Genomic DNA, 55,646 nt, shown 5'->3' on the forward strand with positions numbered 1-55,646 from the left:
AGATATGGCCATCATCGCTTCAGTTTTCGTCGCCCTCGCGGCCGTCCTGCACGTGTACATCTTCCTCATGGAGAGCGCGTGGTGGACGCGGCCGAAGATCTGGCAGCGTTTCGGCCTGGCCAGCCAGGCCGACGCCGAGACGACCAAGGTACTCGCCTACAACCAAGGCTTTTACAACCTGTTCCTGGCGGTGGGCGCGGCCATCGGCCTGTTCCTCTACTTCGGCGGCCCCCGGGACGCCGGCACTGCGTTGATCCTGTTCAGCACAGCGTCGATGTTCACGGCCGCGATCGTGCTCACCACGACGGGACCGGGCAAGGTCCGGGCCGCGTTGACCCAGGGTACGCTGCCGCTGATCGGATTCATCCTGTTCCTGGCCGCCTAGCGCGCGGGGCTCTGGCCGCGCCGCTGCGCCACCCTGCCGAAAGGACCGTTGTGACCCACGTCATCCTCTTCCACCACGCCCAAGGCCTCACCGACGGGGTCGCGGAATTCGCCCAGCGGCCGCGGGACGCCGGCCACGACGTGGTCGTGCCCGACCTCTATGACGGTCTCACCTTCGACTCGATCGATGCCGGGGTCGCCCACGCGGAGAAGCTGGGCTTTGCGACCATCATCGAGCGGGGCACTCTGGCCGCGGATGCCCTGCCGCCGGACACCGTGTACGCCGGGTTCTCGCTGGGCTCCCTGCCGGCGCAGAAACTCGCCCAGACCCGCCCGGGCGCCCTCGGGGCGCTGCTGTACCACGGCGGTGTGCCGGCGGGCTCGTTCGCGTCGGACTGGCCGGGGACCGTGGCGTTGCAGGTGCACGTCGGCAGCGGCGACGAGTGGATCGAACTCGAGGACGCCGAGGAGCTCGTCGACGAGGCCGGGGCGGCCGAGCTGTTCATCTACCCCACCGGCGGCCACCTCATCGCCGACTCCAGTCTCGAGGAGTACGACGAGGAGTTCGCCGAGCTGATTCTGGAGCGCTCCATCCAGTTCCTCGACCGCCTGGGCTGATCTCCCGCCCTGGCTCGGTGGTGTCGTCGGTCTCGGCGGTCGAGCCTGTCGAGACCCCGTGGGCCAGCCTCATGACCGCTAAGAGCATCGCGACCCGTCGGAATGGCAAGGGGGGTTGCTGAAGTGGCATGATGGGGGCATGACCAGCGAACCGGCATCCGTTCTGAAAACCGTCGGCGCTCGCCTGCGGGAGCTCAGGCTGCAGAGCGGGCGCACCCAGGCACAGCTCTCCGCCGCGACCGGCATTTCAGAGAGCACCCTCTCCAGGCTTGAGTCCGGACAGCGCACCCCCACACTGGAACTGCTGCTCGCACTGTCGAGCGCCCATGACGTGACCATCGACGACCTCGTGCGAGCTCCCGCCGACGACGACCCGAGGCTCGACCAGCGGCCGTTCACGCGGCACGGCACGACGTTCATCCCACTGAGCCGGGAGAAGGGCGGGCTGCAGGCGTACAAGCAGATCCTGCCCGGACGCACGAGCGCCGATGTGCTCGAGCAGCGCACCCACGAGGGCTTCGACTGGTTCTACGTTCTCAGCGGTCGGCTGCGGCTCGTGCTGGGTGAGCACGACATGATCCTCGGGGCGGGCGAGGTCGCCGAATTCGACACCCGGGTGCCGCACGCCTTCGGCAGCGCCGGCCCTGAACCGGCGGAGATCCTCAGCCTGTTCGGCCACCAGGGCGAACGTATCCACGTGCGCGCCAGCACGGTGCGCTGACCCGCGCCCGGTTCCTGCCCCTGCCCAGCGGCCGGTCGGGCCGAGTTACGCTGTCGCCTCCGGTGCGACCGCTGCGGCCGCGTCCGCCGGGGCAGGCTCGGCGGGCTTGGCCGGCTCGGTGGGCTTGGCCGGCTCGGTGGGCTTGGCCGGCTTCGCGGCTTCGGCGGGCTTCACGGGCTGAGCCGGGTTGGCGGGCTCGGCCGGCTTGACCACCTTGGCAGCCTTCGTGGTGCGGGTGCGCTTGACGGGCGCGGCCGGCACGGGCGCCTCGGGCGTGTCAGCAGCCTCGGCGGGCGCAGCGGGCTTCGGGGCTTTCGGCGTCCGCACTCGCTTAGCCGGCTTGGCCGGGGTGGCCGGTTCTGCGGCCGCATCGGGTGGCTCGGTCGCATCCGGCGCTGCCGCATCCGTCACCGGTTCGTCCGCCACATCGCCGGCCTCGGTGGGCTCGAGCTTGAGCGAGGCGATGAGGTCGGGCGCGTGGTTGGTCGACAGGATCACCCGGGCGAAGTCGTCGCCGCTCAGGTCGATGACGACGGCCTGGCGCTTGCGCTTGATGGCCAGGAAGTCCTTGCCGCCGTGGAACTTCCACACGCCGACCGCGAGAACCAGCGGCACGAGGGCCCCAGGGGCACGGATGCCGCGCACCCAGATCCACGGATCGTCCGTGATCGTCACCGAGCGGATGGTGTCCCGCGAGATCACCAGATCCTCCCGGCGGAGGGCCAGCGTCTTCTCAGCGGGCGTCAGGTGGATCTCCAGCCGGTCGGGGTGCACTCGCAAGGAAGCCATGCTCCCAGTCTGCCCGGTCCGGCTGACAATCCCCCTGTCGCAATCTCACAAAGGCGTAACGCCGCCGCGGTGGAGGACCACCTAGTCCCACCCGTTTCTGTTCCCCGTCCGGACATTTGCGCCCGGCGCACCGGGTGCAGTTGTCCGTTCGGGGAACAGTTGCGAGCGCTAGGCGGTCGGACGGGCCTCGGCTGCGGCCTTCGCGGCGGCCGGCAGGGCCTCCAGGGTGCGCCCGATCGCGTCGCCGTCGTGCGCGGCCGACACGAACCAGGCCTCGAACACCGACGGCGGCAGGGAGACACCCTGGTCGAGCATCGAGTGGAAGAACGGCGCGTAGCGGTATGCCTCCTGGCGCTGCACCTCGGCGTAGCTGCGCGGCGGCGTGACGGCGGCCTCCTGGCCGAAGACGAAGCTGAACAGGTTGCCGGCATGCTGCACGCTATGTGCCACGCCCTCGGCGAAGAGCGCACTGGAAACGGCCTCGGAGAGCAGCTCGGCGGTGTCGTCGAGCCGGGAGTACACGGCGGCGTCGGCCGCGGTGAGGGTGGCGATGCCGGCGGCCACGGCCACCGGGTTGCCCGAGAGCGTGCCGGCCTGGTAGACCGGCCCCGCCGGGGCCAGGAAGTCCATCACGTCGGCCCGGCCGCCGAGTGCGGCGACCGGGAGGCCACCGCCGATGACCTTGCCGTAGGTGAACAGGTCGGGCGTGTACGTTTCGCCTTCGTCCGCCTGCAGCGCCCAGTAGCCACCCGGGTTGACGCGAAACCCGGTGAGGACCTCGTCGACGATGAACAGCGCGCCGTGCTCGTGGGCGAGGTCGGACAGCGCCGCGTTGAAGCCGGCATCCGGGGCCACGACACCCATGTTCGCGGCCGCGGCCTCGGTGATCACCGCGGCGATCTGGCCTGGGTAGGCCTCGAAGGCGGCGCGCACGGCGTCGAGATCGTTGTACGGCAGCACCAGCGTCTGCCCGGCGGTGGCCGCGGTGACGCCGGCTGAGCCGGGCAGCGAGAGCGTGGCCAGGCCGCTCCCGGCCTCGGCCAGCAGGCCGTCGGAGTGTCCGTGGTAGTGGCCGGCGAACTTGATCAGCAGGTCACGCTGGGTGAACCCGCGGGCAAGGCGGATGGCTGTCATGGTGGCCTCGGTGCCGGTGGAGACCAGCCGGAGCTTCTCGATCGCGCCCACCCGACTCTTGATCAGCTCGGCCAGCACGGTCTCGCCGGGGGTGGAGGCGCCGAAGGAGAGGCCGAGCGCGGCGGCCTCTTGCACGGCGGCGACCACGGCGGGGTGCGCGTGGCCGAGGATCGCCGGGCCCCAGGAGCTGACCAGGTCGACGTAGTCGCGGCCGTCGGAGTCGAAGACGTAGGCGCCCTGCGCCTTCACCAGGAACAGCGGGGTGCCGCCGACCGAGCGGAAGGCCCGCACCGGTGAGTTGACGCCGCCGGGGATGGAGAGCTGGGCGCGGGCGAACAGCTCGTCGTTGTGCGTGGTGCGGGTCATCGGGCATCCGTTTCGGTGAGCCAGGCGGCGAGTTCGACCGCCCAGTAGGTGAGAATCGCGTCGGCTCCGGCGCGGCGGATGCTGAGCACCGACTCCTCGATGGCGCGGCGGCGGTCGATCCAGCCCTGCGCGGCGGCTGCTTCGATCATGGCGTACTCGCCGGAGACCTGGTAGGCCCAGACGGGAACCGAGCTCATGGCGGCGACCTCGGCGAGCACGTCGAGGTAGCTGCCGGCTGGCTTGACCATGACGACGTCGGCACCCTCGTCGATGTCGATGCGCGCCTCGCGCACGCCCTCGCGGCGGTTGGCGGGGTCGAGCTGGTACGTGCGGCGGTCGCCGACCAGGGTGGACTGAACGGCTTCCCGGAACGGGCCGTAGTAGGCGGAGGCGTACTTGGCCGAGTAGGCGAGCACGGCGGTGTCGGCGTAGCCGGCGGCGTCGAGGGTGGCGCGCACGGAGGCGACCTGGCCGTCCATCATGCCGGACAGGCCGAGCAGGGCCGAGCCGGCCTGGGCCTGGGCGAGGGCCATGTCGTTGTAACGCAGCAGTGTAGCGTCGTTGTCGACGGAGCCGTCGGCGGCAAGCACGCCGCAGTGGCCGTGATCGGTGAACTCGTCCAAGCACAGGTCGGTCTGCACCACGAGGGCGTCGCCCACCTCGGCGACGACGGCGCGCGTGGCGGCGTTGAGAATGCCGTCGGGGTCGGTGGCTCCGGTGCCGGTGGCGTCGCGCACCGCGGGCACGCCGAAGAGCATCACCCCGCCGATGCCGGCCGCGGCGGCTTCGGCCACGGCGCGGCGGGCGCCGTCGATGCTGTGCTGCACGATGCCGGGCATCGAGGAGATCGGGGTGGATTCGTTGCCCTCACGCACGAAGAGCGGCAACACCAGCTCGGCGGGGTGGACACGGGTTTCGCTGGCCAGGCGGCGGAGTGCGGGGGTGCTGCGCAGTCGTCGCGGGCGGATGACGGGGTTTATCACCCGACCAGCCTAGGCCTGAAGCCTGGGAGCCCCGGCGGGAAGAGGACGCTTTCAGCCGACAGGTGGCGCCAGGCCGAGGCGCGGGTACAGCACGTCGAAGGCCGTGTCGAGCCCGTCGGTCAGAGCGGGGAGCACATGCCCTCCGTCCGGCGACTCCCAATACGTCGTCGTCATACCCGCTGCGGCAGCCTCGGCCGCGACCCGCTTCTGCCCCTCCACGAACTCCGCATCGTTCGATCCCACAGTGAAGACGGCGACAGTGTCGGAGAACGTGCGCGCGGCGAGCAGGTTGACCGGCTTCACGGCGTCGTACGCCGCCTGGTCGCCGTGGAAGACGTCCGCGAGGGTGGCTGCCTGGATCTCCGATCCGGCGAATTCCTCCCCGGAGATGTCCACCACATTGGAGAACAGATCCGGGTGCTTGGCGGCCAGGGAAATGGCGCACTGACCACCGTTGGAGTACCCGGCTATGGTCCAGTAGCGGGGGTCCTTGATGATGTTCAGGTTGGCCTTGGCCCAGTTGACCACGTCCTTGGTCAGGAAGGTCTCAGCGTTGCCGTAGTTGGGGGTGTCCAGGCAGAGGGGATCCTGGTCCGGGTCGCCGAGCTGGTCGGCGACGATGACGATAGGAGCGAGACCGCCGTGCAGAGCGGCGTCCCGGTCAAGGGTGGCCGCGATGAAGGACGGATCGGGGTTTCCCGGCTGACCCATCAAGAGGATCACCAGCGGCAGCGCCGGAGCATCCGCCACGAGAGCGGCAGGTGGCAGGTAGATTCCGGCGGGCCTCGAGGTGAAGCCCGACAGGGTGTTCGGAATGACCTGGCTCCCGGTCGTGCCTGCCGCCGGCAGGCCGGGCGGTGCGACCCAGCTGCGATACAGGGGGCCGGCTGGTGCCGCGCCGCTGGGCGACGGGAGACGGATGGTCGCTTCGGTCACCACCCCGAACAGGGAGCCGACAGTGCGGTTGAGTCCGAAGCTCGAGTTGATGGCCAGTACTCCCGCGACGAGGAAGACGATCACGGCGACCGCCGCGCCGATCTTGCGACGCGCGCGCGAGCGCCAGAGGTTGGCGACCGCGACGGCGATCGCCGCGCAGGTCGCCGCAAACCACAGGAAGCTGACCCGACCTGGTGACATCCCGAAGACGTCGATGACCTTCACGAGGACGATCCACACGGCCGTCGCGACTCCGGCGCCGCAGAGCACGGCGAGCGACAGCGTCACGATCCACCGCCGGGTCGGCCTGCGGACGACGAGAAACGCGAGGCTCCCCGCCGCAAGCGCGAGCACCGTGTAACGCAGCGGGCCGGCCAGGATGTCGATGCCGAAGAAGGCTGCGGCTAGCTCGTTGATTGTGCACCTCTTTTCCGGCAGGCTCCCGGGTGGGACGGACGGTTAGAGGTCGCGGGGGGCGAGGCGCACGAGGGCCTCGATGAGGGACTCGGCGCTGCGCTCGTCGGCGACCACGTCGACCCGCAGGCCGATGGCCGCCGCGTCCTTGGCCGTGCGCGGGCCGATGCAGGCGATCAGGGTGGTCTCGGGAATGGGGCCGAGCTGCTCCTGCACCTGCTGGGCGACGCTGCCGCTGGTGACCAGCACGGCGTGCACCCGGCCGGCCTTGACGTCGGCGACGACCCGGTCGGAAACCGGCACGCCCACGGTGCGGTAGGCCACGACCGATTCGACCTCGTGGCCGATACGGCGCAGGCCCTCGGTGAGCAGCGGCTTGGCGATCTCGGAGCGCAGGGTGAGCACGCGCAGCGGGATGACGCCGTGGGTGGCGGCCTCCCAGTCCTCGAGCAGGCCCTTGGCCGAGTTGTCCTCCGACGGCACGATGTCGACGTGGTAGCCGGCGGCCACGAGCGCGGCGGCGGTGGTCTCCCCCACCGCGGCGATGCGGGTGCCGGGCGCCACGACGGCCCTGTGCGACGAGAGCACGTCGACGGTGGTGGCGCTGGTGACGGTCATCCAGTCGAACTCACCGGCAGCGAGCTTGGCGAGCGCGGTCTCGAGAGCCGGCGCGTCGTCGGTGGGCGCGAAGTTGATCATCGGCGCCACGACGGGGAGGGCGCCGCGGGAACGCAGGTTGGCGGCGACCTGGTCGCCCCAGGGCCCACCGCGCGGCACGAGGACGCGCCAGCCGGCCAGGGGCTTGTCGGGGTTGTGCCGGGTGCCGCTCACGAGGTCACCGTCAGGGGGGCGAATTCGGCGGCGCCGCCGGCCAGGAGCTCACGGGCCGCACGGTCGGCCACGTTGAGGGCAGCCTCCTGCAGGTCGGCAACGGCGTGCGACTCGGGCGTCGCGGCGTGCGACGCCGTGATGCGGCGGGTGCCGTCGGGGCTGTACACGGTGGCGGTGAGGAAGAGCAGGCCGTCGTCGAGCACGGCGGTGGCGCCGATCGGGGCGGCGCATCCGGCCTCGAGGCGGGCGAGCACCTGGCGCTCGGCCGTGACGGTGGCCTGCGTGGTGGCGTGGTTGAGCACGGCGAGGGCCTTGGCGAGCAGACGCTCGGGCTTGCCGTCGCGCACCTCGATCGCCAGGGCGCCCTGTCCGGGCGCGGTGGGCCAGTCGGAGAGTTCGAGGTACTCGGTGGCCATGTTATCGAGCAGGCCGAGACGGCCCAGGCCCGCCGCGGCGAGCACCACGGCGTGCAGCTTCTCGTCGGCGACGAGCGCGAGCCGGGTGTCCACGTTGCCGCGGATGTCGACGACCTCGAGGTCGGGGCGCAGCTCCCGCAGCTGCGCGGCCCGGCGCGGGGAACCGGTGCCCACGCGGGCACCCTCCGGCAGGGTGGCCAGGGTGAACCCGGCGCGGGCGCACAGCACGTCGCGGGCGTCGGCGCGCTTGGGCGTCGCCCCGATGGTGAGGCCGGCGTACGGCTCGGTGGGCAGGTCCTTGAAGGAGTGCACGACAACGTCGCACTCGTCGTTCAACAACGCCTCGCGCAGGGCGCTGGCGAAAACGCCCGTGCCGCCAAGGCTGGACAGCGACTCCCGGGACACGTCCCCGTGCGTGGTGATCGGGATGATCTCCACCTCGCCGTTGGTCACCGCCTGGATGCGGTTGGCCACGGCGGTGGTCTGCGCCATCGCCAAGGCACTGCCGCGGGTTCCGACGCGGATGACGCTCACGGTGCCATACCAGCGACCGCCGGCTTGAAGCCGAGGCGCACGTTCTCGCAACAGCCCGGCCGGCACACGTCGTACCAAGGGCCGAGGTTGGTCAGGGCGGGCCGGTCGGCGGGAGGCACGTCGTTCAGCCGCTCCTCGACGAGGTCGATCAGGCCGGACACGTAGACGGGGTCGGCGCCGGGCGTGGGCACGCGCACCGAGAACAGGCCGTGTTCCTTGGCCGTTTCGGTGGCCTCGTTGTCGAGGTCCCACATGACCTCCATGTGATCGCTGACGAATCCGAGCGGCACGATGACGACGGCACGGATGCCGCGCGCCGGCAGCAGCGCGATCGCGTCGTTGATGTCGGGCTCGAGCCACGGCATGCTGGGGGGTCCGCTGCGGGACTGGTACACCAGCTGCCACGGGCTGGTGAGGCCCTGCATGACCACATCGGCCACGGCCAGGTGCTGGGCGGCATAGGCGCCGTCGGGGCCGAAGCCGCGTTCGGCCGGTCCGCTCTTGGCGGCATCCGTCGACGGGATCGAGTGGGTGGAGAACAGCACCTCGACCTCTGTGGCGAGGTCGATGCCGGGGATCTGAGCCTCGATGTCGGCCAGGCCCTGACGCACGCCGGTGATGAATGGGGTGACGAAGCCGGGGTGGTCGAAGAACTGGCGGATCTTGTCGATCTGAACGGTGCCGGTGAGCCCGGTTGTGTCCAGCGCCTGGGCGAAGTCCTCGCGGTACTGGCGGCAGCCGGAGTAGGAGCTGTAGGCGCTGGTCGCGATGGCGAGCAGGCGGTCCTGGCCGGCGGCGTGCGCCTCGGCAATGGTGTCGGGCAGGTAGGGCGCCCAGTTGCGGTTGCCCCAGATCACGGGCAGGTCGATGCCGCGGCGGTCCAATTCGGCCTGCAGCGCTGCGCGCAGCACGCGGTTCTGCTGGTTGATCGGGCTGATGCCGCCGAAGTGCCGGTAGTGCACTGCGACCTCTTCGAGGCGTTCCTCGGGGATGCCGCGGCCGCGCGTGACGTTGCGCAGGAACGGGATCACGTCGTCCTGGCCCTCCGGTCCGCCGAAACCGGCGAGGAGGATGGCGTCGTACCTCGTCATTACTGCAGCACCTCCACGAGTTCGGCGGTAGTGATGCGACGACCTGTGTAGAAGGGAACCTCTTCACGCACGTGGCGGCGGGCCTCGGTGGCGCGGAGCTCGCGCATCAGGTCGACGAGCTCGGTGAGCTCGTCGGACTCGATCGGCAGGAGCCACTCGTAGTCGCCGAGGGCGAACGAGGAGACGGTGTTGGCGATGGCCCCGCGGAACGCGGCGCCCTTGCGACCGTGGTCGGCGAGCATCTTGCCGCGCTCGGCCTCTGGCAGCAGGTACCACTCGTAGCTGCGCACGAACGGGTACACGGTGAGCCAGGCCTTCGGGTCGATGCCGCGCAGGAAACCGGGCACGTGGCTCTTGTTGAACTCGGCGTCGCGGTGCACGCCCATGGCGTTCCAGGTCGGCAGCAGGCTCTTGAGCAGGCGGCTGCGGCGGAGTTCCCGGTTGGCCCACTGCAGGGTCTGGGCCTCGTCGGCGTGGGTCCAGATCATCACGTCGGCGTCGGCGCGGAGGCCGGAGACGTCGTAGAACCCGCGCACGGTCACGCCTTCGGCTTCGACGAGGGCGATGATGCCGTCGAGTTCGTCGACGAAACGCGGTACGTCCCGGCCGTCGAGGTCGTCGGGGTTGGCCGGGTCCCTGCGCAGCACTGTGAAGAGGGTGAATCCGGAGGGGGAAGCCTCGGTGGGTTCAGCCTCTGACGAGGTGTGGGAATCGGGTGTGGGCACGGTCATGTCTACTGCCTCTCCGGCAGCCGGGTGAGTCATGTCTACTAGTCTCCACCGCTTTGCTCGGAGAGCCAAAAGTAGGCCCGGCCCGGCAGCATTCTCAGGATGCCAGGGCACAGCACAGGAGGGTGCCGGCCGAAGCCTGAGCACCCTCCGTTCAAGCCGGGACGCGTCCCGGGACAGTTGCCGTTAGCGGCGGTCGAGGACCGTCTTGACGCCCCACCAGACCGCGGTTCCCACCACGGCGGCGGCGCCGAGGGCGATGCCCGCCAGTGCGGTCGGGTTCTCGTCGCCGAGGCGGTGCAGACCCAGCGTGAACCGCCGGGTGTTGATCTTGATCTGCTTGGGCACGTTGAGCTTGTACTCGATGGCGTCCAGGGTGCCGGCCAGTTCGGCCCGGGCACGGGCCGCTTCGGCTCGCAACTCTCCCGTGCTGTGGTGCTCGGGCTTGGCTTCGACGGCCTTAGCGGAGCCGGACCGGGGCGCGGTGTTATCGGTGGTCATACTGGCCAACTCCCTTGAATGCGTCGACGTCCTTCTGGATGCTCGCCGTCACGCCCTCCGGGTCGTGGCTGGTGCCCTTCTTGACCCGGTTGAGCCCGATCAGGGCCAGGATCACCGCGATCAGGAGCAGGGCGACCGCCACGATGAGCGCGGCCAGCCAGAGCGGCAGCACCAGGTCGAGGGCGATGACGGCCAGCGCGATGAACACGATGACCGCGAGGAACGCGAAGACGGCCGCGCCGATGAACAGGCCCAGGCCGATGCCCACGTTCTTCGCCTTGCCGGAGATGTCGGCCTTGAAGGCGTCGATCTCAGCCTTGACCAGGGCGGTGATCTGGCCCGGGAGCTCGCTGAGGAGCGTGAACAGGGACTGCTTGCTCTTGGGGTTATACCCGCTGTTACTCACTGGCATCCTTCCTGGACTGTCGTCGTGAGATTACTCGGCGGTCGGCTCGGTCGCAGCGTCCTTCGCGGACGCTGCCGCTGAGGTGGCCGAGCTCGCTGCCGCCTTGGCCGACTTCGTGGCGGAGGCCGCGGCCTTGGTGGCGGCGGTGGCGCTGCCAGCCGTGCCTTCGGCGGCATCCTGGCCCTTGTCGGTCTTGTTCTGCACGGCTGAGACGACCTTCTTGCCGGCCTCGAACAACACGCCGGGCACGTCGCCGACGCGCTCGAGGGCGAAGTCGCGCACCTCGTTCACGCGGCGCTGCACCGGCGGACGGTGCCACAGGTCGGACGCGGCAGAGGCGATCTGGTCGTAGCGCTTACGACCGGCGCGGGCGCCCAGCACGTAGCCGACGAGCCCACCCGTGATGAAAAGAAGTTTTCCCCGCATTGTGACTCCATTCCTTTACGTTCATGTATTCCCAGCGTAACCCCCCGATCGAGAGAGGAACATGTGCACCGCGGGGCGAACAGCCCCTGATCAGAGGTCTAGCACTGCCCGCCGGGCGCGGATACCCGCGGCGAGGGCGTCGGGGATCACCGACGCCAGACCGGTGCCGGACAGCCAGCCGCCGGTGACGTCCAGGCCCCGCGTACCCTCGACCACGTCGCGCACCTGGCGGATGCGCTCCGGCGCGCCGATGGTGGCCGGCGAGAGCCCGTCGCTCCACAGGGTGCGGGCGAATCCGCGTACCTGCTCCGGTGCGAGGTCGACGCCGAGGATGGCGGCGGCGTCGCGCACGGCGAGGCCCATGAACTCATCGTCCGAGAGGTCGAGGGTGGGCACCGGCGCACCCGCGCGCCCGTAGGAGAGTCGCACCACGTGCCGGCCTGGCGGGGTGAGGGCGTCGATCCAGGCCCATTTGGCGGTGATGTGGGTGAGCGCCTTGGCCGTGACACCGGGGGTGCCGACCGCGACAAGAACGCCGGTGCCGCGCGGCTGCGCGTCCAGGGCTGGTGCGTCGAGCACCAGGGTCGCCAGCTCAACAGCGGCCGGGGCCGGCCAGTCGAGCGCGGCGAGAGCGGCGTACTCGGCGCCGAGCGGGGCGAGCAGGGCCAGGGCGGATGCCGCGGGAACGGCCAGGATCACGTGGCGGGCCTCGAGCGTGACCGGCTCGGCCGGGGCGGGGGCGGCGTCGGGCACGGCATCCGACACGGCGTCCGGCGGGGTGTCGGAGGCGGCGTCGGCGGCCGGGGCGTCCGCGGCGCATTCGACGAGCCAGCTGCGCACCGTCGTGTCGGTACCGTCCTCGGCGACGGTCGGGGTGTCGACAGGGCGGAACGAGGCCACGGCGGCGCCGGTGCGGATCTCGACGTCGAACCGCTCGAGGTCCTCGACGAGGGTGTCGACCAGACGGTGCATGCCGCCGCGGAGCCCGCGCACGGCCGAACCGGCCGGCGCGGCGATGCGCATGGCCGTGACGGCACCGGAGAGCGACCCGGCCGTGGTGAGGGTGCGGTTGAGCCCGGGGGCGACCACGTCGACCTCGAGGTCGACGGCGTCGGTGGCGTAGACCCCGCCGGCGACCGGGTTGACCAGGCGGTCGAGCACCTTGCTACCCATGCGCTTCTGCACGAGCTCGCCGAGGCTGTGCTCGCGGCCGATCTTGAGCACCGGCATCAGCCGGTCGGCGTAGGCGCGCAAGGCACCGGACCAACCGATCGCGCGGCGCACGTCGTCGGCCAGCGGCGACCCGGGGATGCCGAGCACCCCGGCGCGCGGCAGCGGTACCGACACCGGCGCCCCGCCGGGGCGGAGGGGCGGCAGGTGCAGCCAAGCGCCGGCCGGGTTCGGTTCGATGATCTGGTCGGTGAGGCCGAGGTTGGCCACGAACGCGGCCACGGTGTTGCCGCGCACGGCGAAGCTCTCGGCCCCAGCGTCGAGCGGAAGACCGGCGACCTCGTGGCCCGCCACGGCGCCGCCGACGACGTCCGCGGCCTCCAGGACGAGCACGTTCAGCCCGAGGTGGGCACACTCGCGGGCGGCCACCAGGCCGGCGACACCTCCGCCGATGACGATGACGTCCAACATGTCCTTGCTTTCCGCCCGCTGCATCCCCGCCGCCGGCACTGTGCGTGTGAGAGCTGAGCGCTAGAGCGCGAGTGAGGAGGTGGAGCTGGTCTCGTGCACGAACTTGACGACCCGGGTGAGCACATCAGGGTCGGTCTCCGGCGGCACACCGTGGCCGAGGTTGAGCACGTGGCTGGGCGCCGTGCGGCCGCGTTCGAGCACGTCGAGCACATGTGCTTCGAGAACCGGCCAGGGGGCGTTGAGCAGGGCTGGGTCGAGGTTGCCCTGCACGGGAACCACACCGCCCAGGCGCCGGCTGGCCTCGTCGAGCGGCACCCGGTAGTCCACGCCGACGACGTCGGCTCCGATGCCGTGCATGGCCTTGAGCAGCTCGCCGGTGCCGACACCGAAGTGCACGACAGGCACGTTGCGGCGCACCGACTCGGGGTCCGCGGCCAGGTCGCCGACGTTCTCCACGAAGGTGAGGTCGCGGACGTGGGCGATCGCGGCGGTGGAGGCGGGGGCGACGAAGCGCGTGTAGTCGTCGAGCGAGAGCGCGCCGGCCCAGGAGTCGAACAGCTGGGCGGCGCTGGCTCCCGCGAGCACCTGGGCGCGCAGGAACCGGCCGGTGACGTCGGCGGTCCAGGCCATCAGGGCGGCCCAGGCGTCGGGGTCGGAGTGCATGAGCGTGCGCGCGTGGATGTGGTCCTTGGACGGGCCGCCCTCGACGATGTAGGCGGCCAGGGTGAACGGCGCGCCGGCGAAGCCGATCAGCGGGGTGGAGCCGAGCTCCGCCACCGTGCGGGCGACGGCCTGGCTGATGGGGGCCAGCGCCGTGTCGAGCACGGCCGGGTCGAGCGCGGTGAGGCGTTCGACATCCGCCGCGGTGCGCACCGCCTGGGCGAGCACCGGGCCCTTGCCTGCGACGATCTCGACCTCGACGCCCACGAGCTTGAGCGGCACGACGATGTCGCTGAAGAGGATGCCGGCGTCCACGCCGTGCCGGCGCACCGGCTGCAGGGTGATCTCGCTGGCCATCTCCGGGTCGAGGCAGGCGTCGAGCATGCGGGTGCCCACCCGCAGTTCGCGGTATTCGGGCAGCGAACGGCCGGCCTGGCGCATGAACCAGACCGGGGTGACGGCCGGACGGGTGCCCTGGTAGGCCCGCACGAGCCGGGAGTCGGAGGTGAGGCCGGAAGAGAGTGGGTGCGTCGCGTCGAGATTCATCACCTTCGATTCTCCTCTACATCCGCTCCGGGAACGATTCGAGGTGCCGCACTACACAACGTAGAATTGACCGGTGTTGATTTGTCTGTCCGCGAACCACAAGAACTCCAGCTTCGACGTGCTCGAAAAGCTCTCTGTCGGCGCGGACGAGGCAGCGGGCGGAATGCTCACCGGGCATGACGCGCTCAGCGGCGCCGTAGTGGTGGCCACCTGCAACCGCTTCGAGGCCTACCTCGACCTGGACGAACCCTTCGGCGTCTCCCCCCTTCCCGCGGTGTATGCCGCGATCGACGCCGTGAGCGCGAGCACCGGTGTGAGCGCCGCGCTGCTGCGCGACACCCTCGACCTCGTGCACGGCAACGGCGTGGCCGAGCACCTCTTCGCCGTCACCAGCGGACTCGAGTCCGTGGTGGTGGGCGAAGGCGAGATCGCCGGCCAGGTGCGCCGCGCCCTCGAAGAGGCCCGCGCGGCCGGTACCACGAGCCCCGAGCTCGAGCGCCTCTTCCAGCGTGCCTCGCAGACCTCTCGCGGGGTGAAGAACCGCACCGGCATCGGCGCCGCCGGGCGTTCACTCGTGCGTCTGTCGCTCGAGCTGGCCGAGAGCCGCGTCACCGACTGGGCGCGCACCCGGGTGTTGCTGGTGGGCACGGGCCGTTACGCCGGCGCCTCGCTGGCCGCGCTCCGCGACCTGGGCGTCACCGATGTGCGTGTCTACTCCCCCTCCGGCCGCGCCGAGCGCTTCGCCGCGTCGCACGACATCCAGGCCCTGGCCACGGATGCCGACGCGTTGGCCGCCGAGACCGCGCTGGCCGACCTGATCCTCACCTGCACCACGGTAGAGCACCACGTCATCGATGCGGGCATCCTGCTCGCCGGCCGCGCCCTCGTGGCCGCCCGGAAGGCCGCCGCCGAGGCTGCCCCCTCGGCCGCACAGCTGCGCTCCTGCCCGGTGGGCGCCGATGTGGAGGCCACGCGTCAGCTGGTCATCGACCTCGGCCTGCCGCGCAACGTGGACCCGGACGTGAGCGAGGTGGACGGCGTCGAACTGCTCGACCTGGAGACCATCCGCATCCACGCGCCGCTCGAAGAACTCAACGCCACCAGCGAGGCCCGCCGCCTGGTCGACCGCGCCGCCCGCAAGTTCTCGGCCGTGGCCGAGGAGCAGAGCCTGGCCCCCGCTGTCGTGGCGCTGCGCTCCTACGTCTTCGACATCCTCGACGCCGAGATCGAACGCGCGCACGCCCGCGGCGACAGCAGCGAGCAGACCGAGTCGGCGCTGCGGCACCTGGCCGGGGTGCTGCTGCACACCCCCATGGTGCGTTCGCGCGAACTCGCCCGCGCGGGTGAGCAGGATGCGTTTCTGGGCGGGCTCGACGCTCTCTTCGGCATCGATGTGACCCTGCCGGAGGCCAGTGTCGCCGGCCTGCCGACGGCCCCCGGCGTGGCCGGCGTCACCGACATCTCCAGCGCCGCCTCCTAGCGTGCGCGCGGTCTGGTTCGACCGGTTCGGTGCTCTGCCCGAACTGCGCGAGGTGCCCGACCCGGAGCCCAGCTCCGCCGGCGTCGTGGTGCGGGTGGAGGCCACCGGGCTCTGCCGCAGCGACTGGCACGGCTGGCTGGGCCACGACGACGGCATCGCTCTGCCGCACGTCCCGGGGCACGAGCTCGTCGGCGTGATCGCGGCCGCAGGGCCTCTCGTCACCCGCTTCGCCGTGGGGCAGCGGGTCACCGTGCCGTTCGTCTGCGCCTGCGGCGACTGCCCGGAGTGCGCCACCGGCAACGCCCAGGTCTGCCGCAACCAGACCCAGCCCGGTTTCACCCACTGGGGTTCCTACGCCGAGAAGGTGGCGCTGCACAACGCCGACGTCAACCTCATTGCCGTGCCGGACGACCTCGACGCCGGTGCCGCGGCGCTGCTCGGCTGCCGGTTCGCCACCTCCTACCGCGGGCTCGTGCACCAGGCCACGCTGCTCGCCGGCGAGACCCTCGTGGTGATCGGCTGCGGCGGAGTGGGCCTGTCCGCGGTGATGATCGGCGCGGCCCTCGGGGCCCGGGTGATCGCGGTGGACATCAGCGTGGACGCCCTCGCGGCCGCGGCCCGCGCCGGCGCCGCCTACACGGTCAACTCCAGCGGGATGACCGACGCCGCGGTCGTGGACCGGGTGCGTCTGCTCGCCGGCGGCGACGGCGCCCAGGTGTCGGTGGAGGCGCTCGGCCGGGAGAACACGGTGGGCATCGCCATCCGCTCCCTGGCCACCCGCGGCCGTCACGTGCAGATCGGCCTGCTCGCCGAGGACCCGCGCGTGCCACTGGGTCTGGTGATCGGCGGGGAGCTCGCCGTGCTCGGCAGCCACGGCATGGCCGCCGGCGACTACCCCGAGCTGATGGCGCTGGTGACCAGTGGCCGGCTGCGCCCGCAGGACCTGATCAGCCACCGCATCCCGCTCGCCGACGCGCCGGCGGCCCTCGCCGCCATGTCGGCGCCCGAGCCCGCGGCCGGCGTCACCCTGATCGACCTCACCCTGCCCTAGCCGCACTCCCCGCGGGTACTCGGCCCTGTGCTCCGCCACGAGGTCGGCCACGGGTCGGCTACGAGGTGCGCGGGCGCCACGCCGCTGCGCCGCTGGCACGCCACACGCGAAACGGCGCCTGACCCGCGCCACTCGAAGTGCGGGTCAGGCGCCGTTGCGCGGGCCTCCGGCGGGCGGATGCGGCGGGGCGGTTACGCTCCGCGCAGGCGCACGGCCAGGTAGGCGTCGAGCTCGGCCAGGGGCACGCGCTCCTGCGCCATGGTGTCGCGGTCGCGCACGGTCACGGCCTGGTCCTCGAGCGAGTCGAAGTCCACCGTGATGCAGTACGGGGTGCCGATCTCGTCCTGGCGGCGGTACCGGCGGCCGATGGCGCCGGCGTCGTCGAAGTCCACGTTCCAGGACTCGCGCAGGCGTGCGGCCAGCGAGCGGGCCATCGGCGAGAGGGCCTCGTTGCGCGAGAGCGGCAGCACCGCGGCCTTGATCGGGGCCAGGCGCGGGTCGAGCTTGAGCACGGTGCGCTTGTCGACGCCGCCCTTCGCGTTGGGCACTTCTTCCTCGTGGTAGGCATCCACCAGGAACGCCATCAGCGAGCGGGTGAGGCCGGCCGCGGGCTCGATCACGTAGGGGATCCAGCGCTCGTTCTTCGTCTGGTCGAAGTAGGAGAGGTCCTTGCCGCTGGCCTCTGAGTGCGTCTTGAGGTCGAAGTCGGTGCGGTTGGCCACACCCTCGAGCTCGCCGAACTCGCTGCCGGAGAAACCGAAGCGGTACTCGATGTCGACGGTGCGCTTGGAGTAGTGCGAGAGCTTCTCCTGGGCGTGCTCGAAGAGGCGCAGGTTCTCCGGGTCGATGCCCAGGCCCGTGTACCAACCCATCCTCTGGTCGATCCAGTACTGGTGCCATTCCTCGTCGGTGCCGGGCTCGACGAAGAATTCCATCTCCATCTGCTCGAACTCACGGGTGCGGAAGATGAAGTTCCCGGGGGTGATCTCGTTGCGGAAGCTCTTGCCGATCTGGCCGATGCCGAACGGGGGCTTCATACGAGCGGCCTGCAGCACATTCGCGAAGTTCACGAAGATGCCCTGCGCGGTCTCGGGGCGGAGGTACACCATGCCGGCCTCTTCGTCGACCGGGCCGAGGAAGGTCTTGAGCAGGCCGGAGAAGGCGCGCGGCTCGGTCCAGGTGTGCCGATTGCCGCAGTTGGGACAGGCGATGCCGTCGATGCCGCCCTCGGGGGCGCGGCCCTTCTTCTCCTCGAACTCCTCGACGAGGTGGTCCTCGCGGAAGCGCTTGTGGCAGCTGGTGCACTCGACCAGCGGGTCGGAGAAGACCTCGACGTGGCCGGAGGCCTCCCAGACCTTGCGCGGCAGGATGACGGAGGAGTCCAGGCCCACGACGTCGTCGCGGCTCGTGACCATGAAGCGCCACCACTGCTTCTTGATGTTCTCCTTGAGCTCCACACCGAGGGGCCCGTAGTCCCAGGCCGACCGGCTACCGCCGTAGATCTCACCGGCCTGGAAGACGAACCCACGGTGGCGGGCGAGGGCGATGACGGAATCAAGACGGGAAAGTGCGGCCACGGTGGCTCCAATGGTCCAAAAGGATGGTCAAAATGCGGGCGAGGGCCCGGAATACGGATGGATTCATTTTAGCGAGGCGGGCGCCACCCCCGATCACGGGCATTGCCAGCCGCGCACCGCACCCGTACATTCGGAGACGTTCGCCCGACGCAGCGCATTTTCCCGCTCTTCCGTCGTCGCCATCGACCGGCTCCGGGGGGAGGACCGCGTGCTGCAGGACGCTGAGCGAGGCGCGCCAGGTCGCGGCCTACCCGACCTCGGCCTGACCCGCCGCACCGTGCTGGCGTCCCTCGGCCTGTCGCTGGCGCTGGCCGGATGCGCCGCCCTGACCCCTGAGACCCCTCCCGTGGCCACCCGGGCCGCGGTTATCCCGCCGCCGAGACCGCTCCCCCGGCCGGTGCCCGCCGTGGCGCCCGGGCCCGTGCCGGCTCTGCTTCCGGCTCCGAACCTGGCCCGGGTTCCCGTGCCGCCGGGCACCCTGTCCGACCTGCCCGGCGACGCCGGCCTGTTGGCCTGGACCGTGGACGACGGCTCGAGCAGCGAGGTGGTCGCCCGGTATGTGCGGTTCGCCGCCGACACGGGCATCCGCCTCACCTTCTTCGTGACCGGCTACTACGACGCCTGGACCGACAACGCTGCGCTGCTGCGGCCCTTGGTGGCCACCGGGCAGATCCAGCTGGGCAACCACACCTGGTCGCACCCCGACCTCACCACGCTGTCGGATGCCGACGTCAGCGGCGAACTCGGCCGCAACCACGACTTCATCACCGACACCTTCGGCACGGATGCCCGGCCCTATTTCCGCCCGCCCTACGGCGCGCACGACAACAGGGTGGATGCGCTGGCCGCCGACCTGGGCTACACGGTGCCGACCACCTGGTACGGCTCGCTCTCGGACTCCGGGTTGGAAACCGAACAGCAGGTGATCGACTTCGCGACCACCTGGTTCCTGCCAGAGCACATCGTGATCGGCCACCTCAACTTCGAGCCCGTCACCAACGTCTTCCCCCAGCTGCAGGCCCTCGTGCACGACCGCGGGCTCACCACGGTGACCCTCAACGACGTGTTCACCAGCGCGGCCCATCCGTAGGAAGCGGGTCGTCGACGGGTGCTCCGGCGACACGCGCAGGGCCGAACCCCCCGACAGGGTGACAGCCGGCTGTTACGGTTGACGGGTAACCCGGCAATTTGCTGTGAGTTTCAGTGTGTATCTCAAAGGGGAGTACCAATGGGCGCGACGTCCAGCATTCCGCAAGGCGCAACCGACGAACCAGACCTCACCCAGGACCCGGCGCTGCCGCCGGTGGCCCTGGATCCGACCATCCACGAGGCCGAGGAGGCCCACTGGACCCCGCTGAAGATCGGCATCTGGGTGGCCATCGCGCTGCTCGGCGGGCTGAGCTGGGTGATGCTGGCCGTGGTGCGCGGCGAGACCGTGAACGCCATCTGGTTCGTCTTCGCCGCGCTCTGCACCTACCTGATCGGCTACCGGTTCTACTCCAACTACATCCAGAAGCACCTGCTCCGGCCGGATGACCGCCGGGCGACCCCCGCCGAATACAAGGCCGACGGCAAGGACTATGCAGCCACCGACCGCCGGGTGCTCTTCGGCCACCACTTCGCCGCCATCGCCGGCGCCGGCCCCCTGGTGGGCCCGGTGCTCGCCGCGCAGATGGGCTACCTGCCCGGCACGATCTGGATCATCGTGGGCGTCGTGTTCGCCGGCGCGGTGCAGGACTACCTGGTGCTGTTCTTCTCGATGCGCCGCGGCGGCCGGTCGCTGGGCCAGATGGCCCGTGACGAGCTCGGCCGGGTCGGCGGCACGGCCGCCCTCATCGCCACCCTCACGATCATGGTCATCATCGTCGCCATCCTCGCCCTCGTCGTGGTCAACGCTCTCGCCGAGAGCGCCTGGGGCGTCTTCTCGGTCGGCATGACCATCCCGATCGCCCTGTTCATGGGCTGCTACCTGCGGTTCTTCCGGCCGGGCAAGGTCACCGAGATCTCGATCATCGGCTTTGTGCTGCTCATCGCCGCGATCGTCGGCGGCGGTGCGATCGCCGGCACCGAGTGGGGCGCCGCCATGTTCCATGTCGAGAAGGTGCCGCTGGCCATCGGCATCATCGTCTACGGTTTCGTCGCGGCGATCCTGCCGGTCTGGCTGCTGCTGGCCCCGCGCGACTACCTCTCCACCTTCATGAAGATCGGCACCATCGGCATGCTCGCCCTGGCGATCGTCATCGTGCGCCCCGAGATCACGGTTCCCGCGGTGAGCGAATTCGCCACCAGCGGCACCGGCCCGGTGGTCAGCGGAGCGCTGTTCCCGTTCCTCTTCGTCACCATCGCCTGCGGCGCCCTGTCCGGCTTCCACGCGTTGATCGCCTCCGGCACCACACCCAAGCTCATCGAGAAGGAACGCCAGACCCGGTTCATCGGCTACGGCGGCATGCTGATGGAATCGTTCGTGGCGATCATGGCCCTCGTGGCCGCGCTGTCGATCGACCGCGGCATCTACTTCGCCATGAACGCCTCGCCGGCCCTCACCGGCGGCACCGTGGAGGGCGCGGTCACCTTCGTCAACAGCCTCGGCCTGACGGGCGTCAACCTCACGCCCGACATGCTCACGCAGACGGCCAAGGACGTCGGCGAAGCATCCATCGTGTCGCGCACCGGCGGCGCCCCGACCCTGTCGGTGGGCCTGGCGCACATCATGCAGCAGGTGGCCGGCGGCAGTGGCATGATGGCGTTCTGGTACCACTTCGCGATCATGTTCGAGGCTCTGTTCATCCTCACCGCGGTGGATGCCGGCACCCGCGTGGCCCGGTTCATGCTGCAGGACAGCCTGGGCAACTTCTTCCCGAAGTTCAAGGACACCTCCTGGCGCACCGGCGCCTGGCTCACCACCGGCATCATGGTGGCGGCCTGGGGCGCGGTGCTCGTGATGGGCGTCACCGACCCGCTCGGCGGCATCAACACGCTGTTCCCGCTGTTCGGCATCGCCAACCAGTTGCTCGCCGCGATCGCGCTGGCCGTGTGCCTGGCCATCGTGGCCAAGCGCGGCATGTTCCGCTACCTCTGGATCGTCGCGGTGCCCCTGGCCTTCGCAGCCGTGGTCACCATCACGGCGTCGATCCTGAAGATCTTCTCGAGCGTGCCGTCGGTGGGCTACTTCGCCCAGAACGCGGCGTTCAGCAAGGCGCTGGCCGACGGGGAGACGAGCTTCGGCACGGCCACCTCGGTCGAGGCGATGGAGGCCGTGGTGCGCAACACCATGGTGCAGGGCATCCTGTCGATCGTGTTCGTCACGCTGGCCGTGATCGTGATCTTCACCGCCTTGCAGGCCACCTGGAACGCGTGGAAGACGCACTCGAACGCGACGAACGAAGACCTCGCCGTGCCGTCCCGCATCTTCGCGCCGTCCGGCATCCTGGCCACGCCGGCCGAGAAGGCCACCCAGGCGCTGTGGGATGCCCTCCCCAGCACCAAGCGCAAGGCCCGCGAGCACTGATGTCCGGCACACAGGGCGCCGCGGTGCCTGGGCTGTCGGGTGTGGTCCGCAGCGCCGTGGCCCGGCTCGCCTGGTACATCAGAGCGGTGTCGGGCGAGGACGCCTACGACAAGTACCGGGCGCACCACGAGTCGGTGCACGGGCCCGGCGAGGCAGAACCGATGCTCACCGAACGGGAGTTCTGGCGCGACCGCGCCGACCGGCAAGACAGCAACCCGCAGGGCCGCTGCTGCTGACCGGCTGCCCGATCTGAGACTCACGGCCCGCCCGGGTGGACATCCGGGCGGGCCGTAGCATTGAGGCGATGACTGATTCAACGAACCCCGTGACCAAGCCCGTCCTGAACAAGGACACCCGGCTCTGCATCTCGTTGGCCGCGCGGCCGAGCAACTTCGGCACCCGGTTCCACAACTACCTCTACGAGCAGTTCGGGCTGGACTTCGTCTACAAGGCCTTCACCACCACCGACCTGGCCGGCGCCATCGCCGGGGTGCGGGCGCTCGGCATCCGCGGTTGCTCGGTGTCGATGCCGTTCAAGGAGGACGTGATCGCCCTCGTCGACGAACTCGACGCCTCGGCCACGGCCATCCAGTCGGTGAACACCATCGTCAACGACGACGGCTACCTGCGCGCCTACAACACCGACTACATCGCCGCGGCCGACCTGCTGCGAAGCAACGCCCTCGACCCGGCCACGCCGTTCCTGCTGCGCGGCTCGGGCGGCATGGCCAAGGCCGTCGGCGCGGCGCTGCGCGACACCGGCTTCGCCCACGGCACCATCGTGGCCCGCAACGAGACGCGCGGCCGGGCGCTGGCCGACGAGCTCGGCTACGGCTGGCAGGCGGAGCCCGGCGACAGCACCGCGGCGCTGCTCGTGAATGTCACTCCGATGGGCATGGCCGGCGGCGCCCAGGCGGCCGAGTCGGCGTTCACCGACGCGGCCATCGCGGCCGCCGACACGGTCTTCGACGTCGTGGCACTGCCCGCCGAGACCCCGCTGATCCTGGCCGCCCGCGCGCAGGGCAAGACCGTCATCACGGGCGCAGAGGTGATCGCTCTGCAGGCGGCCGAGCAGTTCGAGCGCTACACCGGCGTGCGGCCCACACCCGAGCAGGTGCAGGCCGCCTCCGCCTTCGCCCGCGCATGAGCGAGGCGCCAGCCGAGCCGGTGAACGACGGCACGGCGGCTGCGGGCAGGTCAGACTCCGACGCAGTGACGGACGGTGCGGCGGCTGAAGGCAAGTCGGACATCCGCACGGCGCATCCGGACATCCTCGTGGCCGCGGTCGCCCTCATCCGCGAGCGCCGGGTGCTCATGGTCACCGCCGCGGCCGCGACGTGTGGTTCATGCCCGGCGGCAAGATCGACCCCGGTGAGACCGAGGCTGATGCCGCGGCCCGCGAAGCCTGGGAGGAGGTCGCCGTGCGCGTGGACCCGGTCGCCCTCGTGCCGTTGTTCACGGTCCTGATCCAGGCGCACGGCGAACCAGACGGCCGACTGGTGCGGATGGCGGTGTTCGGTGCCGAGACCGCCGACGACCCCGCGGCGAGCGCCGAGGTGAGCGCCGTGCACTGGGCATCCAGCGCCGACGAAGGCCGCTGCCCGCCCGCCGGCGTCGAGGTGCTCCGCCGCCTGCACGCCGCCGACCTCATCGACTGACCCGCCCCACCGGCGAACCGTGAGCAAAGACCGCTAGAACCCAAGGGGTATTTTTGGGGCTTAACTCACAGTTCGCGGGAGGGGACGCGGGCGTACCCTGCCTGCATGACCGACCACGTGCCCCTGCCCTGGGACCATATCCGGCTCTGGGAGATCGGACAGTTGCAGACCGACACCGGGCTGGGCCTCGAGCACTGGCTCGCGCGCATCCGGGACGTCGCGCCGACGACGCCCACCGAGCTGCGCGTCTGGCTCGCTCAGGAGGGGGTGAGCGGATATTCACGGGCGCTCCTGGTACACGAGACGTTCGGTTACCCCAACTCCACCGTGCGGGCCGCCGACCAGCTGCTTGACGCCCAGTACGCCGACCGTCCGACGCTCCGGCCGATCCTGGACGCCGTGCTGCTCTACGCGGGTGACCTCGACGATGTGGGCATCCGCACGCATGACACTCACGTAGCGCTGGCAGGCCCAAACCGCACCTTCGCCGTGATCCAACCGACCACCCAGAAACGGGTGGACCTGGGGCTCCGCATCGAGGTTCCCGCCGCGGCGCCGGACACCCGGCTGCAGCCGGCCACGCACCTCGGGGCCGACTTCCCGGCCAGCATCCCGCTCACCTCGGCCGGCCAGGTGGACTCAGAGGTCGCCGCCTGGCTCAAGTTCGCCTACGACACCGCCGGCTGAACCGGCGACCAACCCGACAGACCTGAATCCGACAAGCCCGAGCCCGACGACACGACGTCGGTCGAACCGGGCCGAACCCGCGGGGACACCGGGCACGCATGACGGCGAACTATAGCGTCGAGAGCCTGACTCGCACCACCCCCTCAGGGGTCCCGGGCGGAACTCTCGGTGCCGAGCCCCGTCTTGGCCAGTAGTGGCGCGAGGACGGTCGAACTGCGATTTCGTCACGGAAAAAACTTGATCTTCGGAGTTCACAGCTTTCTCTTGAACCACTGCGGAGGCCGCATGACGATGGTGCAATCCAGAGAAGGGCGCTCGACGTCCACGTCTCATGATCATCGATTCCTCAAGGAGAATCATGTCGAACACCACCCCAGGAAGCACAACTCCGAGCACCGACTACGACACCGGAACCGGAACCGGAACCGGCACCGGCACCGGCACCGGCCCGAGCCCGAGCACGAGCACGAGCACGAGCACGAGCACCGACAGCGGCACGGGGGGCACGCCCAGCGGCTCCGACACACGCCAGCGCGCATCCGATGTGAAAGACAGCGCGGCCGAGGCCGGCCAGCATGTCGCGGGCGTCGCCAAGGACGAGCTGCACCGAGTGGGCTCCGAGACCAAGCGGCAGGCCAAAGATCTCTACCGCCAGACCCAGGGCGAGCTGCGCGATCAGGCGGCATCTCAGCAGAAGCGGGTGGCCTCTGGCCTCCGCTCCCTCGGCGACGAGCTCGGCTCCATGGCCGACTCCTCCCAGGAGCAGGGCGTGGCCTCCGACCTCGTGCACCAGGCCGCCACGCGTGCCTCCGGAATCGCCAACTGGCTCGACCAGCGCGACCCGGGTTCGCTCGTGGACGAACTGAAGGTCTTCGCCCGCCGCCGGCCGGGCACGTTCATCGCCATCGCAGCCGTCGCCGGGGTTCTGGCCGGCCGCCTCACGCGGTCGGTGATCGCCGAGTCGAAGGAGTCCTCAGACGGCGACACACCGGGCAGCACCCACCGCGACGTCACGACCGGCACTCAGGTCGACACCACCCGGGTGACCGGGAGCGGCGTCGTCACAGGCGCGGACGCGGGAACCGGCACCGGTGCAGTTCCCCCGCTCACCACCCCCGCTCCCACGGGCATCCCCACGTCACCGGTTCCGCCGGTCGGCAGCCCGCCCCTGGCGGGCGCACCTGAATTCGGGGAACCACGATGAGCGACCTCCCCACCCCCTCCGAACGGAAGGCCGCCGACACCTCCCTCGGCGACCTCCTGGGCGAGGTCACCCGGGACGTATCCGATTTGATGCGACAGGAAGTCGCGCTGGCCAAGGCCGAGGTCCGTCAGTCGGCCAGCAAGGCCGGCAAGGGCGCCGGCCTGTTCGGCGGGGCCGGGTATGCAGGCCACCTCACCGTGCTCTTCCTGTCCCTTGCCGCCTGGTGGGGCCTCGGGCATGTCATGGACATCGCCTGGGCGGCCGTGATCGTGGCCATTGTGTGGGCCATCGTCGCCGCCGTCCTCTTCGTCCTTGGCCGGCGGGAGCTCAAGGCCGTGCGCGGCGCACCCGAAACCGTCGACTCCCTGAAGCAGATTCCAGACGCACTGAAAAGAAACGAGGAAAACCGATGAGCTCCTACAGCACACCTACCCCCGCATCCGACGACCCAGAGGTCCTGCGGGCCCAGATCGAAGAAACCCGGCGCGAGCTCGGCAGCGACGTCGACGCCCTGGCCGACAAGGTCGCACCGGGCAAGATCGTGCAGCGTCAGACCGACAAGGTCAAGGGCGCCTTCGGCTCGATGAAGGACAGGGTCATGGGATCGGCGTCCGACGCCGGGTCATCGCTCGGCGGCGTGGCGGACGAGGCCTCCGGCGTGGCCAGGAACGTCGCCGACCAAGCGAAGGGCAATCCACTCGCCGTGGGGCTGATCGCCTTCGGTGTGGGCTGGCTGGCCTCCTCGCTGATCCCCGCGAGCACCGCGGAGAAGAGGATCGCGTCCAACGTCAAGGATGCGGCAGAGCCTCTCGCCCACCAGGTGACGGACGCGGCGAAAGAGGTGGGCGAGAACCTCAAGCAGCCGCTGGCCGACGCGGCCGACGCCGTGAAGGGAACGGCGACCGACGCCGCCGGCACCGTGAAGGCCGAAACCACCTCGTCAGCCGACGACGTGAAGAACGAAGCCAAGCACGCCGGACAGGGCACCGCGGGGTAGCCCTCAGTGCCCGACACGTGATACCGACGACGAGGAGAGTGCCCGGTGGCCCGCAACGACACGAGTGAGAAGCAGCAGACGGCGCCGTCGCCCGACGATCCGCGCAAGCCGGACTCGCCGGGAGAGGTCGCCAAGCCGTCCTGGAAGTACGCGCTGCGCAAGACGGCTCGCGAGTTCACCGCGGACCAATGCACCGACCTCGCCGCGGCACTCACCTACTACGCCGTCCTGTCGATCTTCCCGGCGATGATCGCGATCATCTCGCTGCTGGGCGTGGTCGGGCAGGGTGAGCGGTCCACCGACACCGTGCTCTCGCTCATCAACCAGGTCGCTCCCGGCGGTACGGCCGATGTGCTGCGCGGCCCGCTCGAGCAGTTCAGCTCGTCGCCGGCCGCCGGGTTCGCCCTGGTCTTCGGCATCCTGCTGGCCATCTGGTCGGCCTCCGGCTACGTCGGCGCATTCAGCCGCGCGATGAACCGCATCTACGAGATCGAGGAGGGGCGCCCGTTCTGGAAGCTCCGCCCGGTGCAGCTGGGTGTGACGATCGTGAGCATCCTGCTGATCCTGATCATGGTCGTGATCCTGATCGTCTCCGGGCCCGTCACGGATGCGGTGGGCAGCGCGCTCGGCCTCGGCGAGACCGTGCAGATCGTCTGGTCCATCGCGAAATGGCCGATCCTGGCCCTCGCGGCGGTACTGATCATCGCCATCCTCTACTACGCCACCCCGAACGCCAAGCAACCGAAATTCCGCTGGATCAGCATGGGGGCCCTGGTCGCGTTGGTGACCCTGGTGATCGCCTCGTTCCTGTTCGGGCTCTATGTCACGAACTTCTCCAACTACGACCGCACCTACGGCTCCCTGGCCGGAGTCGTGATCTTCCTGTTGTGGCTCTGGATCGCCAACCTCGCCCTGCTCTTCGGCGGTGAATTCGACGCCGAACTGGAACGCGGCCGACAGCTGCAGGCCGGCATCGCGGCTGAGGAAGACATCCAGCTGCCGCCTCGGGACACCCGCAAGAGCGACAAGGCCGCCGAGAAGGAACGAGCCGATGTCGCCGACGGCCGACGCTTGCGCGAAGAAGGTGCCCGGCGCAGCAAGAAGTGACGCGTCGGCAGTCCCTCTGCCCTCATCCTCAGTCTCTGCTCCATCTCCCTGCCATCTGCTCCACCTCCGCGCCACGAAAGGACAACTGATGTACTTCCACGTGCAACGACTCATCCACGACATCGTCCAAGACGAGCCGGACCCGGCCGCCGCCAACGCCCTGCAGGAAGGCCTCGGCGGGCAGTTCGGCGAGATGCGCACCATGATGCAATACCTGTTCCAGGCGATGAACTTCCGCGGCCCGGCGGCCAAGCCCTACCGCGACCTGCTGCAGGGCATTGGCACCGAGGAGATCAGCCATGTCGAACTCATCGGCACCACGATCTCCCGGCTGCTGGACGGCTCGCCCCGGTACAACGGCACGGTGACCGATCCGCTCGACAAGGCCGGCTCCGGCGGCGCGATCCCCCTGGAGATCGCCCTGGACACGAGTAACATCCACCACTACCTCGTGGGCGCGCAGGGTGCGCTGCCCGTCGATGCCGCAGGCAACCCGTGGAGCGGGAGCTATGTCTACAACTCCGGCAACCTGGTTCTGGATCTGCTCTACAACCTCATGCTCGAATCCACGGGCCGGTTGCAGAAGTGCCGGATCTACGAAATGACCGACAACAAGACCGCCCGCTCCACCATCTCGTACCTCATCGTGCGGGACCAGGCGCACGAGAACGCCTACGCGAAGGCCTTGGAGACCTTGGGCGTGCACTGGAACACCCTGCTGCCGATCCCCAAGACCAACGCGGAGAAGTTCCCCGAGGTGAAGAAACTGCTCGACCTGAACCTGCACAGCAAGCAGTACACCTTCGACCTCGCAGGTCAGTCGGAGGCGGGCAAGATCTACCAGGGCATGTCCCCCTCCAAGGACGGCACCAACCTGGTCGCCGACGAACAGGCCCCGGAAGGCGTGCCCTCGGTGATCGCCCCCGAGCGGATGGAGGAGTTTGCGCCAGGACTGGACCCCGACCTGCTCGAGCTGATTCAGGCCACCGCGCTGATGGAGATGGCCGAGGTGGACGCCAGCTACGGCCCGGTCACATCGTGAGGGCCCTCACCTGGCAGGGTAAACGTTCTGTCAGCGTCGAAACCGTGCCGGATCCTGTCATCGAAGAGCCCACGGATGTCGTCATCCGGATCACCTCGACGGCCATCTGCGGTTCGGACCTGCACCTCTACGAGGTCCTTGGACCGTTCCTGTCGGCCGGGGACGTGCTCGGCCACGAGTCCATGGGCGTCGTGGAAGAGGTGGGCGCCGAGGTGCGCACCCTCCAGCCGGGCGACCGGGTGGTGATCCCGTTCGTGATCGCCTGCGGGCACTGCTTCATGTGCCGGCGCGGGCTGACCACGCAGTGCGAGACCACCCAGAACCGCGCGCATGACAGCGGTGCCTCGCTCTACGGGTATACCGAGCTGTACGGCTCGGTGCCCGGCGGCCAGGCCGAACGGCTGCGGGTGCCGCTGGCCGACTTCAACGCGCACAAGGTCGGCCACGACCTGCCCGACGAGCGGTACCTGTTCCTCAGCGACATCCTGCCCACCGCCTGGCAGGGGGTGTCCTACGCGGACCTGCCCGAAGGCGGCGTACTCGGAGTGCTCGGTCTCGGCCCGGTCGGACAGTTCGTGGGACGCATCGGCCGGCATCTCGGCCACCGTGTCGTGGCCGTCGACCCGGTCCCCGAGCGCCGCCTGATGGCCGAACGGTACGGCATCGAGGCCCTGGACCTCACCGAGGATGCCCTCGACCAGTTGCGCGACCGCACCGACGGGCGCGGCCCCGATTCGGTGGTGGATGCGGTGGGCCTCGAGGCTCACGGCGCGCCAGGGGCCGGCTTCGCCCAGGCGGCCGTTGGGCTGCTGCCGGACGCCCTGGCCAAGAAGGTGATGACCACGGCGGGGCTCGACCGACTCAGCGCCCTGAACCTCGCCTTCGGTTCCGTGCGGCGCGGCGGCACCGTCTCGCTCAGCGGCGTCTACGCCGGGGTGGCCGATCCGCTGCCGATGCGCTCGCTCTTCGACAAGCAGGTCACGATCCGGATGGGTCAGTGCAATGTGCAGCGCTGGCTCGACGAGGTGGTTCCCCTGGTGGAAGACCCGTCCGACCCGCTGGGCGTGCAAGACCTGGTGACGCACCGGGTGCCGCTGGAGAGGGCGCCGGAGATGTACGAGTTGTTCCAGAAGAAGGAGAAGGGCTGCATCAAGGTTGTGCTGACGCCCTGAGGGGGATGCGTGCGGGGACGGGGATGCGGAAACGACGATGAAGCGAATCACCTACAACGGCGAGCCGCTCGTTACCGGCTCGAGTGTCAGCGCTGCCCTCGTGCATTATGTGACCCACGTCTCGACCGCGGCGACGGCCGTCGCGGTCGAGATCCCGGTTCTGGAGCACAACGGCACCGTGCGCTCGCACACCCTGATCCTCAGTGCGACCACGCAACTGGACGTCAAGGACGTCGACGGAGTAGCCGACGGGGAGGAGAACAGGTTCCCGGTCCCCCGGTTCCCGCGCACGAGCGAGGAGGCCTTTCCCCTGGCCGCCGCCGACATCTCGACCCTGGTCCCGATCCTGGACGAGGACCTCCTGACGGGAGCTGACCGGGACGGAACGGACCGGGTGGCGCCCTGACCCGACTGGCAGCATCCGGCCCGTCAGCTTCCCGGTTCGGCACTGAGCAGCAGCCCGTGCCCGCTGTTGGCCGACAGCGTCAGCGCCTCGATCCACGCCCGGTTGAGACTCGGGGTTTTCCCGCCGTAGTACTTGAAATACAGGGGGATGCCCGGATGCAGCCACACACTGGACCGGCCTGCGCCAACCGTGGGCGAGTCGTTCCAGGACAGGAAGAAGCTCTCGCCCCGGCGCAGCTTGGAACCGATGACGACCTGCAGGTGCACGAGGGCGCGGTCGTCGAATTCGACCTCGATACCGTCGTAGATGAGCTTTCCGATGATGTGACTCCTTTGGTGTGCCGGTCTCAGGCCCGCTGGCCCAGTTCGGCCAGTAGTGCGGGCAGCTCGAGCACGAGTTCGCGGGCGAGGTACCCGGTGGGGCCTACCCCGGCATTCAACCTGTCGCCCGCCGCGGCGTGCAGGTAGGTGCCCCAGCAGGCCGCCTGTGCGGGGCCGGCGCCGCGGGCGAGCAGGCCGGCGATGGCGCCGGCAAGCACGTCTCCGCTGCCCGAGGTGGCCAGTCCGCCCTGGCCGGTGCCCGCCAGCCAGAGCTGCCCGTCGGGAGCGGCGATGACGCCCTGGCAGCTCACGGTGGCCGCATAGCGGGTCGCGATCTCGGCGATGTCGTCGCAGAGGTCCTCCGGACCGCCGTCGGGGGCAGCCGTGAGTTCGCGGCCGAGCAGCACCGCCGCCTCGGCCGGGTTAGGGGTCAGTACCAGCTCCTCGGCCGAATGGTACCCGTCGCCGAGGCCCGGCAACGCGCCAAGGGCATAGGCGTCCAGGAGCAGCCGGGTGTCGCTGCCCAGCAGCCCGGGCAGAACACTCAGCAGCGCTCGCGCCTCCTCGGCGTCGTCGAGGCCGCTGCCGACCACGACGGCGTCGGCCGCCCGGAGCTCGGCGGCGAGCGCCTCGAGGCCACCGCCCCGCACCGAACCGGCGGTGGTCTCCGCGAGGCCCACCACACCGCTCTCCGGCAGCACCACGGCAAGGGGCACCGCGACGGATGCCGCGACACCTAGCGTGAGCCGGCCGGCGCCCACCCGCAGCGCGGCGGTTCCGGCCAACAGCGCCGCGCCCGGCGACTTGCGTGCCCCGCCGATCACCACGATCTGGCCGCGGTCGTACTTGGACCGGGCGCCGGCGGGCACCGGCCACTCCCGCAGCAGGTCGGGGGTGATCACCACGGGGTCAGAACGGGAGGACATCGTCGTCCTTCGAGGTGTGCGACGTCACGTCTGCTCCCGCCGTGAGCAGGTGCGAGACGTCGTTGTAGCCGTCGACCTGCCACGGTGCCCCCTGGTCCGGGCGCACCAGCCGGGTGATCGAGCCGTTGAGCAGAGGATCAGTGGCGGCCAGGCGCAGGGCATCGGGTTCGGCCAGGCCCTCGCAGACCACCCGGAACAACAGGATCACGGCGTCGTGCGACACCACCAGGGCGGTCGGGCCGGTGTCGTCGGCGTCGAGAACGGCCAGGAACGAGCGGATGCGCAGCGCGACATCCGCCCAGGACTCGCCCCCGGGCGGCCGGTAGTAGAACTTCCCCAGCCGGCGGCGACGGGCTGCCTCGATCGGCAGCCGGTGCTCCACTCCGCGGTGGGTGAGCAGGTCGAGGACGCCGAGTTCCCGGTCGCGCAGCCTCTCGTCGGTGACGAGCCGGCGATCCCCTGGCCGGCCGGCCAGCGCGATGCCCGCGGTCTCCGCGGCCCGGCGGTACGGCGACACCCAGACCGAGTCGGGGTACTCCTCCCGCGGCCGGGAATCGAACCAGCGGCGGAGCGCGGTGGCCTGCTCTGTTCCCGTGGTCGTCAGCGGAACATCCGCGTCGCGCACCGGCATGTCGATGATCTCGGCGCCGGCGGCTTCGGCGGCTGAGGCGGCCACGTTCGCGGCGCTCTCGCCGTGCCGCACGAGAATCAGGGTGCGCGCTCCGCCGGGCTGATCGACGAGGGCTCTGAGCCCGCCTTTCTTCATTTCTTCCTCCGCGCTGAGAAGTGAGTCGAGTCGTGCCGGGTGGTCACGTCGTGACCACCCGGGTGGCGCAGCACCGTGCCCGAGTGCGCCGCTAGAAGCCGCGGCCTCCCGTCACAGGCACGACGGCGCCCGAGATGTAGGAGGCCTCCGGCGAGGCCAGGAACACGTACGCTGAAGCCAGCTCGGCCGGCTGGCCGGCGCGGCCCAGCGGGGTCTCCTGGCCGAAGGTGGGCAGTTTGTCGGGCCAGGACGTCGCCGGGATCAGCGGCGTCCAGATCGGGCCCGGCGCCACGGCGTTCACCCGCACACCCGTTGAGCCCAGCTGCTGGGCGAGCGCCTGGGTGAAGGCCACCAGGGCGGCCTTGGTCATCGCGTAGTCGATGAGCTCGGGCGACGGGCTGGACGCCTGGATGGACGACGTCGAGATGATCGACGAGCCCGGCGCCAGGTGCGGGATGGCCGTACGCGCGATCCACAGGGTGGCATAGAGATTGGTCTTGAACACCCGGTCGAACTCCTGGGTCGAGAGGTTCTCCAGACCGTCGCGGTTCTCCTGGTAGGCGGCGTTCAGCACAAGGATGTCGAGGCCGCCGAGCTCGGTCACGGTCTGATTGACGATCGAGATGCAGTGCCCCTCCTCGCGGATGTCGCCGGGCAGCAGGAGTGCTGTGCGACCGGCGTCGCGGATCACGGCGGCGGTCTCCTCGGCATCCGCCTGTTCTTCGGGCAGGTAGGAGATGGCGACGTCGGCGCCCTCCCTGGCGTACGCGATGGCCACGGCCCGGCCGATGCCGGAGTCACCGCCGGTGATCAGCGCGCGCTTGCCGGTGAGCTTGCCGCTGCCCCGGTAGGTCTCTTCGCCGTGATCGGGTCGCGGCTCGGTCGCCGCGGTGAGACCGGGCTGCTCCTGCTCCTGCTTGGGGAATCCGTCGGAGAAATACTTGGTGGTTGGATCTTCGCTGCGAGTCATGCTGGGCTCCTTGAATGACGTCGGTGTGTCCCTCATCTGCGTCGGGCAGGGTTCACTACGAATAAGACGGAACTGCACCCGGAAACGTCATGGTTTCGGTGCCCCGGCGTGACGTCACGGCGCGGCGAACGCCGGAGTCCGAACGCGTGCGCGGTCGGGGAGCCCCGCCTCATGGGCGACGCGCACTCAGCGGTGCAGGATGCCGTGCCCTCGCACGGTCACGTGCGGCTCGCCGGGGCTGCCGGCGTCACATCGGTCAGGTGGTCGCCGCCTGCCAGCGGCTCCGCTTCCTGCCGGCGCACGGCAGCGCGCCCGAGCAGCAGCGTGCCGCCGAAGCCGATCACCAGGGCCGCGAGCACACCGAGGTTGGCGAAGGCCCAGTCGCCGTCCCGGCCGCCGAGACCGAGGGGCTCGAGGAGGTAGCCCTGCCAGGCCAACCAACCGGCGAACCCGTTGGTGACCAGGCCCCAGCCCACGACCGAGCCGAGGCTGATGAGCACGATCGCGAGCACCCGCACCCGCCCGTACCGGCCGGCGGGGTCGAAGAGGTCGGCGGCAGAGTAGCCGGTGCGGCGCATCAGCACGTCGGCCATGAAGATGCCGCACCAGGCGGCGACGGGCACGCCCAGGGTGATCAGGAAGCCCTGGAACGGGCCGAGGAAGTCGGCCGCGAAGAAGACCACGTAGATCGAGCCGAGCACCATGAGCACCCCGTCGATCCCGGCCGCCACGGAGCGGGGCACCCGCACGCCGGCGCTGAGCAGCGCCAGGCCGGAGGAGTAGATATCGAGCACGGCCCCGCCGACGAGACCGAGCACGGCGGTGAGGGCGAATGGGATCAGGAACCACACCGGCAGGATCGTGGTGAGCGCGCCGATCGGGTCGAGCGCGATGGCCGCGCTCAGCTCGGGCGAGGACCCGGCCAGGAGGAGCCCGAACATCAGGAGGATCACGGGGGCCAGGGAGGCGCCGAAGGTGGTCCACCCGACGACGCCGGCGCTGGACGCCGACCGCGGCAGGTACCGAGAGTAGTCGGCTGCCGCGTTGACCCAGCCCAGCCCGAATCCGGTCATCATGAACACCAGCGCCCCGATCACCTGCGGCGTGGACCCGGCCGGGATCGCCGCGAGGGTGGCCCCGTCGATCTGGCCGACGGTGAGCACGATGTACACCACGGTGAGCACGCCGGTGACGACGGTGATCCACATCTGCAGCTTCATGATGAAGTCGAAGCCGATGATGCCGCCGGTCACGATGAGGGCGGCCACGACGAGCAGCGCCACGACCTTGGTCGCATCCCCGCCCTCCCAGCCGAGTTCGCGCAAGACCGTGGCGGTGGCCAGCACGGCCAGGGACGCGAGGACCGTCTCCCATCCCACGGTGAGCAACCAGGACAGCGCGGAGGGAACCCGGCTGCCGGTGACGCCGAACGCGGCCCTGGTCAGGGTCATGGTGGGCGCATGCCCGCGCTTGCCGGCCAGGGCGATGAACCCGCAGAACAAAAAGGACACGACGATGCCGACCAGGCCCACGATCGTGGCCTGCCAGAACGAGATGCCGAAGCCGAGCAGGAAGGATCCGTAGCTCACGCCGAGGACCGACACGTTGGCCGCGAACCAGGGCCAGAAGAGGTCCCGAGGCCGGCCGCGGTGCTCGCTCTGATCGATCGAGTTGATGCCGTTCTGCTCCACACTCAGCGCTGTGCTCTGGTCGCTCATGCGACGAGACTACTCGCACGATAGCCGCGCGGCGGATTGCGACTATGGTGCCTACATGGAGCCGAAACTCTTCGCCTACCTCAGCTACCAGGACGCCCCCGCGGCTCTGTCCTGGCTGGCCGGGTTGGGATTCACTTCGGTGCGGCGGCAAGACGGCGACGTCGATCAAGTGGTGCACGCGGAGGTGCGCCTGGGCGACGTGGTGCTCATGATCTCCACGGCGGATGCCGCCTACGCGACCCCGGCGCTGCTCGGCCGCTCCACCGGTCGCGGGCTGTACCTGCTGGTCGACGACGTGGACGCGATGTTCCACCGGGCATTGGCGGCCGGAGGCACTGCGGTCTTCGACCCGGAGGACACCGAGTGGGGCACCCGGCGGGCGCGGGTGCTGGACCCGGAGGGAAACGAATGGAGCTTCGGGACCTATGAGCCCGGCGCCACCTGGTGAGCCGGACGGACGGCCGCTGTGAGCGTGGAGGCCGGGCGGGTACATCCGGCAGACCGCTCGGAATGGCGGGCCTGGCTACAGCGGAACCACCCGGTCATGGACGGCGTGTGGCTGGTCACCTGGCGCCCGAGCTCGGGGATGCCGGTGCTCTCGTACGAGGACGCGGTGAGTGAAGCCCTCGCCGTGGGTTGGGTGGACAGCAAGGGCGCCCGGCTCGATGACCGGCGCACCATGCTCTACTTCGCCCCGCGGCGGCGCGGAAGCTCGTGGTCCCGGCCGAACAAGCAGCGCATCGAGCGGCTCCGCGCCGAGGGGCTGATGCGGCCGGCCGGTGAGGCGGCGGTGCTCGCGGCCCAAGCGGACGGCTCGTGGAGCCGGCTCGACGAGGTGGAGGACCTGATCGTGCCGCCCGACTTGGCCGAGGCACTGGCCGCACACACCGGCGCCCGCCAGAACTGGGATGCCTTCCCGCGCTCCCCCCGCCGGGCGATGCTGGAGTGGATCGTGCTCGCCAAGCGCCCGGAGACCCGCGCCGCGCGCATCCGGTCGGTCGCCGACGCGGCCGCGCGCAACGCCCGCGCCCGCGCCCGCTGATCCTTCTCGGTGGTCGAGCTCGTCGAGACCTCGCGAGATATCGGCGCCCTTCTGCCGCGCTTCGCAGGTCGTGTCACCAGGTCTCGACAAGCTCAACCAGCGATCGGGGCCACGTCGATCCCGATGGCCGGCGGCGCGGGGAAAGGTCAGTGCACGTATTCGAGCAGGTCGATGCCGAACGAGCGCATGCCGTCGAGCACCGAGAGGCGCGAGGAGAGCGAGTGGTCGTCGAAGAAGATCGACACCGCGTAGGCCACGCCGGCGCGGGGGCCGCGGAGCACGCCCACCTCGCTGCGCACCCCGTTGTCGGTGCCCGTCTTGTTCACCAGCAGCACACCGTGCGACGGTTCCCGGTGCGCGTGCGGGGAGAACCCGAAGGCGCTGGCGACCATGGAGAGGTCGGAGTTCAGCGACAGCCAGCCGAGCACCTTCTCGCTGGCCTCCTCGTCGAGGATCTCGCCGCGGGCCAAAGCAGTGAACAGCCAGGTGAGTTCGCGGGCGCTGCCGACCGACAGGTTGGGCGCGTCATCGGGTCCGCGGCTGTCCCGCACCAGGTCGAGCAGGCCCGTGCCCGACAGGCCGAGCTCCTCGGTGCGGCGGCGCACGGTCTCCAGGCCCACGGCGCGCAGCAGCACATTGGTGGCCAGGTTGTCGTTGGTGGCGCCGACGAGCGCGGCGAGGTCGGCGACCGGAAGCGACGGGGCCTGCAGGTGCTGCCACAGACCGGAGCCGTCCACCGAGTCCCGGACGGTGCGGTCGAGGATCGTGTAGGCGCCGAAATCGGCATCGCGCAGCCGCGAGGCGACCTCGATGAGCAGAAGCACCGTGCCGACGCCGGCGGTGGGCATCACGACGTGGTCGTCGACGGAGAAGAGCACCCGGCCGGTCGCCAGATCGGTGGCCCGGGCGGACACCTGGGCGCCGCCCATCGCGAGTTCGCCGAGCGACTGGAAACCGCGCTCGAAGCTGGACGGCACGGATGATTCCCGGTGCCTGCCCACGCGTTCGACAGCGTGCCGCGAACGGCGTTCGGATTCCTGTGCTGGCACGACCACTGCTGCTCTGTCCTCCGCCTGTCGGTGCTGTTGAGCCCCCGCGAACACACTAGTCCACCGGTCGCTGGCCGGTCATGGGCGCTACCAGATCGTGACGCGCTTCTCCGGGGCGAGCCACGCGGCATCCGTCTCGGTCACGCCGAACGCCGTGTAGTACTCGTCGATGTTGCGCACGATCTGGTTGCAGCGGAATTCATTGGGCGAGTGTGGGTCGATTGCCAGCAGGCGGATGGCTTCTTCGTCGCGCAGTTTCATCTGCCAGGCCTGCGCCCAGGAGAGGAAGAACCGCTGGGCGCCGGTGAGGTCGTCGATCACGGGAGGTTCGGCGCCCTCGAGGGAGAGCAGGTAGGCCTTCCAGGCGATGGAGAGGCCGCCGAGGTCGCCGATGTTCTCGCCGATGGTGAGGGCGCCGTTCACGTGGTGCTCGGGCACCTGGGCGGGCGCGAGGGCGTCGTACTGCTCGATGAGCGAGGCGGTGCGCTGCTCGAACGCGGTGCGGTCGGCCTCGGTCCACCAATCGGTGAGCCGGCCGTCGCCGTCGTACTTGGAGCCCTGATCGTCGAAGCCGTGCCCGATCTCGTGGCCGATGACCGCGCCGATCGCGCCGTAGTTGGCGGCGGCATCCCGGTTCACGTCGAAGAACGGCACCTGCAGGATGGCGGCGGGAAACACGATCTCGTTGAACCCCGGGTTGTAGTACGCGTTGATGGTCTGCGGGGTCATGAACCACTCGTCGCGGTCGAGCGGGTTGCCGATCTTGCCCAGTTCGCGGTGGAACTCGAACTCGCCGGCGGCGCGCACGTTCTTGATCAGGTCGCCCGGGTCGATCGCCAGGGTGGAGTAGTCACGCCACTTGACCGGGTAGCCGATCTTGGGGGTGAACTTGTCGAGCTTCTCGAGCGCCCGAGCGCGGGTCTCCGCGGTCATCCAGTCCAGGCCGGTGATGCTGGCCCGGTAGGCCTCGACGAGGTAGCCGACCAGCACGTCCATGCTGGTCTTGGCGTCGGGCGAGAAGTGCCGCTCGACGTAGATGCGCCCCACGGCCTCGCCCAGGGAGCCCTCAACCAGGGAAACGCCGCGCTTCCAGCGCGCCCGCATCTGTGGCGTGCCGGTGAGGGTGCGGCCGTAGAAGTCGAAGTTGGCCTCGACGAACTCGCTCGAGAGATAGGAGGCGCTGGAGCGGATGACCTGCCAGCGCAGCCAGTCGCGCCACGAGTCGAGGCGGTCCTCGGTGAGCATCTCGGCCAGGCCCACCACGAAGCTGGGCTCGCGCACGACAACCTCGGCGAAGGCCACAGCCGGGGCGTCCAGGCCCTCGAGCCAGAGGTCGAGGTCGGCCCCCGCGGCGAGCGCGGACAGCTGGTCCCAGGTCTTGAGGTTGTAGGTCTTCTCACTGTCGCGGGTGCGCACGTTGTCCCAGTGGTGACTGGCCAGCTCGGTTTCGAGGGCGAAGATGCGCGCGGCGCGCGCCGGGGCGTCGTCGACGCCGCCGAGGGTGAGCATCCGCTCGACGAAGGCCAGGTACGCCTCGCGCACGCTCGCGAACTTCTCGTCACGGTAGTAGGACTCGTCGGGCAGGCCGAGGCCGGCCTGCTCGACGAAGACCAGATAGCGCTCGGGATTGCCCGGGTCGTTGTCGACGTAGAGCTGGAACGTGCCGGCGACGCCCGCACGCTCGAGGCGGCCCAGGGTGGCCAGGAACACCGGCACGCTGCTGATGCCGTCGACGGTGGCCAGGTCTGCGGCGAGCGGGGTGGCGCCGAGCTGCTCGATGCGCTCCTCGTCCATGAAGCTGGCGTACATGTCGCCGAACTTGCGCTCCTCGGTTCCCTCGGCGGCCGTCTGCGCCTCGAGGATGATCTCCTGCACGGCCTTCTCGGCCTCTTCGGCGAGGAGATAGAAGGACCCCCAGCGCGCCTTGTCGTTCGGGATCTCCGTGCGGGCGATCCACTTGCCGTTCACGTGGCGGAAGAGGTCGTCCTGCGGGCGCACGCCCGGGTCGAGTTCGTCGGTGTCGATTCCGGATGCAGTCGCCTGATCAGTCATCGCACCAGCCTAAACCTCGTGCTGGGTATTTCCCCCGGAGTGGGACCATCGGCCATGGTGGCGGATGCGGCGGGCGTGGGAGCATGAGCCAGGACGGCGCTCCAGACGGGTCGCCATCGAACCGACCCAGGAGATTCCCATGCGCGTCATCACACTGCCCGAGTTCGGCTCCGCTATCGAACTGATCGAGATTGACACTCCCCAGCCGCAGAACGGGGAGGTGCGGGTGCGCGTGCACGCCGCATCCGTCAACGGTTTCGACCTGGCCGTGGCCGCCGGGTCCCTCGACGGAGTGCTCGAGCACCGCTTCCCCGTGGTGCTCGGCAAGGACTTCGCCGGCGTCGTGGACGCGCTCGGCGAAGGCGTCACCGACTACGCGGTGGGCGACCGGGTCTTCGGCGTCGTCACCAAGGCGCACGTGGGCGACGGCTCGTTCGGCGAGTTCGTCACCGTGCCCACCGCGACCGGGCTGGCCAAGCTGCCCGTCGAGGTCGACTTCGCCCGGGGCGCCGCGCTGGGCCTGGCCGGCACCGCCGCCCAGGCCGCGGTGGATGCCGCCGAGCTGACCGAGGGAAGCACCGTGCTGATCGTGGGCGCCACCGGAGGCGTGGGCAACCAGGCCGTGCAGCTGGCCGTCGCGGCCGGCGCCACCGTGATCGCCACCGCCCGCACCGCGCTGGGCATCGCGCAGGTGCGGATGCTCGGCGCCACCGAGATCGTGGACCACACCCAGAACATCTCCCAGGCGGTGCGCACCCTGCACGCCGACGGCGTGGACGTGGTGCTGCACTTCGCGGGCGACGCTGCCACCGTGTTGCCGGCGCTCCGCTCCGGCGGCCGGTTCGTCTCCACCCTGATCGCCTCGCCCGAGCAGCTGAGCGTCGTCGACGCCGTCGTGGTGCCGATCTACGCCGACCCCACCCCCGCGGTACTCGGCCGCCTGGCCGACAGCCTGGCCGCCGGCCGCACGACCGTGACCGTGCAGGGCAGCTACGCGCTGGCCGATGTGGCCGAGGCCTTCGAGGCCTTCAGCGACGGAGCCCGCGGCAAGCTCGTCATCCTCCCCTAGTCCCTCCCTCCCTCCCGCGAACCGTGAGAGAAGCCCCGAGTTTTTGGGGCTTTTCCCACGGTTCGCGGCATGGGCGGGGCGCGGGCCGGCGAAACTAGAGTGGACGCATCGAACTTCTACGCCCCCGCGCCCTCTTTCTGCGCCCCCGCCCCATCGACCGGGACATCCTCCGGCTGGCCGTGCCTGCCCTAGGGGCCCTCGTGGCCGAACCGATGTTCCTGCTGGCCGACTCGGCCATGGTCGGGCACCTGGGCGCCGTGCCATTGGCCGGACTCGGCTTGGCCAGCGCGGTGCTGCAGACCATCATCGGGCTGATGGTGTTCCTCGCGTACAGCACCACCCCCGCCGTGGCCCGCTGGCTGGGCGCGGGCGACCGGCGCCGCGCGGTGGCCGTGGGCATCGACGGGCTCTGGCTGGCGTTGGGTCTGGGGCTCGCGCTGGGCGCGGCGGGCTGGTTCGCGGCCCCCGGTCTCGTCGCCCTGTTCGGCGCCGAGCCCGCGGTCACCGCAGCTGCCGCGGACTACCTGGGGCTGTCGATGCTCGGGGTGCCGGCCATGCTGCTGGTCTTCGCCGCCACCGGGCTGCTGCGCGGGCTGCAGGACACCCGCACGCCGCTCTGGGTCGCTGGCCTGGGCTTCCTGGTCAACATCCTGCTCAATCTCTGGTTCATCTACGGCCTGGGCCTGGGCCTGGTGGGCTCGGCGCTGGGCACCGTGATCGCCCAGTGGGGCATGGTGGCCGTCTACCTCGTCGTGGTCGGGCGGCATGCCCGCCGGGAACGCGCGGCGCTCCGGCCGCACCGCGCGGGTCTGCTCCGCGGGGCGTCGAGCGGGGGCTGGCTGTTCCTGCGCACCGCGAGCCTGCGCGCGGCCATGCTGCTGGCCGTGTTCGTGGCCACCAGCCTGGGCTCACCGGAGCTGGCGGCATTCCAGATCGCGATGACCCTCTTCGCCACGCTGGCGTTCGCCCTCGACGCCCTCGCCATCGCCGCCCAGGCACTGGTGGGCCGAGGCCTCGGCGCCGGGGATGCCGAGCAGGTGGGCCGGGTGCTGCGCCGGTGCCTGGAGTGGGGCATCGGCGGCGGGGTGCTGCTCGGCCTGATCGTGATCGCCGTGAGCGGCGTGCTCGGCGGCGTCTTCACCAGTGCCACCGAGGTCACCGAGCTGCTGCCACCGACCCTGATCGTGCTGGGCCTGTCTGTGCCGTTGGGTGGCCTGGTCTTCGTGCTCGACGGCGTGCTGATCGGCGCGGGCGACGCGCGCTACCTCGCCCTCAGCGGCCTGGTCAATCTCGCCGCCTTCCTGCCGATGGCGGGGGCCGTGCTGCTCTGGGCGCCCAGCGGGGCGACCGGGTTGGCCTGGTTGATGGCCGCCTTCGTCTTCGGTTTCCTCGGCGCCCGCGCGGTGACCCTCTCCCTGCGCGCCCACGGCACCCGCTGGGTGCGCCTCGGCGCCCGCTGACCTACCGCTGTAGCGTGGGGGAATGACGCAGACACTCCCGCGGCGCGTGCTCACCCGGTGGCGCACCAGCGTGTTCGCACTGTTCTTCGTGAGCGGGCTCGGCCTCGCGTCATGGGTGTCCCGCATCCCCACCGTGCGCGACGACCTGTCGCTCCGCACCGACCAGGTGGGGCTGCTCATCTTCGGGCTCTCGGCCGGCTCGGTCATCGGCCTGGTCTCGGCCGTCTGGCTGCTGGCGGCGCTGGGCGCCCGCCGGGCCATGGTGCTCTGCGTTGCGGTCTCATCGGCCGGTCTCGTGGTCGTCGGCACCGCCGCCACCTTCTGGGGGTCGGCGCCGCTCGCCTTCGCCGGCCTGGCCCTGGTGGGCTTCGGGCTGGGGTCGCTCGACGTGATGATGAACGTGGAAGGCGCCGCCGTCGAACGGGAGCTCGGCGTCACCCTGATGCCTCTGCTGCACGCCTGCTTCAGCCTGGGCACCGTCGCCGGCGCGCTGCTCGGCGCCGGAGCCGCGGCCACGGGAGTTGCCGTGGCGGGCCATCTCGGTCTCATCGCCGTGTTCGCCGTGGTGACGGCCGCGATCGCGGTGCGGTTCGTGCCGCTCCGGCCCACCCTCGGCGACGTCGCCTCCCCCGACGACCACACCGTGGTGCGGCCGAACTGGCGTGAGCGGATGCGCACGAGCCTGGCCGTCTGGCGCGACTCGAGCATCCTGCTCATCGGGGTGATCGTGCTCGGCATGACCTTCGCCGAGGGGTCGGCGAGCGACTGGTTGGCCCTGGCCGTGGTGGACGGCCACGGGCAGAGTGACGCGACAGGGGCCCTGGTCTTCGGCGTCTTCGTGACGGCGATGACCGTGGGCCGGGTGGCCGGCGGGCCGGTGCTCGACCGGCTGGGCCGGGTGCCGGTGCTGCGGGCCTGCTCGGCGCTGGGCGTCTTTGGGCTGCTGCTGGTGATCCTCGCCCCCTCCACGCCGCTGCTCATCGTGGGCACCGTGCTCTGGGGCCTTGGTGCGTCGCTGGGCTTCCCTGTGGGCATGTCGGCCGCGGCCGACGACACCGCCAACGCGGCCGCCCGGGTGAGCGCCGTCGCCATGATCGGGTATTTCGCCTTCCTGGTCGGGCCACCCGTTCTGGGCCTGATCGGCGAGCAGTGGGGCATCCTGAACGCGCTGTACGTGATCGTGCTGCTCATGGCGGTGGCCGGACTGGCCGCCCCGGCCGCCCGCGAGCGCGCGAGCAACCGCGCCGCCGGTTAAGCTCGTTCAGTGCGCCTCGTAATAGCTCAGTGTTCAGTTGACTACGCCGGACGGCTCAGCGCGCATTTGCCGCTGGCCACCCGCCTGCTCATGCTCAAGTCCGACGGCAGCCTGCTCGTGCACTCCGACGGCGGCTCCTACAAGCCGTTGAACTGGATGAGCCCACCGTGCAGCCTGGCCGTCTCGCAGCCTGACGAGCTGCAAGTGGAGGCCGGCATCACCGAGCTGTGGACGGTGACGCACGCCAAGACCGCCGACCAGCTCATCGTGAGCATCTACGAGGTGCAGCATGACTCCGCGCACGAGCTCGGCGTCGACCCCGGTCTGATCAAGGACGGTGTCGAGGCGCACCTGCAGAAGCTGCTCGCCGAGCACATCCACCTGCTCGGCGACGGCCACACGCTGGTGCGCCGCGAATACATGACCGCGATCGGTCCGGTCGACATCCTGGCCCGGGATGCCTCGGGCGCCTCGGTGGCCGTGGAGCTCAAGCGCCGCGGCGACATCGACGGCGTCGAACAGCTCACCCGCTACCTCGAGCTGATGAACCGCGACCCGCACCTCGCGCCCGTGGTGGGCGTGTTCGCCGCGCAGCAGATCAAGCCGCAGGCGCGGATGCTGGCCGAGGACCGTGGCATCCGCTGCCTGGTGCTCGACTACGACGCGATGCGCGGCCTGGACGACACGGCCTCGAAGCTCTTCTAGGCCCGACTGTTCCCCGCACGGACAATTGGTCCCGGCATACCGGGCGCAATAGTCCGGAGTGGCAACAATTACGGCAGGCTCCGGGCGGGAGACGGCTGGGAATGGCGTGTCGCTCATACCCTGATCAAGCCTCACATGCAAGGGTTTGCTCCTTACGGCCCTAAGATGTTGCGAGTGAACCCCACCTTGACGCGCACCTGGAGCGCCATCCTCTTCGACCTCGACGGAACCATCACGGACTCCGCCCCGGCCATCACGAACTCGTTGGCCCGCACCTTTGCCCTGCTGGGCCGCCCGGTCCCCTCTGACACCGAGCTGATGGCCTACGTCGGCCCGCCCCTGCTCGCGGCCTTCGGCGAGTACGCCGGCATGACCCCCGACGAGGCCCTCGAGGCCCTGGCCGTGTACCGCGCCGACTACCAGGGCCCGGCCTCGCTCGACACCGCGGTGTACCCGGGCGTCGCCGGCCTGCTCGAGCGCATCCACGAGGCCGGCATCCCGCTGGGCCTAGCCACGAGCAAGCCCGAGCACACCGCCATCGCGATCCTCGAGCACTTCGACCTGGCCCAGTACTTCACCGTCATGGTCGGCGCCACCGAGAACGAGACCCGCAGCGCCAAGGCCGACATCGTCGAAGAGGCCCTCGTGCGCTTCACGGCGGCCGGCGTGGACACCTCCGCGGTCGTCATGGTGGGCGACCGCAGCTACGACGCCGAGGGCGCCGCGGCCAACGGAGTGCCCACGATCCTCGTCGAGTGGGGCTACGGCTCCCCCGCGGAGGCCGCGCTGGCCACCGCCGTTGTGCACTCCACCGACCAGCTCGGCAAACTGCTGCTCGGCTGACCAGCCCTCGCGCAACATCCGCGCCGCCCAACGAGTGCGTGCGGTGCTCCCGGTTGCAGCACAGTGCCCCTTCACACATCGTGAAGGGGCACTTTTTCGCACGTCAGCGAGTTCGTCGGCGCTGAATTGCCGCATCCGGCCCTGTCAGCAGCGCTGAAGGAGCCGTTCGGCGCAACTCGCGGATGCGCCGGGAGGCCCCAGATCACCCATACCGAGGTTCGTCGTGGCCGTCGTCAGCCAAGCTGCGCGTTCAGCTTGTCGTAGAAGACCCGGGGGTCTCCGGCCAGCGAGGCCTTGACCATGGCACTCCAGTCGTCGACGATGACCTCGATCGCACCGGTCGCCAAGCCGTCGAGCGTCGCCCGTGCCACCTCACGGGGGTGGATCATCGCCCCCTGGTACCCGGCCATGATGTCGGTGTCAGCAGCTCCGAGGTGCACGCCCTGCACGAGGGTGTTCTGCCCGGCCAGTTCTTGCCTCACCGCGTTGGTCATGTTCCATTCGGCGGCCTTCGCGACACCGTAAGCGCCGTTTCCCGGCGCCTGGAACCACGACAGCGCTGAGAGCACGTTACTGATGGAGCCGCCGCCGTTCGCGGCGAGAACCGGGGCGAACTCCCGGATGACGTCGAGAGTGCCCCAGAAGTGGGTGTCCAGCTCGCGCCGGATACCGGCGAGGTCTCCGGTGACGAGAGGCGTGCCGGTCGAGATCCCCGCGTTGTTGATGAGCAGGGTCACATCGGATGCGTCCCGTGCCGCAGCGACGATCGAAGCATGGTCGGTCAGATCCAGTCGAAGTACGTCCACACCGGGTGCGTCGATCGACTCCGGCCGCCGGGCGGTTGCATAGATCTTCTTCACCCCGCGAGCCCGGAGCTCGTCGACGAATTGCCTGCCGATGCCCCGATTCGCTCCGGTGACGAGTGCAACCTGGTCCGTAAAAATCACTATGTCTCTCATTTCATCTCTGGTCGGCACTGTGGGCACGACCTGGTGAGAGTTACACTAAGACCTGACGTTGACGTGAAGGGCAAGTCTCATGGCAGAAGTGATGAAAAAACTCCGGATCGGAGACGTCGCGAGCCGAGCGGGCGTGAGTTCACGCGCGTTGCGCTATTACGAGGAGAAACATCTCCTGATGCCCGAGCGATCCGCAAGCGGCCAGCGGGTCTATGACATCTCTGCGGTGGACCGCGTGCTGTTCATTCAGCAGTTGTTCGCCGCGGGGCTCTCCAGCCGCACGATCCTCGACGTTCTCCCATGCATGGATTCCGGGCACGCAAGCCCGGAGATCCTGGACGTCCTTGTGGCGGAACGAGACCGCATCGCGCTCGGCATAGCAGAGCTGAGTCAGGCACACGCCGAGCTCGAGAGAATGATCTCCGTGACCGTCGAATCCAATCCGGACATCCGCCACACGAGTCAGAGCGCCGCAGCCGTCCTCTGAGCAGGACCGAGACCAGCGAGCCGAGAGCGATGGCTCCCGGCTCGCCGAGGTCGGTTGGTCAGGCGATGGCGGCGCGCAGCTCGGCCGCCGCGGCGGCCGGGTCGGCGGCGCTGTAGATGGCGCTGCCCGCGACGGCGACGGATGCCCCGGCGCGCTGCACCGAGGCGATGGTCGACGCGGAGACCCCGCCTGCCAGGGAGAACGGCACCTTGGCGGTCTCACCGGCAGTGAGCAGGGTGTCCAGGGAGAAGCCGTCCTCGGCCTGCTCGTCCAGGCCCGCGTGCATCTCCACGAAGACGGCGCCGAGCGCGGTGACCTCGCGGGCGCGGGTGACCTTGTCGGCCACGCCGATGAGGTCCACGACGATGCCCTTGTTGTGCTTGGTCGCGGCCGTGACCGCGCCCACGATGGTGCTGTCGCCGGCCGTGCCGAGCACGGTGACGAGGTCGGCGCCAGCGGTGAAGGCGAGGTCGGCCTCGAGCTCACCGGCATCCATGGTCTTGAGATCGGCGAACACGATCTTGTCGGGGTGCGCCTGCTTGATGGCCGTGACGGCGCGCATGCCCTCGGCCTTGATGAGGGGCGTGCCGAGCTCGATGATGTCGACGTGCGGGGCGACCTGGCCGGCCAGGGTCAGCGCGTCGGCGGTGGTGAGAACGTCCATTGCAACCTGAAGCTTCATGGGGAACTGCTTTCTGTCTATCGGTGGGTCGTGCGGGAAAGGAGGGGGGACGCGGGGCTACTCGAGGTTGGCGTGCCGCGGCCAGAGCTCGGCGGCGGTGATGCCGGATGCCTGCCAGAGAGTGTGGAAGACGGCGTCGCCGAGCAGGAGCACGGCCTGCTCGAACAGGCCGCCGGAGTATTGCTCCGACCGGGTGCCGCCGTGGTCCTGCTTCTCGGCCGCGGGAACGAGCACCGTGACGTCGGCCAGGCCGGCCAGCGGGGAGGATGCGGCCGTCGTGAGGGCCAGCACGGTCGCGCCCACTCCGTGCGCGGTCTCGGCGGCCCGCACGATGCCGGCCGTGCTGCCGGAGCCGCTGGCGACCAGGAGCACATCGGTGGCCGTGATCGCAGGCGTCGTGACGTCGCCGACCACGTGCACGTGCAGGCCGAGGTGCATCAGGCGCATGGCCGTCATCTTGAGCGCAAGTCCCGACCGGCCGGCGCCGAGCACGAAGACCCGGTCGGCCGCGCGCAGCCGGTTCGCCACGGCGTCGAGGTTCGCGGCGATGCCGGAGTTCGCGGCAGCGTCGGCGTTCACGGCACTGCCGGCGTCGGCACCGTCGGGCGCGGCCAGGCGTGCGGCCAGCGCCGTGTTCTCGGCCAGGATCGTTTGGAGCGACGAGAGCACGCCGAGCGGGGAAGCAGGGGCGACCTCGGTGGCGGCAGGAGCGGCACCGGTCGAAGCGACGGGTGGCACGGGAGGGTGGAGGGGTTCGGTGCGGGCCATCCCTCTATGGTTGCCGCCGGCGGGTAGGCATGCGGCCCACCGAACGGGGAGCCGCCCTACCCGGACGGGTAGGGCGGGGCGGGATCTACCGTGGATTCGGGATAGGCTGATCGGATGAAAGCGCTCGGAACGTCCCGTTCGATCGAACTGCTCGGCTCCCTGCAGACCGTGATCGCCAGCCCCCTGCCCGAGATCGCGGGTCACTTCTCCGAGCTGTTGCGGCCCCTGCTCGGTCACAGCGCCCTCGTGATCTTCACCGAAGACTGCACCGGCCGGCCGCAGAAGAAGGCCGGCGACAAGGCGATCATGGACGAGGTCACGCTGCCCGAGCTGGACGCCGTGCGCCGCGCCTTGGCCGCAGACGCCTCAGACCCCTGGGGCCGGCGGGCCGTGATCGGCGGGTCCGACCGCCCCATCACGGCCTGGACCGCGTCGACGGGCGCCCTGCTGGTGCTCACCGACCCCGAGCTCACGGCGGCCGGAGCCGCAGACCCGGAATCGACCCTCGCCATGATCGGTCGGCTCTGGCAGCTCGTGGCCACGAGCATCCGCCAGCAGGTGGCCGCGGCCGCCCCCGCCTACCTACAAGACTCCCGGGCGGCGTCGGCCGAACGCGCCAAGCTCATTGCCGACCTCACGGATGCCCACTCGACCACCCTCGAGTCGCTGCTGGCGGTGCTCCGCGCGCCCAGTGTGAGCGCCGAGGCCGCCCGCCAGACCGCGATCGAACTCGCGGCCAGCGCCATGGTCAGCCTGCGGGCCGTGTCCGACCGGGACCGCTCGCTGGCCGAGGAACCGGTGGCACAGGCTTTCGCCCGGCTGCGCGACGATCTGCGGCCCCTCGTGCGCTTCGGCGACCTCGACGTGCAGTTCATCGAGCCGCCCGCGAACGGACGCGCCCTGCCCGGCGAGGTGGCGCACGCCGGCCGGGCGATCGTGCGCGGCGCCGTGCTCGCCCTGGTCGAGCAGTCCGGCGTGAGCCGGGTGCGGGTGCAGTGGGACTGCGACGGCAGCAACCTGCTCATCCAGATCCGGGACGACGGCGCCGGCGCCCTCACGGCAGACTCCCCCGGAGTCAGCCCGCTCACGGCCCGGGTGGCCGCACTCGGCGGCAGCTTCGACGTGCAGGCCACCGCCGGCTGGGGCTCTGAACTGACAGTGGCACTGCCGCTGGATGCGCCCCTGGCGCCGCTCAGCCCCGCCGCGGAGTGGGGACTGAGCCCGCGCGAGCAGGGCGTCCTGGCCCTGGTGGCCTCCGGTGCCCGCAACAAGGCCATCGCCGCCGAACTGGTGATCAGCGAGAACACAGTGAAGTTCCACGTGGCCAATCTGCTGCGCAAGGTGGGCGCGTCCACCCGCTCCGAGCTGGCCGCGCTGGCGCGCTGACCGCGCCAGAAACGACCGCAGATAAAAGGACTTCGGCGGCGAACCAGGACGCAATCTGCAATCCCGTCCCCCTAACCGCACTCTTGCCTCTGGAGCCTGCGGATCGGGAGACCAGGGCGGGCGCAGAGGCTCCCGCGAACGACTTACTCCCGGGGCAACCGGATGGTCGAAGTCCAGCCGAAGTCGGCCGCATCCGTGCCGCCGCCGGCCACTGCGGCCCGGCTGACGTGGCTGCGGGCGTGCTCGATCGCCGCGTCGAGGTCGGTGAAGAGGTGGTTGCGGTGCCGCAGGCTCGTGATCACGCCCACCCGGGTGACGAGCTTGAGGTGCCGCGGCTGGATGCCCTTGACGAGCACGGTGATGCCGCGGCGTTCGAGCGCCTGGATCATCTCGGTGATCACCCGGGCCCCTGTGGCGTCGAGGATCTGCAGCTGCGACATGCGGATGATCACGACGGTGATGTGGCTGGTCTGGTTGACGCGTTCGAGCATCCGCTCGGCCGCCCCGAAGAACAGGGCGCCGTCGAGCCGGAACAGGGCGATGCGCTCGTCCCCGGGCTGGGGCTCGCCCGGCAGTTCCTCACGGTGCACGCCGCTGGAGGCCGACACCGAGCGCAGCGCGAAGAATCCTGCCACCAGGATGCCGATGCCCACGGCCACGATGAGGTCGACCGACACCGTCACGAGAGCGGTGATCACGAAGACCGTGGCGTCGGAGCCGGTCGAACCGATGATGCTGCGCACCGTGGCGACCGAGATCATCCGCGCCGCGGTCATTATGAGCACCCCGGACAGCGCCGCGAGCGGGATCTGCGAGACCACCCCGGTGGCCAGGTAGACCACGCCGATCAGCACGATCGAGTGCACGATAGCCGCCAGCCTGGTGCGGCCGCCCGAGCGGATGTTGACCGCGGTGCGCGCGATCGCTCCCGTGGCCGGCATGCCGCCGAAGAAGCCCGACGCGACGGAGGCCAGCCCCTGGCCGACGAGCTCGCGGTCGGCATCGTACGGGCCGGTGTCTGAGAGCGTCACGGCGACCCGCGCCGAGAGCAGTGACTCGATGGCGGCGAGCGCCGCGATGGTGAGCGCGGGCCCCACTAGAGACCCGAGCGTGCCCAGGTCGAACTGCGGCAGCATGGGCGAGGGCAGCGAGCTCGGCAGCTCGCCGATGCGGGCCAGCGGCAGGTCGGCGAGGTTGGCGATGACGGTGACCACGATGATGGCCACGATCGAGCCGGGCAGCTTCTTGTGCACCAGCGGGGCCAGCAGCATGATCGCCGCGACGAGGAGCACCATGCCAACGGGCACGATCACGGTGGACCAGTCGACGGTCTGGAAGGACTGCACGGCGGCGACGAACGCATTGCTGCTCTCGCCGGCCTTCGACCCGATCGCGGCGGGCACCTGCTGCAGGAAGATGATGACGGCGATTCCGAGGGTGAACCCCTCGATCACCGGCCAGGGGATGAAGGTGACGGCGCGGCCGAGCTTGAGGGCGCCGGCGGCGATGACAACGAGGCCCGCCATGAGGCTGAGAACCGCCACGACGCCCACTCCGTGCGCGGCCACCACCGGGCCGAGCACGACGACCATGGCGCCGGTGGGGCCGGAGACCTGGATGTTGGAGCCGCCGAACACGGCCGCGATGACGCCGGCCACGATGGCGGTGATGAGCCCGCTCTCGGCCCCGGCGCCGGAGCTGACGCCGAACGCCAGAGCGAGCGGCAGCGCGATGATGCCCACCGTGAGGCCGGCGACGATGTCGCCGCGCCAGGTGCGCTTGACGTCGCGGTAGTCCTGCCAGCTGGGCAGCAACGCCCGCAGGTAGCGGCCGGTGCGGCCGGCGGCGGTGCCGATGGCACTCATCGGGTCACCGCGTCGCTTGACGCGGCACCGGCGGGAACGAGACTGGGCAGCCCCACCGTGTTGGCCAGGTTCTGCTGGGTGGTCTCGAGGATCTCGACGAGCAGCTGCCGGGCGACCGCGAGCAGGTCGGCCACCTGCGGATAGGCCAGCCGGTAGAACACGAGGCTGCCGCGGCGCTCGGCCAGCACCAGGTTGTGCCGGCGTAGCACCGACAGGTGCTGCGAGAGGTGCGAGGCCTCCAGACCGGTATCGGTGAGCAGGTCGGTCACTGACAGGTCGCCGGTGGCGTTGGCGAGAACCTCGAGCACCCGCACCCGCACCGGATGCGCAAGCCCTTTGAAGAGGTTGGCCTTGACCTCGTAGAGCGGGCGGTTGGCATCCGTGAAGGTGTCATTGATGGTCTGACTCAGCGGTTCCATAAATTCATCATATCGCACATGCGTGCGTGCCGACCGGACCTTGGTCCCGGTCAGCGAGCTCACGATCGCCCAGTTCGTGGCCGGGCCGAGCGCCAGGATCGTGGCCGCGCCTGAGCATCCTGCAGGCCGGGCTGCGGCGTTCGACGTTGATCGAGGCCGGCCTCCGGAGTGCGATGCCGGTCGCGGCCCTGCACGGCGAGTCCACACGTATGCGGCAGTGGGCCTGAGGCCGGGTGCGCCGCTACTGCGCAGCACGAATGCGCTCTGCGACACGGATGACGTGCCGCAGGAACTGCAGTACCGCTAGTGCTCGGCCAGCCGCACGTATTTCGGGCCGGCACGCGCAACCGGTGAGGGAGCGGCTATTCGGCGTTCGGGTCGGCCACGGTGGGGGGCGAACCAGCGGACGGCAGGTAGCCGATGGGCGCCGAGCGGTGGGTACGCATGTAGTACTCGCGCTTCAGGCTCTCCCAGCGGTCGGTGGTGACGGCGTTGGCCGAGGTCGACTTTTGGTCGGACACGAGGGACTCTTTCTCTTGATGCACATTCACGAAAATCGAGCGGCTTTCGACTGCGTGAGGCAGGGCGTCAATCAAGCGAAGGTGCCGAGATGAATCTGGCGCCACTGTCGGTGGGTTCGGTCACCATCGACCAGCTCGGCCTCAGCGATTCTGGAGGCCGTGAAGCCAGTTTAGGACTCCGATCGAGCTCCACCAGAGGACCAAAGTCCCGTCTTGCGGGGGCCGCGGCCACTCCGCGGACACCCCCGATTCAGCACATCCATAGGTGCAGGGTCCAGACTGTACGAGGCCCGACCCTGACTGGAGACTTCTGCGTGCGCACACTTCCTACCTTCCTGACCATGACGGCAGTCGCCGCCCTCGCCCTCACGGGCTGCGCGGCTTCGCCCGACACGGCGGCGACGCCCTCGGCGACGGCCGCTGCCGCGCTTGAGTGCACGGATCCCGGCAGCACCTCGGATGCGGTGACCGTGGCCGGCGATGCCGGCGTCGAACCGACCGTCACCTTCGACACCCCGCTCGCCGCTAAGGCGACCGAACGCACTGTCGTGACCGAGGGCACCGGCGACGCCGTTGAGGAAGGCGACTCCGTCTCCATCTCCTACGCCGCGTACAACGCCACCACCGGGGCCAAGCTGAGCTCCGCCGGCTACGGCGAGGAGGCCGGGCTCACGGTCAACGTGGTCGACAACCAGAGCGTCATCAGCGGCATCCTCAAGGGTGTCGCCTGCTCCAACGTCGGTGACCGCGTCGCCGTGGTCATCCCACCGGCCGACGGCTTCGGCGAGACCGGCAACACCGACCTGGGCGTTGCGGCCACCGACCAGATGCTCTTCGTGATCGACATCAAGGACAAGGTGCCTACCCGCGCCACCGGCACCGACCAGGAGCCGCAGGATGGCTTCCCCACCGTGAAGCTCGCCGACGACGGCGCCCCCACTGTGACGGTGCCCGAGACCGATCCGCCCACCGACCTCGCGGTCGAGGTGCTCAAGAAGGGCGACGGGGCGACCGTGGCGGATGGCGGCACCGTCACCGTGCAGTACGCCGGCGTCATCTGGGGCACCGGCAAGGTGTTCGACCAGAGCTGGGGCAAGGGCGGTCCGACCTCCTTCTCCACCTCCGAGGTCATCCCCGGCTTCGGCCAGGGCCTGGTCGGCCAGACCGTCGGCTCTCAGGTTGTCATCGTCATCCCGCCCGCACTGGGTTACGGCGATACGGGCAACGACACGGCCGGCATCAGCGGCACCGACACCCTGGTCTTCGTCGTGGACATCCTCGCCACCGCCTAAGACCCGCGTATAACCGGCCGGGCACCCTGCGCAGCGACTGCACAGGGTGCCCGGCTAGTCTGTTGACAAGCCGCTTTCTGCGGTTCCGGACGACGGATCAGTACCCGGTAAGCGACAAGACTGGCCACGGGAGTGGTGTCTGATGTCCTGGCTGATCCTGATCGTCTCCGGAGTTCTCGAAGCCGTCTGGGCCACGGCCCTCGGCAAGTCCGAGAGCTTCACCAAGCTCTGGCCCACCGTGGTGTTCGGCGTGGCGCTGGTGCTCAGCATGGCCGGACTCGCGGTGGCGATGCGCTCGATCCCGATCGGCACGGCCTACGCCGTGTGGGTGGGCATCGGTGCGGCGCTCACGGTGCTGTACGCGATGGTGTTCGGCGGCGAGCCGGCCTCGCTGCTCAAGGTCCTGCTCATCCTGGGTCTCGTCGGCTGCGTCATCGGCCTCAAGCTCGTCGACGGCGGCCACTGACCCGCCCCTGCGCCGCCCTGTGGGTCAGTGCTCGCGGTGTTCCTGCTCGCGTTGTTCCTGCGCGCCGAGTTCCTGCTGCTCGAGCGCTGCGGGGCTCTTGCTGTGGAGCTCGATCAGGCGTTGCCCGGGATCGACTGTGACGGGTGGTCGTAACCAGTAGTGGCCCTGGTGTTCGAAGACCTGCCAGCCCTGGTTGTGCAACAGCCGGTGATGCGGGTTGCACAGCAGGATGCCGAGGCGGATGTCGGTGCGTCCGTCGTCGCGTTTCCAATGATCGATGTGGTGGGCCTCGGTTTGGGAGGGCGGTTTGGCGCAGTCTCCCCACATGCAGCCGCCGTCGCGGGCGGCCAGGGCGATGCGCTGGGCCATCGTGAACAGCCGCTCTTCCCGGCCGACATCCAGCGGATGGCCAGATGGGTCGAAGTTGATGTCCAGAGTGCCGGAGTCGCAGATCAACCGGTCGATGGTTTCCTGGGAGACCGGGGCGGGGTTGCCTTCGATGTAGCCGTGGCCAGTGCCGTCGGGAAGGGGAACGAGGACATCGTCCGACTCTGGTGGTGGTCCTTCTCCTGGTGCGGCGTGGCCTGTCGTGGCGTGGCCTGGCGTGGATTCTCCGACCTGCCTCGACTGCTCTGGTGCAGAATCACCTGCGGCGGGCCCGGTGGGGCGCTGCGTCTTGAGGATGCGGACGGCGGGGGTGCGGCCGCCGAGCATGCGGTGGGGGTTGACGGTGCCGCCGGCCTTGATCAGCTCGATGAACCCGTCGGCGGTGAGCTGGTCGGTGCTGCGGGGGTCGTCTTGCACGGCTTTGGCCCAGGCGGCCCGCTCGGGGTCGACGAAGTGCACCCCGCCGCGGCGGGGCCCGGTGAGGCTGTCGGCGACGGAGCGAATGTACTCGCCCTGCTCGGGTGGGAAGAGCCCGTTGATGCGGACCTGCCCGGTTTCAAGGGTCCAGATCCGCAGGAACCGGTCGTCCCAGGCTTTCTGTTCGCGTTTGCCGATACCGGCCTCATCGAGACGGTCGCGCATCCGCCGGGCACGGCGGATCAACTGATCAATAGTGAGAGTGCGGGCTTCCTCCAGCAGTGTCTTGAGGTTTGTGGCGAGGATGTCAGCGGTGACGACGGTGTCGATATCGCCCAGTCCCGTTCGGATCGCGTGCGCCTGCGCGGCGGAGAGGCTCCCGTCGGCGACCGCATGGGCGATCGGGGTGTGCCAGGGCAGCGCCGGAATCTCCACCGGGGCCAGAGCCGGAGATGCGTCGCTCCCGTCGCCCGCGCCGGCATCAGCGTCGGTGTCGGCCCGGCCATCGGCGTCGGCCTGGGCGCGGGCCGCGGCGGCTTCCGCGGCGTCACTGTCGGCGAGCATCCGGCCGACATCGGCGAGCTTTCGGGCGTCGGCTTTGCTGGCCCCGGTGAGGTCCTGCATCAGGTCGCCCGGGTTGAGGAACCCCTGTTGCGCGGCGAGGCCGGACTGGCCCAGCTCGGGGCGTGAGCGGTGCGCGACGGCTTTGGCCACCCATACCGATCGGGTGGTGGTCATCGCCTGCAGGCGGGTGATCTCGCGTTGGGCGGCGAGCAGCTCAGCATCCGGCAGGGCGTCGAAGTCGGCGCTGCAGGCCCCGAATCGGGTGACCGCGCCGGCTGCGGCCACCAGCGAATCGAGCCCTGTGCCGGCAGACGTGCCGGCAGACGTATCGGCAGGCGAAACGGCAGGCACAAGGGACTTCGGCGAGGTGTCGGCGACGAAGGTGTCTGCGATGGTGGACATACAGTGAGAATAGCTCGATATCGCAATTTTGTGTGTTGGATCTGCACATTGTGGATAAGTATTCTGGCGTAGGAAAACGGCTTTAGACAGGACTTTATCTTCAGCGCGGCCCGGAGTCTCAGGGCGTGCGGGAACGAAGGCTCAGACTGCCGACGGCGGCCGCTGCAGGTCTTCGCCGAGCGCTTCAGCCGGGTCGCTTCCGATGGCGATGATGTGATTCTGGGCATCCACGTGCACGACCGTGGGCACATATGCCCTGGCCTTCTTGTCGCCCATCTGGGCGTAGGAGATGATGATGACCAGATCGCCCTCGTGCGCCATCCGTGCCGCAGCCCCGTTGACGCCGATCACACCGCTACCGCGTTCGCCCGCGATCAGATAGGTCTCGAAGCGCGCGCCATTGTTGACGTTCACGATGCTGACGAGTTCGCCGGGAAGCAGGTCGGCGGCATCCAGCAGGTCGAGGTCGACCGTCAGCGACCCGACGTAGTGCAGGGCGGAGTGCGTCACTGTGGCGCGGTGGATCTTGGACTTGAACATGGTGCGGCGCATGGGAGCGGGGCCTTTCCGGATCAACCTCTCCACGATACGCCCTCCGTGCGGGGGACGTCGGGCGCAGGCCACGGGCGCCGACCCGGAGGCTTCCCCGGGCCTCTGTCAGGGGGTCGAACTAAAGTTGATCGAATGCCTTACTCTCCCGAGACCATTCCGGCCAACCCCGCCAGCTCCGCCGATCACCCCGGCTCCGACGGCTTCGTGCGCGTACGCGGCGCGCGGGAGAACAACCTGCGCGACGTCGACGTCGACGTCCCCCGCGACGCCATCGTCGCCTTCACGGGCGT

The 55,646-nt window shown here is 70.0% G+C and carries 59 protein-coding genes and 1 riboswitch (1 of these 60 cut by a window edge); of the genes, 30 read left to right on the top strand and 29 right to left on the bottom strand.

All coding sequences use genetic code 11. From position 1 onward, the window contains the following. Positions 1-4: 4 nt before the first annotated feature. From DOE79_RS10735 to DOE79_RS10745, 3 genes are all read left to right on the top strand, one after another. Positions 5-385 (top strand): DUF1304 domain-containing protein, encoded by a 381-nt coding sequence (locus tag DOE79_RS10735; RefSeq protein WP_120338479.1) that lies wholly within the window; start codon positions 5-7, stop codon positions 383-385. 50 nt (positions 386-435) lie between these two features. Then, positions 436-1,002, top strand: coding sequence for a dienelactone hydrolase family protein (locus DOE79_RS10740; protein ID WP_245976894.1), 567 nt, complete (start codon positions 436-438; stop codon positions 1,000-1,002). Between the two features lie 139 nt (positions 1,003-1,141). Then, entirely contained in the window at positions 1,142-1,723 is a 582-nt protein-coding gene (locus DOE79_RS10745; protein WP_120338480.1) for a helix-turn-helix domain-containing protein, read from the top strand. A 45-nt stretch (positions 1,724-1,768) separates the two neighbouring features. Here the strand turns inward: DOE79_RS10745 and DOE79_RS21045 are convergent, their stop codons facing one another. The 13 genes from DOE79_RS21045 to hemE all read right to left on the bottom strand — a co-directional run bounded on the left by DOE79_RS21045 (position 1,769) and on the right by hemE (position 14,125). Further along, the gene (locus DOE79_RS21045; protein WP_181445818.1) at positions 1,769-2,512 is read right to left on the bottom strand and encodes a hypothetical protein; all 744 of its coding nucleotides are present in this window, start codon (positions 2,510-2,512) and stop codon (positions 1,769-1,771) included. Positions 2,513-2,680: 168 nt separating this feature from the next. Beyond that, on the bottom strand, positions 2,681-4,012 hold the full coding sequence (gene hemL, locus DOE79_RS10760; RefSeq protein WP_120338481.1) for a glutamate-1-semialdehyde 2,1-aminomutase: 1,332 nt from the start codon (positions 4,010-4,012) through the stop codon (positions 2,681-2,683). Further along, positions 4,009-4,992, bottom strand: a complete 984-nt coding sequence (hemB, locus tag DOE79_RS10765) for a porphobilinogen synthase (protein ID WP_420480702.1) — start codon at positions 4,990-4,992, stop codon at positions 4,009-4,011. Before hemB ends, hemL begins: the two co-directional genes overlap by 4 nt. A 54-nt stretch (positions 4,993-5,046) precedes the next feature. Then, positions 5,047-6,219, bottom strand: coding sequence for an alpha/beta hydrolase (locus DOE79_RS10770; protein WP_120338482.1), 1,173 nt, complete (start codon positions 6,217-6,219; stop codon positions 5,047-5,049). A gap of 171 nt (positions 6,220-6,390) precedes the next feature. Then, positions 6,391-7,176 (bottom strand): uroporphyrinogen-III synthase, encoded by a 786-nt coding sequence (locus tag DOE79_RS10775; RefSeq protein ID WP_120338483.1) that lies wholly within the window; start codon positions 7,174-7,176, stop codon positions 6,391-6,393. Then, positions 7,173-8,084, bottom strand: coding sequence for a hydroxymethylbilane synthase (gene hemC / locus DOE79_RS10780; RefSeq protein ID WP_245977320.1), 912 nt, complete (start codon positions 8,082-8,084; stop codon positions 7,173-7,175). Before hemC ends, DOE79_RS10775 begins: the two co-directional genes overlap by 4 nt. Before the next feature lie 38 nt (positions 8,085-8,122). After that, positions 8,123-9,217, bottom strand: coding sequence for a ferrochelatase (locus DOE79_RS10785; RefSeq protein WP_120338485.1), 1,095 nt, complete (start codon positions 9,215-9,217; stop codon positions 8,123-8,125). Next, on the bottom strand, positions 9,217-9,948 hold the full coding sequence (hemQ, locus tag DOE79_RS10790; protein ID WP_120338486.1) for a hydrogen peroxide-dependent heme synthase: 732 nt from the start codon (positions 9,946-9,948) through the stop codon (positions 9,217-9,219). The genes DOE79_RS10785 and hemQ overlap by 1 nt, the downstream gene beginning before the upstream one ends. Before the next feature lie 183 nt (positions 9,949-10,131). Then, positions 10,132-10,446, bottom strand: coding sequence for a DUF3618 domain-containing protein (locus DOE79_RS10795; RefSeq protein WP_084020510.1), 315 nt, complete (start codon positions 10,444-10,446; stop codon positions 10,132-10,134). Then, complete coding sequence (locus DOE79_RS10800) at positions 10,433-10,852, bottom strand: phage holin family protein (protein WP_162942709.1); 420 nt, start codon at positions 10,850-10,852, stop codon at positions 10,433-10,435. The genes DOE79_RS10795 and DOE79_RS10800 overlap by 14 nt, the downstream gene beginning before the upstream one ends. A gap of 30 nt (positions 10,853-10,882) precedes the next feature. Beyond that, complete coding sequence (locus DOE79_RS10805; RefSeq protein WP_120338488.1) at positions 10,883-11,278, bottom strand: hypothetical protein; 396 nt, start codon at positions 11,276-11,278, stop codon at positions 10,883-10,885. Between the two features lie 90 nt (positions 11,279-11,368). Beyond that, positions 11,369-12,919 (bottom strand): protoporphyrinogen/coproporphyrinogen oxidase, encoded by a 1,551-nt coding sequence (locus DOE79_RS10810; RefSeq protein WP_245976895.1) that lies wholly within the window; start codon positions 12,917-12,919, stop codon positions 11,369-11,371. Positions 12,920-12,979: 60 nt separating this feature from the next. Then, on the bottom strand, positions 12,980-14,125 hold the full coding sequence (gene hemE, locus DOE79_RS10815; protein WP_120338490.1) for a uroporphyrinogen decarboxylase: 1,146 nt from the start codon (positions 14,123-14,125) through the stop codon (positions 12,980-12,982). A 73-nt stretch (positions 14,126-14,198) separates the two neighbouring features. Here hemE and DOE79_RS10820 point away from each other — a divergent pair, with 73 nt between their 5' ends. Together DOE79_RS10820 and DOE79_RS10825 are read left to right on the top strand one after the other, a co-directional pair. Continuing rightward, positions 14,199-15,605 (top strand): glutamyl-tRNA reductase, encoded by a 1,407-nt coding sequence (locus DOE79_RS10820; RefSeq protein ID WP_120338491.1) that lies wholly within the window; start codon positions 14,199-14,201, stop codon positions 15,603-15,605. 1 nt (position 15,606) lies between these two features. Beyond that, the gene (locus DOE79_RS10825; RefSeq protein WP_120338492.1) at positions 15,607-16,656 is read left to right on the top strand and encodes an alcohol dehydrogenase catalytic domain-containing protein; all 1,050 of its coding nucleotides are present in this window, start codon (positions 15,607-15,609) and stop codon (positions 16,654-16,656) included. Positions 16,657-16,847: 191 nt separating this feature from the next. On the opposite strand, the gene DOE79_RS10830 is transcribed toward DOE79_RS10825, so the two are convergent. Then, complete coding sequence (locus DOE79_RS10830) at positions 16,848-18,233, bottom strand: glycine--tRNA ligase (protein WP_120338493.1); 1,386 nt, start codon at positions 18,231-18,233, stop codon at positions 16,848-16,850. A gap of 208 nt (positions 18,234-18,441) precedes the next feature. On the opposite strand from DOE79_RS10830, the gene DOE79_RS10835 reads away from it, so the two are divergent. From DOE79_RS10835 to DOE79_RS10895, 13 genes are all read left to right on the top strand, one after another. Next, complete coding sequence (locus DOE79_RS10835; RefSeq protein WP_220094213.1) at positions 18,442-19,323, top strand: polysaccharide deacetylase family protein; 882 nt, start codon at positions 18,442-18,444, stop codon at positions 19,321-19,323. Positions 19,324-19,461: 138 nt separating this feature from the next. After that, the gene (locus DOE79_RS10840) at positions 19,462-21,741 is read left to right on the top strand and encodes a carbon starvation CstA family protein (RefSeq protein ID WP_120338494.1); all 2,280 of its coding nucleotides are present in this window, start codon (positions 19,462-19,464) and stop codon (positions 21,739-21,741) included. After that, positions 21,741-21,977 carry a YbdD/YjiX family protein gene (locus DOE79_RS10845; protein ID WP_120338495.1) on the top strand — a complete coding sequence of 79 codons (237 nt, stop codon included), beginning with the start codon at positions 21,741-21,743 and terminating at the stop codon, positions 21,975-21,977. The genes DOE79_RS10840 and DOE79_RS10845 overlap by 1 nt, the downstream gene beginning before the upstream one ends. A gap of 68 nt (positions 21,978-22,045) precedes the next feature. Continuing rightward, the gene (locus tag DOE79_RS10850) at positions 22,046-22,888 is read left to right on the top strand and encodes a shikimate 5-dehydrogenase (protein ID WP_120338496.1); all 843 of its coding nucleotides are present in this window, start codon (positions 22,046-22,048) and stop codon (positions 22,886-22,888) included. Between the two features lie 199 nt (positions 22,889-23,087). Next, entirely contained in the window at positions 23,088-23,399 is a 312-nt protein-coding gene (locus DOE79_RS20890) for an NUDIX domain-containing protein (protein WP_245976896.1), read from the top strand. A 105-nt stretch (positions 23,400-23,504) separates the two neighbouring features. Continuing rightward, positions 23,505-24,086 (top strand): hypothetical protein, encoded by a 582-nt coding sequence (locus DOE79_RS10860; protein WP_120338497.1) that lies wholly within the window; start codon positions 23,505-23,507, stop codon positions 24,084-24,086. 358 nt (positions 24,087-24,444) lie between these two features. Next, positions 24,445-25,290, top strand: coding sequence for a hypothetical protein (locus tag DOE79_RS10865; protein WP_162942710.1), 846 nt, complete (start codon positions 24,445-24,447; stop codon positions 25,288-25,290). Beyond that, positions 25,287-25,703 carry a phage holin family protein gene (locus DOE79_RS10870; RefSeq protein ID WP_120338499.1) on the top strand — a complete coding sequence of 139 codons (417 nt, stop codon included), beginning with the start codon at positions 25,287-25,289 and terminating at the stop codon, positions 25,701-25,703. Before DOE79_RS10865 ends, DOE79_RS10870 begins: the two co-directional genes overlap by 4 nt. Next, positions 25,700-26,287: a DUF3618 domain-containing protein gene (locus DOE79_RS10875; protein WP_120338500.1), complete on the top strand. Its 588-nt coding sequence runs from the start codon at positions 25,700-25,702 to the stop codon at positions 26,285-26,287. Before DOE79_RS10870 ends, DOE79_RS10875 begins: the two co-directional genes overlap by 4 nt. Before the next feature lie 45 nt (positions 26,288-26,332). Continuing rightward, positions 26,333-27,394, top strand: coding sequence for a YihY/virulence factor BrkB family protein (locus tag DOE79_RS10880; RefSeq protein WP_120338501.1), 1,062 nt, complete (start codon positions 26,333-26,335; stop codon positions 27,392-27,394). Between the two features lie 88 nt (positions 27,395-27,482). Continuing rightward, entirely contained in the window at positions 27,483-28,436 is a 954-nt protein-coding gene (locus DOE79_RS10885) for a manganese catalase family protein (protein ID WP_120338502.1), read from the top strand. Next, positions 28,433-29,608: an alcohol dehydrogenase catalytic domain-containing protein gene (locus tag DOE79_RS10890; protein WP_120338503.1), complete on the top strand. Its 1,176-nt coding sequence runs from the start codon at positions 28,433-28,435 to the stop codon at positions 29,606-29,608. Before DOE79_RS10885 ends, DOE79_RS10890 begins: the two co-directional genes overlap by 4 nt. 37 nt (positions 29,609-29,645) lie before the next feature. Beyond that, positions 29,646-30,014, top strand: coding sequence for a hypothetical protein (locus DOE79_RS10895; RefSeq protein WP_120338504.1), 369 nt, complete (start codon positions 29,646-29,648; stop codon positions 30,012-30,014). A gap of 23 nt (positions 30,015-30,037) precedes the next feature. On the opposite strand, the gene DOE79_RS10900 is transcribed toward DOE79_RS10895, so the two are convergent. The 5 genes from DOE79_RS10900 to DOE79_RS10920 form a co-directional block, all read right to left on the bottom strand. Next, the gene (locus DOE79_RS10900; protein WP_342767913.1) at positions 30,038-30,280 is read right to left on the bottom strand and encodes a DUF7882 family protein; all 243 of its coding nucleotides are present in this window, start codon (positions 30,278-30,280) and stop codon (positions 30,038-30,040) included. Between the two features lie 80 nt (positions 30,281-30,360). Beyond that, positions 30,361-31,260 (bottom strand): NAD(P)H-hydrate dehydratase, encoded by a 900-nt coding sequence (locus DOE79_RS10905; protein WP_120338506.1) that lies wholly within the window; start codon positions 31,258-31,260, stop codon positions 30,361-30,363. Further along, the gene (locus DOE79_RS10910) at positions 31,244-32,026 is read right to left on the bottom strand and encodes a histidine phosphatase family protein (protein ID WP_120338507.1); all 783 of its coding nucleotides are present in this window, start codon (positions 32,024-32,026) and stop codon (positions 31,244-31,246) included. Before DOE79_RS10910 ends, DOE79_RS10905 begins: the two co-directional genes overlap by 17 nt. A 91-nt stretch (positions 32,027-32,117) precedes the next feature. Further along, on the bottom strand, positions 32,118-32,996 hold the full coding sequence (locus tag DOE79_RS10915) for an SDR family oxidoreductase (RefSeq protein WP_120338508.1): 879 nt from the start codon (positions 32,994-32,996) through the stop codon (positions 32,118-32,120). A 218-nt stretch (positions 32,997-33,214) separates the two neighbouring features. Beyond that, the gene (locus tag DOE79_RS10920; RefSeq protein WP_120338509.1) at positions 33,215-34,714 is read right to left on the bottom strand and encodes a purine-cytosine permease family protein; all 1,500 of its coding nucleotides are present in this window, start codon (positions 34,712-34,714) and stop codon (positions 33,215-33,217) included. A 55-nt stretch (positions 34,715-34,769) separates the two neighbouring features. On the opposite strand from DOE79_RS10920, the gene DOE79_RS10925 reads away from it, so the two are divergent. Both DOE79_RS10925 and DOE79_RS10930 read left to right on the top strand, forming a co-directional pair. Continuing rightward, on the top strand, positions 34,770-35,162 hold the full coding sequence (locus DOE79_RS10925; RefSeq protein WP_120338510.1) for a VOC family protein: 393 nt from the start codon (positions 34,770-34,772) through the stop codon (positions 35,160-35,162). A 96-nt stretch (positions 35,163-35,258) separates the two neighbouring features. Continuing rightward, complete coding sequence (locus DOE79_RS10930) at positions 35,259-35,756, top strand: YdeI/OmpD-associated family protein (protein ID WP_120338511.1); 498 nt, start codon at positions 35,259-35,261, stop codon at positions 35,754-35,756. Between the two features lie 146 nt (positions 35,757-35,902). Here DOE79_RS10930 and DOE79_RS10935 read toward each other — a convergent pair whose 3' ends face one another. Next, the gene (locus DOE79_RS10935) at positions 35,903-36,805 is read right to left on the bottom strand and encodes a serine hydrolase (protein WP_245976897.1); all 903 of its coding nucleotides are present in this window, start codon (positions 36,803-36,805) and stop codon (positions 35,903-35,905) included. 87 nt (positions 36,806-36,892) lie between these two features. Then, complete coding sequence (locus DOE79_RS10940) at positions 36,893-38,857, bottom strand: M13 family metallopeptidase (protein WP_120338513.1); 1,965 nt, start codon at positions 38,855-38,857, stop codon at positions 36,893-36,895. A 139-nt stretch (positions 38,858-38,996) separates the two neighbouring features. Here DOE79_RS10940 and DOE79_RS10945 point away from each other — a divergent pair, with 139 nt between their 5' ends. The 5 genes from DOE79_RS10945 (at position 38,997) to DOE79_RS10965 (ending at position 44,189) form a co-directional block, all read left to right on the top strand. After that, a complete protein-coding gene (locus DOE79_RS10945) occupies positions 38,997-39,926 on the top strand; it encodes an NADP-dependent oxidoreductase (protein ID WP_120338514.1) in 930 nt (309 codons plus the stop codon). A gap of 200 nt (positions 39,927-40,126) precedes the next feature. Further along, positions 40,127-41,386, top strand: a complete 1,260-nt coding sequence (locus tag DOE79_RS10950) for an MATE family efflux transporter (protein WP_425455645.1) — start codon at positions 40,127-40,129, stop codon at positions 41,384-41,386. A 22-nt stretch (positions 41,387-41,408) separates the two neighbouring features. Next, positions 41,409-42,641: an MFS transporter gene (locus DOE79_RS10955; protein ID WP_120338516.1), complete on the top strand. Its 1,233-nt coding sequence runs from the start codon at positions 41,409-41,411 to the stop codon at positions 42,639-42,641. 9 nt (positions 42,642-42,650) lie between these two features. Then, positions 42,651-43,346: an endonuclease NucS gene (gene nucS / locus DOE79_RS10960; protein ID WP_066591693.1), complete on the top strand. Its 696-nt coding sequence runs from the start codon at positions 42,651-42,653 to the stop codon at positions 43,344-43,346. 165 nt (positions 43,347-43,511) lie between these two features. After that, a complete protein-coding gene (locus DOE79_RS10965) occupies positions 43,512-44,189 on the top strand; it encodes an HAD hydrolase-like protein (RefSeq protein WP_120338517.1) in 678 nt (225 codons plus the stop codon). Positions 44,190-44,422: 233 nt separating this feature from the next. Here DOE79_RS10965 and DOE79_RS10970 read toward each other — a convergent pair whose 3' ends face one another. Further along, positions 44,423-45,136 carry an SDR family oxidoreductase gene (locus DOE79_RS10970; RefSeq protein WP_120338518.1) on the bottom strand — a complete coding sequence of 238 codons (714 nt, stop codon included), beginning with the start codon at positions 45,134-45,136 and terminating at the stop codon, positions 44,423-44,425. A gap of 91 nt (positions 45,137-45,227) precedes the next feature. On the opposite strand from DOE79_RS10970, the gene DOE79_RS10975 reads away from it, so the two are divergent. After that, positions 45,228-45,635, top strand: coding sequence for a MerR family transcriptional regulator (locus tag DOE79_RS10975; protein ID WP_220094214.1), 408 nt, complete (start codon positions 45,228-45,230; stop codon positions 45,633-45,635). 58 nt (positions 45,636-45,693) lie between these two features. On the opposite strand, the gene hxlA is transcribed toward DOE79_RS10975, so the two are convergent. Then, a complete protein-coding gene (gene hxlA / locus DOE79_RS10980) occupies positions 45,694-46,317 on the bottom strand; it encodes a 3-hexulose-6-phosphate synthase (protein ID WP_120338520.1) in 624 nt (207 codons plus the stop codon). 57 nt (positions 46,318-46,374) lie between these two features. Then, a complete protein-coding gene (gene hxlB, locus DOE79_RS10985) occupies positions 46,375-47,085 on the bottom strand; it encodes a 6-phospho-3-hexuloisomerase (protein WP_120338521.1) in 711 nt (236 codons plus the stop codon). A gap of 114 nt (positions 47,086-47,199) precedes the next feature. Between hxlB and DOE79_RS10990 the strand changes: the two genes are divergently transcribed. Beyond that, positions 47,200-48,471: a LuxR C-terminal-related transcriptional regulator gene (locus tag DOE79_RS10990; protein ID WP_120338522.1), complete on the top strand. Its 1,272-nt coding sequence runs from the start codon at positions 47,200-47,202 to the stop codon at positions 48,469-48,471. Positions 48,472-48,614: 143 nt separating this feature from the next. Here the strand turns inward: DOE79_RS10990 and DOE79_RS10995 are convergent, their stop codons facing one another. The 3 genes from DOE79_RS10995 to DOE79_RS20540 all read right to left on the bottom strand — a co-directional run bounded on the left by DOE79_RS10995 (position 48,615) and on the right by DOE79_RS20540 (position 51,276). Further along, a complete protein-coding gene (locus DOE79_RS10995) occupies positions 48,615-50,336 on the bottom strand; it encodes a SulP family inorganic anion transporter (RefSeq protein ID WP_120338523.1) in 1,722 nt (573 codons plus the stop codon). After that, the gene (locus tag DOE79_RS11000; protein WP_120338524.1) at positions 50,333-50,755 is read right to left on the bottom strand and encodes an ArsR/SmtB family transcription factor; all 423 of its coding nucleotides are present in this window, start codon (positions 50,753-50,755) and stop codon (positions 50,333-50,335) included. The genes DOE79_RS10995 and DOE79_RS11000 overlap by 4 nt, the downstream gene beginning before the upstream one ends. 362 nt (positions 50,756-51,117) lie before the next feature. Continuing rightward, positions 51,118-51,276, bottom strand: a complete 159-nt coding sequence (locus DOE79_RS20540) for a hypothetical protein (RefSeq protein ID WP_162942711.1) — start codon at positions 51,274-51,276, stop codon at positions 51,118-51,120. Positions 51,277-51,617: 341 nt separating this feature from the next. Here DOE79_RS20540 and DOE79_RS11005 point away from each other — a divergent pair, with 341 nt between their 5' ends. Further along, the gene (locus DOE79_RS11005; RefSeq protein WP_120340291.1) at positions 51,618-52,568 is read left to right on the top strand and encodes an FKBP-type peptidyl-prolyl cis-trans isomerase; all 951 of its coding nucleotides are present in this window, start codon (positions 51,618-51,620) and stop codon (positions 52,566-52,568) included. A 64-nt stretch (positions 52,569-52,632) separates the two neighbouring features. After that, a riboswitch (guanidine-III (ykkC-III) riboswitch) is annotated at positions 52,633-52,697 on the top strand. A 13-nt stretch (positions 52,698-52,710) separates the two neighbouring features. Next, the gene (locus DOE79_RS11010; protein WP_066591664.1) at positions 52,711-53,034 is read left to right on the top strand and encodes a DMT family transporter; all 324 of its coding nucleotides are present in this window, start codon (positions 52,711-52,713) and stop codon (positions 53,032-53,034) included. Between the two features lie 24 nt (positions 53,035-53,058). On the opposite strand, the gene DOE79_RS11015 is transcribed toward DOE79_RS11010, so the two are convergent. Both DOE79_RS11015 and panD read right to left on the bottom strand, forming a co-directional pair. Continuing rightward, positions 53,059-54,804, bottom strand: a complete 1,746-nt coding sequence (locus tag DOE79_RS11015) for an HNH endonuclease signature motif containing protein (protein ID WP_120338525.1) — start codon at positions 54,802-54,804, stop codon at positions 53,059-53,061. 141 nt (positions 54,805-54,945) lie between these two features. After that, positions 54,946-55,356, bottom strand: coding sequence for an aspartate 1-decarboxylase (gene panD / locus DOE79_RS11020; protein WP_120338526.1), 411 nt, complete (start codon positions 55,354-55,356; stop codon positions 54,946-54,948). Positions 55,357-55,488: 132 nt separating this feature from the next. Between panD and DOE79_RS11025 the strand changes: the two genes are divergently transcribed. After that, on the top strand, positions 55,489-55,646 hold the start of the coding sequence (locus tag DOE79_RS11025; protein ID WP_162942712.1) for an excinuclease ABC subunit UvrA. Its footprint extends 2,428 nt past the window's final position; only the first 158 of its 2,586 coding nucleotides appear in the window; its start codon is at positions 55,489-55,491; its stop codon lies beyond the right edge, outside the window.

The organism is Cryobacterium soli (assembly GCF_003611035.1).
Lineage (GTDB): Bacteria > Actinomycetota > Actinomycetes > Actinomycetales > Microbacteriaceae > Cryobacterium > Cryobacterium soli.

Bases quoted from the DNA above. Each gene is read 5' to 3' on its own strand.
- DOE79_RS10735 (WP_120338479.1), top strand. From the start codon at position 5: ATGGCCATCATCGCTTCAGTTTTCGTCGCCCTCGCGGCCGTCCTGCAC.
- DOE79_RS10745 (WP_120338480.1), top strand. From the start codon at position 1,142: ATGACCAGCGAACCGGCATCCGTTCTGAAAACCGTCGGCGCTCGCCTG.
- DOE79_RS21045 (WP_181445818.1), bottom strand. From the start codon at position 2,512: ATGGCTTCCTTGCGAGTGCACCCCGACCGGCTGGAGATCCACCTGACG.
- hemL (WP_120338481.1), bottom strand. From the start codon at position 4,012: ATGACCCGCACCACGCACAACGACGAGCTGTTCGCCCGCGCCCAGCTC.
- hemC (WP_245977320.1), bottom strand. From the start codon at position 8,084: ATGGCGCAGACCACCGCCGTGGCCAACCGCATCCAGGCGGTGACCAAC.
- DOE79_RS10785 (WP_120338485.1), bottom strand. From the start codon at position 9,217: ATGACGAGGTACGACGCCATCCTCCTCGCCGGTTTCGGCGGACCGGAG.
- hemQ (WP_120338486.1), bottom strand. From the start codon at position 9,948: ATGACCGTGCCCACACCCGATTCCCACACCTCGTCAGAGGCTGAACCC.
- DOE79_RS10795 (WP_084020510.1), bottom strand. From the start codon at position 10,446: ATGACCACCGATAACACCGCGCCCCGGTCCGGCTCCGCTAAGGCCGTC.
- DOE79_RS10805 (WP_120338488.1), bottom strand. From the start codon at position 11,278: ATGCGGGGAAAACTTCTTTTCATCACGGGTGGGCTCGTCGGCTACGTG.
- DOE79_RS10810 (WP_245976895.1), bottom strand. From the start codon at position 12,919: ATGTTGGACGTCATCGTCATCGGCGGAGGTGTCGCCGGCCTGGTGGCC.
- hemE (WP_120338490.1), bottom strand. From the start codon at position 14,125: ATGAATCTCGACGCGACGCACCCACTCTCTTCCGGCCTCACCTCCGAC.
- DOE79_RS10840 (WP_120338494.1), top strand. From the start codon at position 19,462: ATGGGCGCGACGTCCAGCATTCCGCAAGGCGCAACCGACGAACCAGAC.
- DOE79_RS10845 (WP_120338495.1), top strand. From the start codon at position 21,741: ATGTCCGGCACACAGGGCGCCGCGGTGCCTGGGCTGTCGGGTGTGGTC.
- DOE79_RS10850 (WP_120338496.1), top strand. From the start codon at position 22,046: ATGACTGATTCAACGAACCCCGTGACCAAGCCCGTCCTGAACAAGGAC.
- DOE79_RS20890 (WP_245976896.1), top strand. From the start codon at position 23,088: ATGCCCGGCGGCAAGATCGACCCCGGTGAGACCGAGGCTGATGCCGCG.
- DOE79_RS10860 (WP_120338497.1), top strand. From the start codon at position 23,505: ATGACCGACCACGTGCCCCTGCCCTGGGACCATATCCGGCTCTGGGAG.
- DOE79_RS10865 (WP_162942710.1), top strand. From the start codon at position 24,445: ATGTCGAACACCACCCCAGGAAGCACAACTCCGAGCACCGACTACGAC.
- DOE79_RS10870 (WP_120338499.1), top strand. From the start codon at position 25,287: ATGAGCGACCTCCCCACCCCCTCCGAACGGAAGGCCGCCGACACCTCC.
- DOE79_RS10875 (WP_120338500.1), top strand. From the start codon at position 25,700: ATGAGCTCCTACAGCACACCTACCCCCGCATCCGACGACCCAGAGGTC.
- DOE79_RS10885 (WP_120338502.1), top strand. From the start codon at position 27,483: ATGTACTTCCACGTGCAACGACTCATCCACGACATCGTCCAAGACGAG.
- DOE79_RS10895 (WP_120338504.1), top strand. From the start codon at position 29,646: ATGAAGCGAATCACCTACAACGGCGAGCCGCTCGTTACCGGCTCGAGT.
- DOE79_RS10905 (WP_120338506.1), bottom strand. From the start codon at position 31,260: ATGTCCTCCCGTTCTGACCCCGTGGTGATCACCCCCGACCTGCTGCGG.
- DOE79_RS10910 (WP_120338507.1), bottom strand. From the start codon at position 32,026: ATGAAGAAAGGCGGGCTCAGAGCCCTCGTCGATCAGCCCGGCGGAGCG.
- DOE79_RS10915 (WP_120338508.1), bottom strand. From the start codon at position 32,996: ATGACTCGCAGCGAAGATCCAACCACCAAGTATTTCTCCGACGGATTC.
- DOE79_RS10920 (WP_120338509.1), bottom strand. From the start codon at position 34,714: ATGAGCGACCAGAGCACAGCGCTGAGTGTGGAGCAGAACGGCATCAAC.
- DOE79_RS10925 (WP_120338510.1), top strand. From the start codon at position 34,770: ATGGAGCCGAAACTCTTCGCCTACCTCAGCTACCAGGACGCCCCCGCG.
- DOE79_RS10930 (WP_120338511.1), top strand. From the start codon at position 35,259: ATGGACGGCGTGTGGCTGGTCACCTGGCGCCCGAGCTCGGGGATGCCG.
- DOE79_RS10940 (WP_120338513.1), bottom strand. From the start codon at position 38,857: ATGACTGATCAGGCGACTGCATCCGGAATCGACACCGACGAACTCGAC.
- DOE79_RS10945 (WP_120338514.1), top strand. From the start codon at position 38,997: ATGCGCGTCATCACACTGCCCGAGTTCGGCTCCGCTATCGAACTGATC.
- DOE79_RS10955 (WP_120338516.1), top strand. From the start codon at position 41,409: ATGACGCAGACACTCCCGCGGCGCGTGCTCACCCGGTGGCGCACCAGC.
- DOE79_RS10965 (WP_120338517.1), top strand. From the start codon at position 43,512: ATGTTGCGAGTGAACCCCACCTTGACGCGCACCTGGAGCGCCATCCTC.
- DOE79_RS10975 (WP_220094214.1), top strand. From the start codon at position 45,228: ATGGCAGAAGTGATGAAAAAACTCCGGATCGGAGACGTCGCGAGCCGA.
- hxlA (WP_120338520.1), bottom strand. From the start codon at position 46,317: ATGAAGCTTCAGGTTGCAATGGACGTTCTCACCACCGCCGACGCGCTG.
- hxlB (WP_120338521.1), bottom strand. From the start codon at position 47,085: ATGGCCCGCACCGAACCCCTCCACCCTCCCGTGCCACCCGTCGCTTCG.
- DOE79_RS10990 (WP_120338522.1), top strand. From the start codon at position 47,200: ATGAAAGCGCTCGGAACGTCCCGTTCGATCGAACTGCTCGGCTCCCTG.
- DOE79_RS10995 (WP_120338523.1), bottom strand. From the start codon at position 50,336: ATGAGTGCCATCGGCACCGCCGCCGGCCGCACCGGCCGCTACCTGCGG.
- DOE79_RS11000 (WP_120338524.1), bottom strand. From the start codon at position 50,755: ATGGAACCGCTGAGTCAGACCATCAATGACACCTTCACGGATGCCAAC.
- DOE79_RS11005 (WP_120340291.1), top strand. From the start codon at position 51,618: ATGACGGCAGTCGCCGCCCTCGCCCTCACGGGCTGCGCGGCTTCGCCC.
- DOE79_RS11010 (WP_066591664.1), top strand. From the start codon at position 52,711: ATGTCCTGGCTGATCCTGATCGTCTCCGGAGTTCTCGAAGCCGTCTGG.
- DOE79_RS11015 (WP_120338525.1), bottom strand. From the start codon at position 54,804: ATGTCCACCATCGCAGACACCTTCGTCGCCGACACCTCGCCGAAGTCC.
- panD (WP_120338526.1), bottom strand. From the start codon at position 55,356: ATGCGCCGCACCATGTTCAAGTCCAAGATCCACCGCGCCACAGTGACG.